Origin of the sequence: Amycolatopsis sp. cmx-11-32, from assembly GCF_047608695.1 — a bacterium.
Taxonomy (GTDB): Bacteria; Actinomycetota; Actinomycetes; order Mycobacteriales; family Pseudonocardiaceae; genus Amycolatopsis.
In genome coordinates this window covers 57,672-113,389 of the sequence record NZ_JADNQN010000009.1, presented here as the reverse complement: position 1 = coordinate 113,389, position 55,718 = coordinate 57,672, and the positions used below count along the sequence as shown (strand labels likewise).

The 55,718-nt window shown below is 68.6% G+C and carries 55 protein-coding genes (1 of these 55 only partly in view); 25 read left to right on the top strand and 30 right to left on the bottom strand.

Going from position 1 to position 55,718, the window contains the following annotated elements; genetic code table 11:
• Together ACM6LR_RS25860 and ACM6LR_RS25855 are read left to right on the top strand one after the other, a co-directional pair.
• Nucleotides 1–166: the 3' end of an ABC transporter permease gene (locus ACM6LR_RS25860; RefSeq protein ID WP_414938389.1), read on the top strand. It extends 554 nt beyond the left edge of the window; 166 of the gene's 720 nt are visible here — the last part of the coding sequence; the start codon falls outside the window, past its left edge; the stop codon is at nt 164–166.
• 46 nt (nt 167–212) lie between these two features.
• Nucleotides 213–1,685, top strand: a complete 1,473-nt coding sequence (locus ACM6LR_RS25855; RefSeq protein ID WP_414938388.1) for an alpha/beta hydrolase — start codon at nt 213–215, stop codon at nt 1,683–1,685.
• Nucleotides 1,686–1,688: 3 nt separating this feature from the next.
• On the opposite strand, the gene ACM6LR_RS25850 is transcribed toward ACM6LR_RS25855, so the two are convergent.
• Nucleotides 1,689–3,152: an alpha/beta hydrolase gene (locus ACM6LR_RS25850; protein WP_414938387.1), complete on the bottom strand. Its 1,464-nt coding sequence runs from the start codon at nt 3,150–3,152 to the stop codon at nt 1,689–1,691.
• A 49-nt stretch (nt 3,153–3,201) separates the two neighbouring features.
• Entirely contained in the window at nt 3,202–3,924 is a 723-nt protein-coding gene (locus ACM6LR_RS25845; RefSeq protein ID WP_414938386.1) for a DUF2306 domain-containing protein, read from the bottom strand.
• Nucleotides 3,925–4,008: 84 nt separating this feature from the next.
• Here ACM6LR_RS25845 and ACM6LR_RS25840 point away from each other — a divergent pair, with 84 nt between their 5' ends.
• A complete protein-coding gene (locus ACM6LR_RS25840; RefSeq protein WP_414944669.1) occupies nt 4,009–4,779 on the top strand; it encodes a TetR/AcrR family transcriptional regulator in 771 nt (256 codons plus the stop codon).
• A gap of 458 nt (nt 4,780–5,237) precedes the next feature.
• Here the strand turns inward: ACM6LR_RS25840 and ACM6LR_RS25835 are convergent, their stop codons facing one another.
• From ACM6LR_RS25835 to ACM6LR_RS25815, 5 genes are all read right to left on the bottom strand, one after another.
• Nucleotides 5,238–6,026 (bottom strand): ABC transporter permease, encoded by a 789-nt coding sequence (locus ACM6LR_RS25835; RefSeq protein ID WP_414944668.1) that lies wholly within the window; start codon nt 6,024–6,026, stop codon nt 5,238–5,240.
• Nucleotides 6,023–6,973 carry an ATP-binding cassette domain-containing protein gene (locus tag ACM6LR_RS25830; RefSeq protein WP_414944667.1) on the bottom strand — a complete coding sequence of 317 codons (951 nt, stop codon included), beginning with the start codon at nt 6,971–6,973 and terminating at the stop codon, nt 6,023–6,025. Before ACM6LR_RS25830 ends, ACM6LR_RS25835 begins: the two co-directional genes overlap by 4 nt.
• Before the next feature lie 32 nt (nt 6,974–7,005).
• Nucleotides 7,006–7,851 carry a DUF4097 family beta strand repeat-containing protein gene (locus tag ACM6LR_RS25825; RefSeq protein WP_414938382.1) on the bottom strand — a complete coding sequence of 282 codons (846 nt, stop codon included), beginning with the start codon at nt 7,849–7,851 and terminating at the stop codon, nt 7,006–7,008.
• Between the two features lie 52 nt (nt 7,852–7,903).
• Nucleotides 7,904–8,431 carry a toxin-antitoxin system HicB family antitoxin gene (locus tag ACM6LR_RS25820; protein WP_414938381.1) on the bottom strand — a complete coding sequence of 176 codons (528 nt, stop codon included), beginning with the start codon at nt 8,429–8,431 and terminating at the stop codon, nt 7,904–7,906.
• A gap of 506 nt (nt 8,432–8,937) precedes the next feature.
• The gene (locus tag ACM6LR_RS25815) at nt 8,938–9,339 is read right to left on the bottom strand and encodes an alpha/beta fold hydrolase (protein WP_414944746.1); all 402 of its coding nucleotides are present in this window, start codon (nt 9,337–9,339) and stop codon (nt 8,938–8,940) included.
• Nucleotides 9,340–9,760: 421 nt separating this feature from the next.
• Here ACM6LR_RS25815 and ACM6LR_RS25810 point away from each other — a divergent pair, with 421 nt between their 5' ends.
• Nucleotides 9,761–10,330 (top strand): response regulator transcription factor, encoded by a 570-nt coding sequence (locus ACM6LR_RS25810; RefSeq protein ID WP_414944745.1) that lies wholly within the window; start codon nt 9,761–9,763, stop codon nt 10,328–10,330.
• 9 nt (nt 10,331–10,339) lie between these two features.
• On the opposite strand, the gene ACM6LR_RS25805 is transcribed toward ACM6LR_RS25810, so the two are convergent.
• Nucleotides 10,340–10,972: a LuxR C-terminal-related transcriptional regulator gene (locus ACM6LR_RS25805; protein ID WP_414938379.1), complete on the bottom strand. Its 633-nt coding sequence runs from the start codon at nt 10,970–10,972 to the stop codon at nt 10,340–10,342.
• Between the two features lie 114 nt (nt 10,973–11,086).
• Between ACM6LR_RS25805 and ACM6LR_RS25800 the strand changes: the two genes are divergently transcribed.
• Nucleotides 11,087–13,321, top strand: a complete 2,235-nt coding sequence (locus tag ACM6LR_RS25800) for an ATP-binding protein (protein WP_414944666.1) — start codon at nt 11,087–11,089, stop codon at nt 13,319–13,321.
• A gap of 15 nt (nt 13,322–13,336) precedes the next feature.
• Here the strand turns inward: ACM6LR_RS25800 and ACM6LR_RS25795 are convergent, their stop codons facing one another.
• Both ACM6LR_RS25795 and ACM6LR_RS25790 read right to left on the bottom strand, forming a co-directional pair.
• Nucleotides 13,337–13,852, bottom strand: a complete 516-nt coding sequence (locus ACM6LR_RS25795) for an amidase family protein (RefSeq protein ID WP_414938377.1) — start codon at nt 13,850–13,852, stop codon at nt 13,337–13,339.
• A complete protein-coding gene (locus ACM6LR_RS25790) occupies nt 13,762–14,244 on the bottom strand; it encodes a hypothetical protein (protein ID WP_414938376.1) in 483 nt (160 codons plus the stop codon). The genes ACM6LR_RS25795 and ACM6LR_RS25790 overlap by 91 nt, the downstream gene beginning before the upstream one ends.
• Nucleotides 14,245–14,416: 172 nt before the next feature.
• Here ACM6LR_RS25790 and ACM6LR_RS25785 point away from each other — a divergent pair, with 172 nt between their 5' ends.
• The 3 genes from ACM6LR_RS25785 to ACM6LR_RS25775 all read left to right on the top strand — a co-directional run bounded on the left by ACM6LR_RS25785 (nt 14,417) and on the right by ACM6LR_RS25775 (nt 16,506).
• Nucleotides 14,417–15,064, top strand: a complete 648-nt coding sequence (locus ACM6LR_RS25785) for a TetR/AcrR family transcriptional regulator (protein WP_414938375.1) — start codon at nt 14,417–14,419, stop codon at nt 15,062–15,064.
• A 238-nt stretch (nt 15,065–15,302) separates the two neighbouring features.
• The gene (locus tag ACM6LR_RS25780; RefSeq protein ID WP_414938374.1) at nt 15,303–15,968 is read left to right on the top strand and encodes a helix-turn-helix transcriptional regulator; all 666 of its coding nucleotides are present in this window, start codon (nt 15,303–15,305) and stop codon (nt 15,966–15,968) included.
• 64 nt (nt 15,969–16,032) lie between these two features.
• Nucleotides 16,033–16,506 (top strand): universal stress protein, encoded by a 474-nt coding sequence (locus ACM6LR_RS25775; protein ID WP_414938373.1) that lies wholly within the window; start codon nt 16,033–16,035, stop codon nt 16,504–16,506.
• On the opposite strand, the gene ACM6LR_RS25770 is transcribed toward ACM6LR_RS25775, so the two are convergent.
• Nucleotides 16,469–17,389, bottom strand: coding sequence for a DMT family transporter (locus tag ACM6LR_RS25770; protein WP_414944665.1), 921 nt, complete (start codon nt 17,387–17,389; stop codon nt 16,469–16,471). The genes ACM6LR_RS25775 and ACM6LR_RS25770 overlap by 38 nt on opposite strands.
• 72 nt (nt 17,390–17,461) lie before the next feature.
• Here ACM6LR_RS25770 and ACM6LR_RS25765 point away from each other — a divergent pair, with 72 nt between their 5' ends.
• Nucleotides 17,462–18,376: a LysR family transcriptional regulator gene (locus ACM6LR_RS25765; protein ID WP_414938371.1), complete on the top strand. Its 915-nt coding sequence runs from the start codon at nt 17,462–17,464 to the stop codon at nt 18,374–18,376.
• A 169-nt stretch (nt 18,377–18,545) separates the two neighbouring features.
• On the opposite strand, the gene ACM6LR_RS25760 is transcribed toward ACM6LR_RS25765, so the two are convergent.
• Entirely contained in the window at nt 18,546–19,712 is a 1,167-nt protein-coding gene (locus ACM6LR_RS25760) for a serine hydrolase domain-containing protein (protein ID WP_414938370.1), read from the bottom strand.
• A 495-nt stretch (nt 19,713–20,207) separates the two neighbouring features.
• Between ACM6LR_RS25760 and ACM6LR_RS25755 the strand changes: the two genes are divergently transcribed.
• On the top strand, nt 20,208–21,269 hold the full coding sequence (locus ACM6LR_RS25755) for a hypothetical protein (RefSeq protein WP_414938369.1): 1,062 nt from the start codon (nt 20,208–20,210) through the stop codon (nt 21,267–21,269).
• A 30-nt stretch (nt 21,270–21,299) separates the two neighbouring features.
• Here the strand turns inward: ACM6LR_RS25755 and ACM6LR_RS25750 are convergent, their stop codons facing one another.
• A complete protein-coding gene (locus tag ACM6LR_RS25750) occupies nt 21,300–22,373 on the bottom strand; it encodes a tartrate dehydrogenase (protein ID WP_414938368.1) in 1,074 nt (357 codons plus the stop codon).
• A 72-nt stretch (nt 22,374–22,445) separates the two neighbouring features.
• On the bottom strand, nt 22,446–23,324 hold the full coding sequence (locus tag ACM6LR_RS25745) for a LysR family transcriptional regulator (RefSeq protein WP_414944664.1): 879 nt from the start codon (nt 23,322–23,324) through the stop codon (nt 22,446–22,448).
• Nucleotides 23,325–23,468: 144 nt separating this feature from the next.
• Here ACM6LR_RS25745 and ACM6LR_RS25740 point away from each other — a divergent pair, with 144 nt between their 5' ends.
• Nucleotides 23,469–24,815 (top strand): GntP family permease, encoded by a 1,347-nt coding sequence (locus tag ACM6LR_RS25740; RefSeq protein WP_414938366.1) that lies wholly within the window; start codon nt 23,469–23,471, stop codon nt 24,813–24,815.
• Nucleotides 24,816–24,823: 8 nt separating this feature from the next.
• Here ACM6LR_RS25740 and ACM6LR_RS25735 read toward each other — a convergent pair whose 3' ends face one another.
• The 6 genes from ACM6LR_RS25735 to ACM6LR_RS25710 form a co-directional block, all read right to left on the bottom strand.
• Nucleotides 24,824–25,228: a hypothetical protein gene (locus tag ACM6LR_RS25735; protein ID WP_414938365.1), complete on the bottom strand. Its 405-nt coding sequence runs from the start codon at nt 25,226–25,228 to the stop codon at nt 24,824–24,826.
• Between the two features lie 20 nt (nt 25,229–25,248).
• Entirely contained in the window at nt 25,249–28,452 is a 3,204-nt protein-coding gene (locus ACM6LR_RS25730) for a WXG100 family type VII secretion target (protein WP_414944663.1), read from the bottom strand.
• Nucleotides 28,452–28,763, bottom strand: coding sequence for a hypothetical protein (locus tag ACM6LR_RS25725; RefSeq protein WP_414938363.1), 312 nt, complete (start codon nt 28,761–28,763; stop codon nt 28,452–28,454). Before ACM6LR_RS25725 ends, ACM6LR_RS25730 begins: the two co-directional genes overlap by 1 nt.
• 5 nt (nt 28,764–28,768) lie before the next feature.
• On the bottom strand, nt 28,769–29,032 hold the full coding sequence (locus ACM6LR_RS25720; RefSeq protein ID WP_414938362.1) for an acyl carrier protein: 264 nt from the start codon (nt 29,030–29,032) through the stop codon (nt 28,769–28,771).
• A complete protein-coding gene (locus ACM6LR_RS25715; protein ID WP_414938361.1) occupies nt 29,025–30,674 on the bottom strand; it encodes a fatty acyl-AMP ligase in 1,650 nt (549 codons plus the stop codon). Before ACM6LR_RS25715 ends, ACM6LR_RS25720 begins: the two co-directional genes overlap by 8 nt.
• Before the next feature lie 152 nt (nt 30,675–30,826).
• Nucleotides 30,827–31,456, bottom strand: coding sequence for a DUF6801 domain-containing protein (locus tag ACM6LR_RS25710; protein WP_414944662.1), 630 nt, complete (start codon nt 31,454–31,456; stop codon nt 30,827–30,829).
• 459 nt (nt 31,457–31,915) lie between these two features.
• Between ACM6LR_RS25710 and ACM6LR_RS25705 the strand changes: the two genes are divergently transcribed.
• Complete coding sequence (locus tag ACM6LR_RS25705; RefSeq protein WP_414944661.1) at nt 31,916–33,040, top strand: S1 family peptidase; 1,125 nt, start codon at nt 31,916–31,918, stop codon at nt 33,038–33,040.
• Here the strand turns inward: ACM6LR_RS25705 and ACM6LR_RS25700 are convergent.
• Nucleotides 33,030–33,281 (bottom strand): hypothetical protein, encoded by a 252-nt coding sequence (locus ACM6LR_RS25700; protein WP_414938358.1) that lies wholly within the window; start codon nt 33,279–33,281, stop codon nt 33,030–33,032. The genes ACM6LR_RS25705 and ACM6LR_RS25700 overlap by 11 nt on opposite strands.
• Before the next feature lie 378 nt (nt 33,282–33,659).
• On the opposite strand from ACM6LR_RS25700, the gene ACM6LR_RS25695 reads away from it, so the two are divergent.
• Genes ACM6LR_RS25695 through ACM6LR_RS25680 form a run of 4 tightly spaced genes read left to right on the top strand, consistent with a single transcriptional unit; the run spans nt 33,660 to nt 38,737 of the window.
• On the top strand, nt 33,660–34,925 hold the full coding sequence (locus tag ACM6LR_RS25695) for an MFS transporter (RefSeq protein WP_414944660.1): 1,266 nt from the start codon (nt 33,660–33,662) through the stop codon (nt 34,923–34,925).
• A complete protein-coding gene (locus ACM6LR_RS25690) occupies nt 34,922–36,238 on the top strand; it encodes an ATP-grasp domain-containing protein (RefSeq protein WP_414944659.1) in 1,317 nt (438 codons plus the stop codon). Before ACM6LR_RS25695 ends, ACM6LR_RS25690 begins: the two co-directional genes overlap by 4 nt.
• The gene (locus ACM6LR_RS25685) at nt 36,235–37,494 is read left to right on the top strand and encodes an acyl-CoA dehydrogenase family protein (protein ID WP_414938355.1); all 1,260 of its coding nucleotides are present in this window, start codon (nt 36,235–36,237) and stop codon (nt 37,492–37,494) included. The genes ACM6LR_RS25690 and ACM6LR_RS25685 overlap by 4 nt, the downstream gene beginning before the upstream one ends.
• The gene (locus tag ACM6LR_RS25680; protein WP_414938354.1) at nt 37,487–38,737 is read left to right on the top strand and encodes an ATP-grasp domain-containing protein; all 1,251 of its coding nucleotides are present in this window, start codon (nt 37,487–37,489) and stop codon (nt 38,735–38,737) included. The genes ACM6LR_RS25685 and ACM6LR_RS25680 overlap by 8 nt, the downstream gene beginning before the upstream one ends.
• A gap of 166 nt (nt 38,738–38,903) precedes the next feature.
• Here ACM6LR_RS25680 and ACM6LR_RS25675 read toward each other — a convergent pair whose 3' ends face one another.
• The 4 genes from ACM6LR_RS25675 to ACM6LR_RS25660 are packed head-to-tail and all read right to left on the bottom strand — an operon-like array spanning nt 38,904 to nt 44,053.
• Entirely contained in the window at nt 38,904–40,208 is a 1,305-nt protein-coding gene (locus ACM6LR_RS25675; protein ID WP_414938353.1) for an FAD-dependent oxidoreductase, read from the bottom strand.
• A gap of 19 nt (nt 40,209–40,227) precedes the next feature.
• Nucleotides 40,228–41,262: an NAD(P)/FAD-dependent oxidoreductase gene (locus ACM6LR_RS25670; protein ID WP_414938352.1), complete on the bottom strand. Its 1,035-nt coding sequence runs from the start codon at nt 41,260–41,262 to the stop codon at nt 40,228–40,230.
• Nucleotides 41,262–42,788, bottom strand: a complete 1,527-nt coding sequence (locus tag ACM6LR_RS25665; RefSeq protein ID WP_414938351.1) for a class I tRNA ligase family protein — start codon at nt 42,786–42,788, stop codon at nt 41,262–41,264. Before ACM6LR_RS25665 ends, ACM6LR_RS25670 begins: the two co-directional genes overlap by 1 nt.
• Nucleotides 42,788–44,053, bottom strand: coding sequence for a SidA/IucD/PvdA family monooxygenase (locus ACM6LR_RS25660; protein ID WP_414944658.1), 1,266 nt, complete (start codon nt 44,051–44,053; stop codon nt 42,788–42,790). The genes ACM6LR_RS25665 and ACM6LR_RS25660 overlap by 1 nt, the downstream gene beginning before the upstream one ends.
• 394 nt (nt 44,054–44,447) lie before the next feature.
• Here ACM6LR_RS25660 and ACM6LR_RS25655 point away from each other — a divergent pair, with 394 nt between their 5' ends.
• From ACM6LR_RS25655 to ddaH, 6 genes are all read left to right on the top strand, one after another.
• Complete coding sequence (locus ACM6LR_RS25655; protein ID WP_414938349.1) at nt 44,448–45,212, top strand: response regulator; 765 nt, start codon at nt 44,448–44,450, stop codon at nt 45,210–45,212.
• A 106-nt stretch (nt 45,213–45,318) separates the two neighbouring features.
• Nucleotides 45,319–45,720 (top strand): cupin domain-containing protein, encoded by a 402-nt coding sequence (locus ACM6LR_RS25650; RefSeq protein WP_414938348.1) that lies wholly within the window; start codon nt 45,319–45,321, stop codon nt 45,718–45,720.
• Entirely contained in the window at nt 45,713–46,036 is a 324-nt protein-coding gene (locus ACM6LR_RS25645) for a hypothetical protein (protein WP_414938347.1), read from the top strand. Before ACM6LR_RS25650 ends, ACM6LR_RS25645 begins: the two co-directional genes overlap by 8 nt.
• Nucleotides 46,036–47,415 (top strand): FAD-binding oxidoreductase, encoded by a 1,380-nt coding sequence (locus ACM6LR_RS25640; protein WP_414938346.1) that lies wholly within the window; start codon nt 46,036–46,038, stop codon nt 47,413–47,415. The genes ACM6LR_RS25645 and ACM6LR_RS25640 overlap by 1 nt, the downstream gene beginning before the upstream one ends.
• The gene (locus ACM6LR_RS25635; RefSeq protein WP_414938345.1) at nt 47,412–48,074 is read left to right on the top strand and encodes a DUF6875 domain-containing protein; all 663 of its coding nucleotides are present in this window, start codon (nt 47,412–47,414) and stop codon (nt 48,072–48,074) included. Before ACM6LR_RS25640 ends, ACM6LR_RS25635 begins: the two co-directional genes overlap by 4 nt.
• Before the next feature lie 20 nt (nt 48,075–48,094).
• Nucleotides 48,095–48,883, top strand: a complete 789-nt coding sequence (gene ddaH / locus ACM6LR_RS25630; RefSeq protein ID WP_414938344.1) for a dimethylargininase — start codon at nt 48,095–48,097, stop codon at nt 48,881–48,883.
• 235 nt (nt 48,884–49,118) lie between these two features.
• On the opposite strand, the gene ACM6LR_RS25625 is transcribed toward ddaH, so the two are convergent.
• The gene (locus ACM6LR_RS25625) at nt 49,119–50,105 is read right to left on the bottom strand and encodes a hypothetical protein (RefSeq protein ID WP_414944657.1); all 987 of its coding nucleotides are present in this window, start codon (nt 50,103–50,105) and stop codon (nt 49,119–49,121) included.
• Nucleotides 50,106–50,317: 212 nt separating this feature from the next.
• Between ACM6LR_RS25625 and ACM6LR_RS25620 the strand changes: the two genes are divergently transcribed.
• Nucleotides 50,318–50,953: a DUF1345 domain-containing protein gene (locus ACM6LR_RS25620; protein ID WP_414944656.1), complete on the top strand. Its 636-nt coding sequence runs from the start codon at nt 50,318–50,320 to the stop codon at nt 50,951–50,953.
• Between the two features lie 7 nt (nt 50,954–50,960).
• On the opposite strand, the gene ACM6LR_RS25615 is transcribed toward ACM6LR_RS25620, so the two are convergent.
• Complete coding sequence (locus ACM6LR_RS25615) at nt 50,961–51,824, bottom strand: 3-hydroxyacyl-CoA dehydrogenase family protein (RefSeq protein WP_414938341.1); 864 nt, start codon at nt 51,822–51,824, stop codon at nt 50,961–50,963.
• Nucleotides 51,825–51,850: 26 nt separating this feature from the next.
• The gene (locus ACM6LR_RS25610; protein ID WP_414938340.1) at nt 51,851–52,756 is read right to left on the bottom strand and encodes a hypothetical protein; all 906 of its coding nucleotides are present in this window, start codon (nt 52,754–52,756) and stop codon (nt 51,851–51,853) included.
• Between the two features lie 194 nt (nt 52,757–52,950).
• On the opposite strand from ACM6LR_RS25610, the gene ACM6LR_RS25605 reads away from it, so the two are divergent.
• Together ACM6LR_RS25605 and ACM6LR_RS25600 are read left to right on the top strand one after the other, a co-directional pair.
• Nucleotides 52,951–53,160 (top strand): hypothetical protein, encoded by a 210-nt coding sequence (locus ACM6LR_RS25605; RefSeq protein ID WP_414944655.1) that lies wholly within the window; start codon nt 52,951–52,953, stop codon nt 53,158–53,160.
• Nucleotides 53,161–53,538: 378 nt separating this feature from the next.
• Nucleotides 53,539–53,949, top strand: coding sequence for a hypothetical protein (locus ACM6LR_RS25600; protein WP_414938338.1), 411 nt, complete (start codon nt 53,539–53,541; stop codon nt 53,947–53,949).
• Between the two features lie 15 nt (nt 53,950–53,964).
• Here ACM6LR_RS25600 and ACM6LR_RS25595 read toward each other — a convergent pair whose 3' ends face one another.
• Together ACM6LR_RS25595 and ACM6LR_RS25590 are read right to left on the bottom strand one after the other, a co-directional pair.
• Nucleotides 53,965–55,173, bottom strand: coding sequence for a peptidoglycan-binding protein (locus tag ACM6LR_RS25595; RefSeq protein ID WP_414938337.1), 1,209 nt, complete (start codon nt 55,171–55,173; stop codon nt 53,965–53,967).
• Nucleotides 55,174–55,207: 34 nt separating this feature from the next.
• Nucleotides 55,208–55,522 (bottom strand): hypothetical protein, encoded by a 315-nt coding sequence (locus ACM6LR_RS25590; protein WP_414938336.1) that lies wholly within the window; start codon nt 55,520–55,522, stop codon nt 55,208–55,210.
• Nucleotides 55,523–55,718: the final 196 nt, after the last annotated feature.

The following is a 55,718-nucleotide window of genomic DNA, read 5'->3' as shown; positions in this document are numbered from 1 at the left end:
CAAGCGCCTGCTGCCGGGCGGGTCGGCCACCGAACTCGTCGTCAACGCCTGGAACGGCGGTGTGGCCGTCTCGAAATCCCTGCTCCTGCTCGCCCCGACCCTGGCGTGGGTCGTCGTCGCCGTGGCGCTGGCCTCCCGGCTCTTCCGCTGGGAACCGCGCCGGTGACTGTCCGAAGTGGACTTCCATTTTCATCGACCTACGGAGGAAACCCATGCGTAAAGCCCTGATCCCCGTTCTCGCCGCCGCCTTGGCGACCGCGGCGACCCCGGCGGTGGCGTCGGCGTCACCCCCGCCGAAATGGGGGCCGTGCCCGGCGGAGGCGGCCGGCCTCGGGCTGGAATGCGGCACCCTCGACGTCCCACTGGACTACCGCGACCCTGGCGGGAAGACCATCGAGATCGCGATCTCGCGTCTGGCGAGCGCCAAGCCGGAGAAGCGCCGCGGCGTGCTGCTGACCAACACCGGCGGCCCCGGTGGCGAAGGACTGGCCTATCCGGACATCCTCAAGAGGCTGAAGATCCCGCAGGAGGTGCTGGACGGCTACGACGTGATCGGGATGGACCCGCGCGGTGTCCACAACAGCACCCCGGTGACCTGCGGGCTGTCCCTGGAGGAGCATCCGACCAACATCCCGAGGTACGCCCGGAACTCCGCCGACGTCACGAGCGAGGCCCAGCGCGTCGCCGCCGTCGCCGCGAAATGCGGCTCGTCGGCCACGGCGTCGCTCCTGCCGCACATCACCACCGCCAACACCGCCCGCGACATGGACCGGGTCCGCGAGGCACTGGGCGAACGGAAGATCAACTACTTCGGCATTTCGTACGGCACCTACCTCGGTTCGGTGTACACCTCGTTGTTCCCCGAGCGCAGCGACCGGTTCCTGATCGACAGCGCGACCGGCCCCGGCGGCTGGGACGCCCCCTTCTCCCGGTTGTTCGGGCAGGGCGTCGAAGACCGCTTCCCGGACTTCGCGAAGTTCGCCGCCGCGAAGCCCGAATACGGCCTTGGCCGGACACCCGCGCAGGTGACCGCGAAGTACTTCGAACTCGCCGCGCGACTGGACAGGACACCGAGCCCGGACGGCTACAACGGCCAGGTGTTCCGCCACGTCACGTTCGCCGATCTCTACTACGACAAGAACCTGCCGAAGCTGGCCGAAACCTGGCGCGCGCTCGACACCGGGAAGCCCGTGCCGCACCCCGCGTCCACCCCCGCCACCGGGCAGCCGTCCGCCGGGGCCGCGTACCCGCCGGACAACTACATCGCCAGCCAGCTGCACGTGATCTGCAACGACTCCGACTGGCCGGAGGAAATCGGGACCTACCGGCGCAACGTGGCGATCGACCGCTTCCGGCACCCGCTGTTCGGTGCGGCGGCCGCGGACATCACGCCGTGCGCGTTCTGGCCGTCCGAGCCGGTCGAACCGCCGGTGAAGATCACCGACCGCGGCCCGTCGAACGTGCTGATCGTGCAGAACCTCCGCGACCCGGCCACGCCGCTGGCGGGCGCCCGGAAGCTGCGTAAGGCCTTCGGAGACCGCGCCAGGATGGTCACCGTGGACCAGGGCGGGCATTTGGCCTACCTGTTCAAGGACAACAAGTGCGCCAACGACCTCGCGACGGACTTCCTGGTCACCGGCACGCGGCCGCGGCATGATCTCGCCTGCGGCGCTCAGACCTCCTGAGGGTCAGCGGCAGGTCCGATCCGCCGGGAGCTCACCGCTCAGCAAGTGATCCCGCACCGCCGCGTCGACGCACTGGTCACCCTTCAGGAACACGGAGTGCCGGAACGCTCCCGCCACGGTCACCATGCGGGAACCGGCGAGCGCCCTACGCATGGCGAGTTGCCCGGCGTAGGGCGTCGCGGGGTCTCCTGTCGAGCCGAGGAGCAGGGCCGGAGAGGTGTTGTGGATCCGGGTGGCGGGTTCGGCGGGCGCCACGGGCCAGAACGCACACGGCGTGATGTTGCGGGCCAGCGGACCGAACAGCGGCTCGGCGGCACGATGACCCTGGATGTCCCGGTAGTACGTCGCCGGGTCGTGAGAGGCCGCGCGATCGGCGCAGACGACCGGCGTTCCGGCCCGGTCGGTCGCGGCACCGGATCCGGTCGTCAAGCCGTCGAGAAGCGCGGCCAGTGACGGCGAAGGGGTGACGTGCCGCCCGGCCGCCGCGTCCCTCAGTGTCCGCATGACGCCGGCGAACTCGGCCTGTGAAGCGGGTCGGTCGTCGTAGAGGTTCGCGAAGTACAGATAGGGCACCGTGTGACCGTCCACTGTGTACTTACCGACGTCGAGCGGCCGCCGCTCGGCCGACCGCGCGACGTCCCGCACGGCAGCCAGTACCTCGTCCACGGTCTCCCCCAGCCCCTGCCCCACGGCGGTCTTCGCCCAGTTCCGCAACGCCGCGTCGAGCGCCGGCGCGGTCGGACGGAGCAGACCCGGCCCGTACACGTCGGGATCCACCGCCGAATCGAGGACGAACCGGTCTGCCCGCCGGCCGAACATCTGGAGGTACACCGCGCCGAGGTAGGTCCCGTACGACGCGCCGAGGTACGAGATCTTCCGTTCACCGAGCGCGACACGCACGACGTCCATGTCCCTGGCGGTGTTGCGGGTCGACGCGGCGCGCAGCAACTCGTGATCGTTGCCGGAGCAGCCGTGCGCCAGCTTCCTCGCGAACGCCACGCTCTCGCCGAACGTCCTGAGGCTCGGCCCTGCCGAGCGGGTGAACGTGTCGGTCTTCCAGTCGCAGCTCAGCGGCGAACTGCGCCCGACGAACCGGGGATCCATTCCGACCAGGTCGTATCGGGCCGCGATCTCCGGCATCGACGAACCCGCCAGGACCAGTTCCATCGCCGGACCACCAGGCCCGCCCGGATTGAGCATCAGCGTGCCGCGTCGGCGCGCGGGGTCGGTAGCCTTCATCCGGGCCAGCGCGACGGTGATCTCGCGTCCCCGTGGACGGCGGTAGTCGACCGGCACGACGACGTCGCCGCATTGCGCACCGGCCTTGTCCAGCTCCGCGCCCAGTGCGTCTCCAGGGCCGGTCGCGCAACCGTGCCAGGTGATCAAAGGGGCCGCGGCGGCGGGCGTCGCCGGTATCGACGCCCCGGCGACGAGCAGCGCCACCGCGATGACTGTTTTCGTTGGCAACCCGAACTCCCTGATATCAAGAGGCTTTCTCGATATCAGGCTAGGGGCGCTACACCCGCGAGGGCGTCCGTCCCCGGTCGGAGACGTCTACCCCGCTGGGGGGCTTTTTCGGGGTCTTGCGCCGCTCCAGCACCCAGTCCGTGATCAGCAACAGGAGCAAGGGGCTGAGCCAGGCCCCGATACTCACCGCGCTGTACCGCAGGAGCACTTCGCTGCCGCCGAAGGTGGTGTCGAGCTGCGGTGTCAGGACGATCGTGGACACCACGTTGATCACGCGGCTCAGCACGATCGACATCGCGAGGGCGAAACTGCGGGACATCCACCGGCGATGGTCGGCGTAGCGGCGCTGACGCGCCATCCGGATACCGATGATCGTGATCGCGATCCACAGCACCGAACCGACGAGGTTGGCCACCCGCACGGACGGACCGGCCGGGGTGTGCCAGCCGATGTACAGGCCGAGCAGCCCTGCCGGGAGCGCTCCGGCGAAGACGTAGATCCGGCCGGTGATCCGGTGTCCGCGCCGGTAGCGGGCGCGGAACGCGGGCCAGATCTGGAAGCAGGCGGTCACCATGGCGACCGTGCCGAACAGGACGTGCCCCACGAGCAACGGGTAGTAGAGATCGTTCCCCGGTGGCGGTTCGAGCCGGGACTGGGCCGGATCGAGCGTCAGGTACGGCGGTACGGCGAAAGCCAGGAAAGCCACCGCCACCAGCATCAACGGCACGATCCAGGGGCGCCGCCACCAGCGGGGCGCGTTCGACGAGGTCATGGGGATCCGTTCAGGAGAAGACGACCAGAAACTATGTACAGTATACATATGAACGTATGACGTACATAGTTTTAGGATGGCCAGATGGCGACACGCGACAGCAAGAGCCCGGATCTCCAGCGCAGCCTCACGCTGCTGTGGGCCGGGCGTACCCCCGGCAGGCGGGGGCCACGACCGCAGCTCACCGTGGAGCGCATCGCCATGGCCGCGATTGAGGTCGCGGACACCGACGGCCTGGACGCGCTCTCCATGCAGCGCGTCGCCACCGAACTCGGCTACTCGACGATGTCGATCTACAACCACATTCCGAGCAAGGACCTGCTCCTCGAAGTGATGGCCGACTTCGCGGCCGCGAAGCCACCCGAGCTCGACGACACGGACGACTTCCGTGACGCGATCCGGCAGTGGGTCGGCGCGCTCTGGGCCGGTTTCCAGACCCGCCCCTGGCTGCTGCGCGTCCCGCTCGACCACAGCCCGATCGGCCCCAACCAGCTCGCCTGGCTGGACCGCCTGCTCCGGCCGCTGCTGAAGGTCGGACTCGCCCCCGGCGAGGCGAGGGCCGCGGCCCTGCACCTGACCGCCGTCGTCCGCGGCACGGCGCAGATCGGCATGGACATGAACAGCGCGCACAAGACCGACGGCGGACGCCCGCACACGGAAACCGAACTGGCGCAAGCGCTTGACGAACTCATCGACCCGGCGAGTTACCCCGCGCTGGCGGCCGTCCACGCCGCCGAGATCACTGTCCCTTCAGGACACGGCCTGTCCGGAGACGGATCGCTGCCCGCCGAACTCGGCTTCGGCGTGGACCGGTTCCTGGACGGCATCGACGCCTGGGTGGCGAAGAACGACTGAGGCCTCCTTCCCTCGGCTGAGCCGAAGAAACTCGACCTTCACACCTTCCCAGTACATGAAGGCCCCTTCCTCGCGCTAGGCGCAGGGTCCAGGCAAAGCTGCAGACCTGCTTATCAGCGCTGCTGGTGACATTCCGGACTCAACATCGCTAGTGTCGCGTGATCCTGCAGGTCTTACCCGTGATCAGACGGCGATCTCCGGAGATCGCCGTCCGAGGAACAAAACCCAACGTCAAACAAGCAGGATCACGCGACACTAGTGACCGCAAGAGCCGAGTGGGGAAGATTGCGGACGTTCAACGTCCGCAATCTTCCCCACTCGGCTTGTGCCGGGGTTCCTGAGGGAGACATGTCCCCGAACCCCTGTTGATCGTCCCCATTCCTTCATCGTCAGCCTCACACAGCGGCGAAGAACCGCCTGGCCTGCCCGGGACGACCCCCGGTCGCGTCGATCTCAGGTCACCGGTCGCGTTCCTTGGCGAACAGCGACTTCGACCACAGGTACCCCACGATCGAGAGCACGGCGCACCAGCCGACCGCGAGCCAGCCGCTGTTGCCGATCGGGGTACCCAGCAGCAGGCCACGGATCGTCTCGATGACCGGGGTGAACGGCTGGTACTCGGCGAACCAGCGCAGCCAGGCCGGCATGGAGTCGGTGGGCACGAAACCGCTGCCCAGGAAGGGAAGAAGCATGAAGACCATCGGGGTGTTGCTCGCCGTCTCGACACTCTTGGCCGCCAGCCCCAGCGCCACCGACAGCCAGGTGAGCGCGATGGTCAGCACCGCCAGCACGCCGATGGTCGCGAACCATTCGCCGACTCCCGCCGTCGGCGAGAAACCGACGAGCAGCGCGACCCCGAACACGACGGCGAGCGCGAACGCCGTCTGGATGAACGCGCCGACGACGTGACCGGTCAGCACGGAGGCCTTGCTGATCGCCATGGTGCGGAACCGGGCGATGATGCCCTCGGTCATGTCCGTCGCGACGGAGATGGCGGTGCCGAGGGCGGCACTGCACACGGTGATGAGCAGGATGGCGGGCGTGACGTAGCCGACGTACTCGGAGCGGCCGCCCGCGCCGCCCAGCCCGTTCCCGAGGGTGCCGCCGAAGACGTAGACGAACAGCAGCAGGAACACGATCGGCTGGCCGACCAGCATGAGGGTGAGCGACGGATACCGTTGCATATGCCGGATGTTGCGGCGCAGCATGGTCGCCGAGTCGCGCATCGACAGGGCCAGGGTGCTCATCGGGCCATCTCCTTGGTCGCTTCGGTCCGGTGACCGGTGAGGCTGAGGAACACGTCGTCGAGGTCCGGGGTGTGCACGGTGAGGCTGTCGACCGCGACGGCTCCGGCGTCGAGCCGGTCCAGCACCGCGCGAACCGCGGCGACGGTGCCGTCGGTCGGCACGCGGAGCGCCAGGGTCTCTTCGTCCGATGTGGACACTTGAAGCACGCGGGCCGCGTCGCGCAGCGAGACGGCGTCGGGGAACTTCAGTTGCATATGCCCGCCGGGCACGCGTCGCTTCAGTTCGTCGGGTGTGCCCAGCGCGACGACCCTGCCGCCGTCGAGTACGGCCACCCGGTCGGCGAGCTGGTCGGCCTCCTCCAGGTACTGCGTGGTGAGGAAGATCGTCACCCCGCCGGAGACGAGGTCCCGGATGATCTGCCACATCGTGCGACGGCTGCGCGGGTCGAGACCGGTGGTCGGCTCGTCGAGGAAGATGACCTCGGGGTCGCCGATCAGCGTCATCGCCAGATCGAGCTTGCGGCGCATCCCACCCGAGAAAGTGGCCGGTGTCTTTTTCGCGGCTTCGGCCAGCTCGAACCGTTCCAGCAGTTCGGCGGCGCGTTCGCGTCCCGCCCGGCGCGGCAGATGGTGCAGATCCGCCATGAGGAACAGGTTCTCCTCACCGGTGAGGAGATTGTCGACCGCGGAGAACTGGCCGGTGAGGCCGATGGCGGCGCGGACGCCGTCGGGATCGGTGGCCAGGTCGGCTCCGGCGATGGTCGCACCCCCGGCGTCCGGACTGACCAAAGTGGACAGGATGTTGACCGTGGTGGTCTTGCCGGCACCGTTGAGGCCGAGCAACGAGAAGACGGTGCCGGGCGGGACGTGCAGGTCGATGCCGTCCAGTACGACCTTGTCGCCGTAGGACTTGCGCAGTCCGGTCGCGGAGATGGCCGGGTGTCTCATGTGGATTCCCCTGGTTCGTAAGGACTTGTGAGTCAAGAACGACGGATGGCGATGTCACCGAGGGAGGTGCTGGCGCGCACTTCGAGCTTGTCGGTCGTGGCGCCGGGTTCGGCGGCGGAGTCCATGTCGTTGACGACGCGGCCGAAGGTGGTGTTCACGTCGAGCCAGGCCGCGGTGCCCTGGCGGATGCCGACCTCGATGTCGCCCATGGCGGTCTCGAGGGCGAGCGTGCCCCGTGCGGCGTCGAGCACGCGGACCGAACCGTTGGCGGTCTTGGCTTCCACCCCGTCCTCGGCCCGGTCGACGGTGATGTCGCCGTTGGCCGAGCGGACGCGGAGCGTGTCGCCCGCCGCTCCGATGGTGGTGGCACCGTTGGAGTTCTTGACCACGCCGGTGCCGGTGATCTCGCCGACGTGCACGCGGCCGGAGCTCGTGGTGATCTCGGCGTTGCCCTCGACGTGGTCGACGACGATGTTCCCGGCGGCGGTGTTCAAATTCAGCTCACCGACGTGGTCGAGCTGGACGTTCCCGGCACCGGACTTGTAACGGCAGCTACCGAGCCGCCCGGTCACGCGGAGGTCACCGAGACCGGTGTTCCCCTGCAACCGTGAGCCTGCGGGCAGTTCGATGGTCACGTCGATCGACCTCGTCCGCTTGGAAAAGTCGAACAGGCGCATTTTCGGCGCCTTGATCGTCAGCGTGCCGCCGGAGAACTCGACGACGGTCCGCGCCGCGGCCTGGACGTCGGAGTCGTCGTTCTTGTCCGCCGGAGCGACCTCGACGACCGTTTCGGCACGGTCCCCGGCGACGACGCGGACGTCGCCGACGACGGGCTCGATGTCCACGAGAATGGGTTCCGGGGTGGCGAAAGTAGGCATGGTTGTCCCCTCAAAGGTGTGGTGCTCGGTGTTTGTGCTGGTCAGCTGAGTGTTATTGGACCCAGCCGGTGTAGCGCTGGGTGGCGCGATGACCGCCGCTCGGCGAGGCGGGCCGGGCGGCGGGTTCCGACGGCCGCAGCGCGGCGGACGCGGCACGCACGAGCCACGCGTTGACCGAACGGCCTTGCGCGGCCGCGGCCTCTTCGACGCGTGCCTTGAGCTGCTCCGGCAGCCGGAAGTTGATCCTGGCCGTGGCCCCCTCCTCGTCCGGCAGCGGGGGCAAGGGAGGCATCGGGGGCTCCGGCACCGAAGCCGCGACGGACTCGGACGGCTGAACCGCGGGAACCGTGACGGCGAAGCTGGCTTCCCCGGCACGCAGCCGGACCTCGACCGAACCGGGCGCGAGATCCCGCGTGATCTCGTCCGACGCGGCGGACAACGCGTCCAGCAGCGCGAGACGGATGGCCGACGCGAGCGGCGCGGTCAGTCGTTCGGCGAGGGCGCTCGCCTCGGCTCCACCCGCCTCGGCGGCGACGGCGAGTTCCCGGCGAACGTTGTCCACAAAGGGCGTCAAATCCATGATGCCATCATGGCACCACAATGGCGCCAACACAAGTACTACTTGGCGCCAAGTAGTGCCAACGTGGCGTTTTAGCAGTTCAGGGTCTTGGAGATTGCTCCGCCGATGGGCACGAGCCCCCTTCTCCGGCACTTCAGATCGGTCAAACAGGCATCGACGGCTTGGTGACACACGGGCTCGGACCGCCGCCCCCGGTGGACGGTGCGCCCCCACCCCTCGTAGGTGACGAGACGGGAGCCGCTCTGTTCGGCGGTGCGCCGCGGACCTTGAGCGGACGCTGCGGGTTCGTCGTCTTCAGCGGTTCGCCGACGCACGCGGCGAAGTCCTCGATCGGGAGCCGCCAATCGCTGCACCAGATCGACGGCGCCGGGCGATTGACCGGCTCGGGAACGTTGCGCGCCGAAGCCGGTGCGCCGCCCTCTCCATCCCGGAAACGCTTCAGCTCTTGGCCGAGATAGGGCCAATCCGCCGTTCCCGGATAGACGAGTGTACCTTTCTTGGCTTTCTCAGAGAGGTTCGCCGTAAACACACAATTTCGCAAAAGCCGGGAAATCCCGTTCCACTGGCACGGTCAAACTCCGCATGAATCGGTAGGTCGTCCGCAGGCTGTGGTCCCTGTTCCCGTCGTTGACCATCGCCCTGATCCTTCGAAGGGATCGTTCGGCGTACTGCTGGCCAAGCAACGTGGCGTAGGAATAGCCGGCGTAGCTCGGTTTCTCCTCGCCGAGCGCGGCACGGACGACGTCGAGATCGCGTGCGGCGTTCAGGTTGCCGACCTGGTCGATCACCGCGCCGGATGCGCCCGGCCTTGCAGGACCTCCCGGATTCGTGACGAGCACGCCGAGGCGCTCGACCGGCTTCGACGGCCGCGCACTGGGCGCCGCCGGAGCCACTCCCGTCGCCGCCATCGCCACGGTGATCGCGCCGAGAAGGAGAATCCTGCGAACACTCATACGACGCGGGTCCGTTTCTCTCGAACGACAGCGGACACGGAGATGCCCATTCGGCCATTCTCTGCTGGCTGGGAAACCAGGACGCGGCCGAACACGTTGCCGTGACTTTTCCGGCGGAGGAGAATCGCCGTGAGCCGCATGAAACGGGAGCGACCCACCGTCAGGTGTGGGGGTCACCGAAGTGGGTCGCTACCCGGGTACCACCGTACAAGAAACCCGCTCGCGCGGACGGGCAAGGCTTTCTGTCCTGGCGGCTCTTGACAATCGAGGATCCACAGTGGACACGAAGCCCTTCCGGCCGTCACCGGCGGGAGAGGAACGCGGGAAAGCGGTCCGGGTGAGCGTATGCGCGCTCGACCCCATCACGAAGGCCGGAATGACCGACCTGCTCGAGGCACGGGCGTCGGTGAGAGTCGTCGACGGCCGGGCGCGGGACGAAATCGAGGTCGTCGTCGCCGCCTTCGACCGGCTTTCGCCCGACGCGGTCATCGAGTTGCGTGGAGTCGCCGCCGAACTCGGCAAACCGATCGTGCTGGTGACCGACCGGATCGAGGAAGGCGGGCTCGCGGTCGCGGTGGAGTGCCGGGTGGTCGCCATCCTGCCGAGGTCGGCGGTGACCGACAACCGGGTCGCCGACAACGTCCGTCTCGCCGCGTCGGGTGGGGTGAGCCCGCCGTCCAACCTGCACACCAGGCTGGCCGAACACGCGGAGCGGCTCCACCGGGAGATGCTCGAGCCGAGCGAGCCCGCCGGGGCCGGTCTTTCCTCGCGTGAGATCGACGTCCTGCGCCTGATGGCCGACGGGCTCGACACCGGAGAGATCGCCACCGAACTCTCCTATTCGGAGCGGACGGTGAAGAACATCATCTACGCCGTCACCGATCGGTTGCGCCTGCGGAACCGATCACACGCGGTGGCCTACGCGATACGCGAGGGAGTCATCTGAGCGCGCGTGTCAGATGAGGCCTTCCCGGAGCGCGTACGCCACGACATGCGTGCGGTTACGCAGGCCGAACCTGGTGAGCAGGCCGTGGAGGATGTTCTTCACGGTCCGGTCGGAGTAGGCCACCCGCCGGGCGATCTCACCGGTGTCGTATCCCTCCGCGAGCAGCCGGAGGACTTCGGTCTCGCGGGGCGACAGTCCGCTGAGCGCGAGTTCACGCGGCTCGAGAACTTCCTTGTGCAGCCGCGAGATTCCGCGGAGCAGGCTGCCGAGCTGGTCGGCGGGCAGATCGCCTCGGCCGGCGTGGGCGTCGGAAACCGCGCGCAACAGCCTCCCGGGGGTCGCCTCGGAACGCGCGACGACGACGGCGAGCCCGCGTTCCACCGCGGCCCACAGCTCGGCCTGGTTGGGCTCGTCGGCGACCAGCACCAGCCGGGCGGGCCCGGCCGGGATCCGGTGCGGCTCGTTCCCCGCGACCGCGACGAGGACGTCGGCCGCCCCCGGGTCGTCCCACAACGCGATGCCCTGGCCGGCGCCGAGCGCGCTGCGCAGGCCCGCACGGACGAGCGGGTCGCCCGCGTACACCGCGACCCGGATCTCCCGTCGCTCCTCGGCACGGACGACCGGCCGGACGGGGGTCGTCATGATCGTCGACATACCTACCAGGTAACCGGCTGCGGAGAAGGCGGGACAAGCAGAATCAGGGGGCAGCTTTTCGCCGCCGGAAGGCTGCCGGTTGAATGGACCGCGGTGGAACCGGTGGAGGAGAACGAGAAGCGGTCGGTGTTCGGAAAGCTCCTGCTCGAACACCGGCGAGCCGCGGGCTGGACGCAGGAGCGGCTGGCCGAGGCCTCCGGACTCAGCGTCCGCGCCCTGCGCGAGCTGGAACGCGGCCGCGCCCGAGCGGCCCAGCAGCGCTCCGCCGAGGTGCTCGCGGACGCGCTCGGCCTGACCGGCGGCGACCGGGAGTTCTTTTTGACCGTCGCCAAACAGGGACGGCGGCGGAATCCGGCGCTGGCCGCCCACGTCGCGGCGACCTGTGCGCTGCCCGCGCCCCTCGCGGATCTGTCCGGCCGGGAAAACGAGCTGGAACAGCTGTCCGCGAAGATCACCGAGGGCGGTGGCGTGGTCGCGATCGTCGGGCAGGCCGGAGTCGGGAAGACCGCGCTCGCGGTGACCGCGGCGGACCGGTGGCGCATAAATTACCCGGATGGCTGCTTCGCCGTCGACCTGCGAGGGATGGACGAAGAACCACTGAGCGCCCGTGCCGCGCTCGACCGGCTGCTGCGCGCGCTGGACGTCGCTCCGGGGCAGGTGCCCGCCTCCGAAAACGATCGGTCCGCGCTGCTGCGGATGCTGCTCGACGGACGGAAGCTCCTGCTGGTGCTCGACAACGCCGCCGACGAGGCGCAGGTCCGGCCGCTGCTGGTCACCGGGCCCGGCTGCCTCACCCTCATCACCTGCCGTCGCACGCTCGCCGGGCTCGAGGGCGCCCGTTGGCTGGGGCTCGAGCCGCTTTCGGACGGCGGTGCGACCGGCCTGCTCGCCAAGATCGTCGGCGAGGATCGCGTCCGCGCCGAGCCCGCCGCGGCGCGGGAACTCGTCGAGCTGTGCGGGTATCTGCCGCTCGCGGTCCGGATCGCGGGCAACCGGCTCGCCACCCGGCCGCAGTGGTCACTGGCCCAGCTGGCCGACCGGCTGCGCGACGAAGGCACCCGGCTGCGCGCGCTCGCGGCGGGCGATCTGCAACTGCGCTCGGCGTTCGACCTGTCCTATCGCGGGGTTTCGGAAGGGGCACGGCGGCTGTTCCGGCGGCTGGCGACCGTGCCGGGCGCCGACTTCGGTCTCGAACTCGCGGGCGTCGTGTCCGGTGCCTCCGACGCCGACGTCCGCGAGCACCTCGACGAACTCTTCGACGCCAGCCTCCTGCAGTCCACGACCGTGCCGGAACGCCACCAGTTCCACGACCTGATCCGCCTGTTCGCCGAGGAGCGGTTCGAGGCGGAGGAGGACCCGGCGGCGCGCGACACCGTGCTCGCCCACCTGCTCGACAAAGCGGCCGAGGCGGCCAGGTTGTTCTACCCCAAGGCACCGGAGACCGGGCGCTTCGGCTCGCGGGACGAGAACGCGCGCTGGCTGGACGTCGAAGGCGACAACTGGGTCGCCGCGCAGCGGGTGGCGGCGCGGAAGGGATGGCACCGGGAGGTCAGCGGCCTCGCCGTCGCACTGCACTGGTACTCCGACGGGCGAAGCGGGCAGCGGCCGTGGTGGGAGATCTTCTCCCTCGGCGCGGCCGCGGCGAACGCGCTCGGCAACGCCGCGGACGAGGCCAAGCTGCTCAACTTCGTCGGCTGGGCCTGCAGTGTCTGTCTCGGCGATGACGAAGGCGCCGTCGAGGCGCATCGCCGCGCGCTGGACATCGCCACCCGGATCGGCGACCGCACCGAGCAGACCTGGGCGTCCATCTACCTCGGCCAAGTGCTGCACTACGTCGGACGGGAAGCCGAAGCGTTCGAATACGCGGAACGCGGGTACGAATCGGCGGGCGAACTGCCGTTCTGGAACGGACAGAGCTCGGCCCGGAACGTCTACGGGCACGCGCTGCGAACGGCCGGGCGGCACTCCGAAGCGCTCGCCGTCCACCACGCCGTGCTCGCCGACGCCGACAGGCTGGCTGACGACACGTACCCCGGTCTCCACCGGATGCTGAAGTCACTGGCCCTGCGCGCCATCGGTGACGTGCTCGCGGATCTCGCCGAATGGCGGGAAGCGGCGGGCTACTACCGCACCAGCCGATGGCTCTCGTGGGAAGGCGGGTTCGGCGTGATGGAGGCGATCTGCGCGCTCCGCGAGGGGCGAGCCTGGCGGGAGGCGGGCGCCTTCGAAGAGGCCAGGGAGTGCCTCACGCTGGCCGTCGAACTCTCCCCCGCGCCGGCGTTCAGCGCCCGACGGGAACAGGCTCTGGCCGAACTGGCGCTCCTGCCTTCCTCGTGAGCGGACGGCGGGCGACTACCCGGTCCGTGTCGCGAAAGCCACTTTCGTTACACCAGGCGTCGAGTTCCCAGGTGACCACGGCCGCGAGCAGCGCGGGCATCGGAACATGCCGGGCGCGTCCAGTGCGGCCGCCGCGCTGGGAGTGACCGGGTGGCCGAGGGATTCCAGCAGGCGGGCCGTCCGCTCGACCGCGGCGACGCAGTCGGCGTGCGCGGTTTCGCAGGTGCCCGGCGCGGTGATCCGGTACCCGATCCGCAAGCTGCCGGGATCGGCGCCGACCTCTGTCCGATAAGGACGGTCCGGCGGCGGCGCGCTGCAGGGGTCCCCTGGCGCTGCCCCCGCCGTGTCCCGGACCGACCGGGTGAGGACGTGTTCGTGAGTGACCTGGCCCCAGTATTCGCCGAACTCCGGCCCGAGGCTGGTCCGCGCGCGGGTCGGCTTCAGCCCGACCGGCCCGCAGGCGGCCGCGGGGATCCGGATCGAGCCCGCCATGTCGTTGCCGTGGGCGACGGGGACCGTGCCCGCGGCCACCGCAGCGGCCGACCCGCCGGGCGACCGCGCCAGGTCCCACGGGCTCCGCGTCGCGCGTCGCCCAGCCGCGCGGCGAGATAGGAGTCCGGCGGCGCCCGCCAATCCCGGTCCCGCAGAACCCGCATGCCGCCGTACACCGGATCGCCCGCGGTGTGACAGAGGAAGTCCTTCAGCGGCATCGACACGCCACGGAACGGTCCTTGCCCGCGCGCCGTCACCGCCTCGCGCCGCGCCTTCTCGAACCGCGTACTGACCACGGCGTTGAGTTCGCCGTCGAGCATTTCGATGCGCGCGATCGCCGCTTCCAGCAGTTCCAGCGGTGACACCTGTCCCCGGCGGACCAGTTCCGCCTGCGCCGTCGCGTCCAGCCAGGCGAAATCATCGCCAGCCATCCGGCACGCCCTCTCCGCTCAAGAGATCCAACGACGCCATTGTCGAACACCCACGGCCGGGCTTCGGCGCTTCCGGTGGACCAGGGCGGTTCGTGCAAGGGATCATGCCCCTTCGATTCCTCATCGTCCGGAGCTGCAACTAAGCTTCGGGCCGACGGAGGCGGGAGGGCCGATGACGAACGCGGACGGGCAGAGCCCGCGGGAGCGCTACCGCGACCAGGTGCGCGCGGAGATCAAGCAGCGCGCGTGGGAGCAGATCGCCACCGCCGGGGTCTCCGCGCTGTCACTCAACGCGATCGCCAAACAGGTGGGCATGAGCGGCCCGGCGCTGTACCGGTACTTCGCCAGCCGCGACGACCTCATCACCGCGCTCATCCGCGACGCCTACCGAAGCCTCGCCGACGCCGTCCGCGCGGCGTTCGACTCCGGCGCCGATCTGTCCGGGCTCGCCGTCACCATCCGGGACTGGGCCCGGAGCGACCCGCAGCGCTACTTCCTCATCTACGGCACGCCCGTCCCCGGCTACCACGCGCCGGACGACACCACCGCCATCTCGAGGGAAGTCATGGCGGTGCTGCTCGAAGCGTGCCAGACGATCACCGTCGACAAGCCGGAAACCCCGTTCGACACGCATCTGGACAACCACCGCGAGTGGGCGGGCGACCACCCCGCCACCTCCGCGACCCTGCACCGCGCGCTCGCCTTCTGGACCCGCCTGCACGGCGTGCTCTCACTCGAACTCGCCGGCCAGTTCACCGGCATGAAGTTCGACCCCGATCTGCTGATCGCGGACGAACTGGACGACCTCACGACGCGGTGACCGGTCTTCGCCGAGCCCGATCACGTTCGCACCGAACCTTTGACGCACTTCGGGCGTCTTGCCTGTGAAGCTCCATCATTCGTGGGAAGCAAGACCTCCACGGTTGACGTACAACGTTGTAACGTTATAGCTTCTAAGCAATGTGATAATCACTCACGCGCCCGTGGACCGGCCACCCGACGGCCGATCCGCGTGCCCGATTCCGGGTTTCCGAACGCTTCGGGAGGGAGCTTCGATCATGAACCGCGGAGTGAAGAGCACCAGGGGAACCGATCGTGTCATGGTCGCCGTGCACGCCCCGGATCTCCTGGCCGGGCTCGGTACGACGAGTATTCTCGGTGCCGACGAGCGACTGAAAGTACTGTCCGAGTCCGACCTCGGACTGGCCGAGGTGATCGTGACGGTCGGGGATTCGATCGGCGACGGGGTCTTCACGTTCCTGCGCCAGGTTCGTGCCGCGTCGACGCTCAAGGCGCCGCCCCGGTGCGTGATCGTCACGGACCATTTCCCGGTCCAGGTCCTGATGACGGCGATCGAATGCGGCATGGCCGCGTTACTGCCGCGACGTGACCTCGACAGCGAACATCTGGTGCGGACGATTCTCGCGGTCAGCCAGGGCGCCGGCGCCCTTCCGCCCCGCTTGCAGGGCAGCCTGCTCTCCCAGCTCGAGCGCATCCAGGAAGACCTGCTGGCACCCAACGGTCTCGCGCTGTCCGGGCTGTCCGACCGGGAACGTGAGGTCCTCCGCCTGCTGGCCGACGGCCACGGCACGGAGGAGATCGCGGCCAAGCTCGCCTATTCCGAGAGCACGGTGAAGAACGTGCTCCACCGGGTGATGACGCGCTACGGCCTCCACAACCGCACGCACGCGGTCGCCTTCGCACTGCGCACCGGTTCGATCTGAAAGTGGCTGTCCGTCCAGAGTGGACGGGGAAACTCGATCTTCATGTACTTGGGCAGGTTCGCGGGTGAGATCGGTGATGGTGACCGGCGGCCGGGGTGTGGAAAACAGGGACCCTCGACTTCCCTATTTCCACACCCCCACTGGAACCGAATCGCCGCTCACGACGAACACGCCCCAAGTACGTGAAGGCCGTCGGTGTGGTGGCCTCCGGGGTACGCGGCTCGGCGTTGTCGAGGCTCGCTTCCTTGGCGGCCATCATGTCGACCATGTCCTGCGCCATCGCCGCACGGGGCGGGCCATCCTGGCCGGGGTCGACGGCTCCGGCACGGCGATGCGAGCGGCCGACGAACTGGAAGTGCCGGTCAGTTTCCCGAAGACCTACGGCGATCCCTACACCGCGCTCCGCGACACCGCCGACCGCAGCCAGGTCGACACCGTGGTGGTCGGCGCGTCACAGAAGGCGGGACACCGGTTCGCTGGGTCGGTCGCGACGAAGCTCATCAGGACCGGGCACTGGCCGGTGCTCGTCGTTCCTTGACGGCCGGCCGCCCAGAAAACGAAACGGCCCCGACCACCACGACGACTAGCGCGCACCCCGCCAGCTGCAACGGGGTCGGCCACTGGCCGAGCATGGCGGCCCCGAACAGGATCGCGGCGGCGGGTTGCAGCATGAGCATGGCGGATCCGCCGCTCGCCGGGAACGCGGACAAGGCCTTGCTGATCAGCAGCCAGCCGACCACCTGCCCGGTCACGGCCAGTACGAGCAGCCACAGCAGCGCCGAAGCCGTCGGCGTGACGTCGAGGTTTCCCGCCACCAGCCCGGAAAGGCCGCCCACGCTCGCCGAGGCCGCGGTCACCGTCGCGAGCATCGTCGTGCGGCCACCGCCTTCGGTTCCGGCGCGGCGCAACAGAATGAGATAGCCGGCGTAGGCGACACCCGCCAGCACCGCCATGACGGTGCCGTACCAGGGATCGCTGCCCGCGGTCCCGCCGTCCGCCAGCCCGCCCGCCAGTGCCGTCCCCGCCAGCATGAGCGGGATCGACAGCCAGAAGACCCGCGACGGCCGCTCGCCGAACCACAGCAGCCCGGCCAGCGGCACCAGGATGACCTGGACGTTGACCAGCGCCGTGGCGACGCCCGCGCCGACGGACAGGATCGCCTCGCTCCACAGCACCATGTCGATCCCCAGCAGGACACCGGCGAGCACGTGCCGTCGCCGCGCGGCCGGGGTCGGACGGTGCCCGCGCTCTCGCGTCCGCGCCAGTACGACGAGGATCGGCAACGCGAACAGACAGCGGAAGAACGTCGCCGTCGTCGAGCTCACCCCGGACAGCGCGACGAGCGGGGCGGACAGGGCGATCGCGAGGGCGCCGAGCATCCCTTGCGTCCGCGGATCGGCGAGAATTCCGTGGTGAGCCATGGATTCGATTCGACCGCACGGCGACGGGGAGGACCAGCGAGATCCTCTTACCTCGAGGGTTAAGCTCGGCTAATGAGTGGCGAACTGTCCAATGTGGAGCGATTGCGGATGCTGCACGCGGTGTGGCGGCGGGGATCGCTCGCCGCGGCGGCCGAACTGCTGCACGTGACGCCGTCGGCGATCTCCCAGCAGCTGACCAAACTGGAACGGGAAGCGGGCACCCGGCTCCTCGTGCGGCACGGTCGCGGCGTCCGGCTGACCCCGGCGGGACTGCTGCTCGCGCAACGTTCGGACCGGGTCCTCGCCGAACTCCGCGCCGCCCGCGCCGATCTGGACTCCCTCACCGGCGAGATGACCGGCGTCGTCGAGATCGGCGCCATCCCGTCCGGGGTGCACACGTTCATCATGCCCGCGCTCACCGGCCTCACCGTCCGCCACCCCGGTATCGAAGCCCGGCTGCACGAGGTCGAACCGGAAGAGGCCCTGCCCGCCCTCACCGACGGCGTCTTCGACGTCGTGGTCGTCGAGAGCTGGGAGAACATGCCGCTCACCCGGCCGCCCGACACCCGTTGGACCGTCCTGCGCGACGACTCGGCGATGATCGTGCTCCCGGCCGGACATCCGCTGGCCGGCGCGGACTCGGTTCCCGCCGAAGACCTGGCGGACGAGATCTGGGTCGCCTGGGCGCGGCCCAACCTGGCGAACGCCTGGCTCCGCCAGACCCTGCGCGAGCGTGGCATCGAGCCGACGGTGCGGCATACGGTCAGCGGCTTCAGCACCCAGTTCGCCGTCGTCGCCGGGCTCGGCGCGGTCACGCTGGTCCCGAGCATGGCGACCACGGTCGCGCCGCCGACCGTGGTGTGCACCCCACTCGAACCCGTCCTGCACCGGCAGCTCTACGCCGTACAGCCGCGAAGTGAAACCCGGCCGGCCGTCGCCGAATGCGTCACGGGGATGGTGGAGGCCGCTCGCGCGTGGGGCGGCTGAGTGGAGAGGATCTGGGACGTTGAACGTCCCGAATCTTCCCCACCCGGCCCCTTCCGCATCACCGTCCCGGCGCGAGACTGCGATGAGTCCGGTAGCAGTGTTTCGGTGGCTGTCGTGGGGGCGGGTCGGTCAATGCCGGGCCACCAGAACCGTCCCTACCACGCACGAGTCACTTGACGCAGAGGGCGTGGTCGATCACCGGGTCCAGAGGGTTCCCCTCCGGCAGTTCGGCACCGGGGTTGTAGGGCGTGCGGGTGTTCAGCGACACCATCACACTGCGCTTGCCGTCCTCGGTCACGCCGTTGCCCGTCAGGTAGCCGGGCAGCGCACCGCCGTGGCCCCAGTAAGCGCCGCAGGAGCTGGTCAGGCGAATGAGGCCCAGCCCGTACGCCCCGAGGCCCGGCGCGGGCACGGTCTTCTTCATCTCGGCCAGCAACGAGGGGGTGAGCACCTTGCCGCCCAGCAGCGCCTGGAGGAATTTGTTGCCGTCCTCGGTGGTGCTGTTGATCGAACCGTCCGCGCCACCGCCCGCCGACGGATTCATCAGCGTCACATCCACGCGCCGTCCGAGTCGCGGCGGGTTCGAGCTCTCCACCACGAACCGGTCGTAGCCCCTGGCGTGCGGGGCGGGGATGAACGGCGACGTGTAAGGCAGCGAGGTTTCCCGCAGGCTCAGCGGGCGGATGATCCGCTCGGCGACCTCCTTCTGCCAGTCCCTGCCCGTCACCTTCTCGGTCACCATCCCGGCGAGGACGTAGTTGGTGTTGGAGTAGCCCCAGCTCTTCCCCGGCTTGAACTCCGGTGCCTTCCCGACCGCCAGCTTCACCGCGTCGGACGCGCTGAGCTTGTCGAAGCGACTGCGCAGAAAGCCTTCCTCGGTGAAGAGATCGAGCTCCGCCATGTAGTCGCGCAGGCCGCTGGTGTGCTGCAGCAACTGCCGGACGGTGATGGCGCTGCCGTCGTTGCCGTTCCCGCTCACCATCCCCGGCAGCCACCGATCCACGGTGTCCTCCAAGGACAGCCTGCCCTCGCCGACAAGCTGGAGCATCGTCGCGGCCAGGAACGTCTTGCTGAAGCTGGCGATCCGGAAGTGCCCGTTCCACGGCACCGGGGTCTTGGCCCGTAGATCGCCATGGCCGCTGCGCACCTTGACGCTGCCCTTGGCCGTGCTCAGCTCCACGAGAGCGCCCGGCGAACCACCCGCCACGAGCGCGTCGGCGTCACGCTGCAGAGTTCGCCGCACCGGGTCGTTCGCTTCCGGTGTCGCGGACGCGACGGCCGGGGAAACGAGCGTAGCCGCGCAGAGTGCGGCGATGACCACTGAAGTTCGTTTCATACCGGTAAAACTATGAAGTATCGCCATCCCATGGCATCGGCTTCAAGGACCACATCTCCTAGCTCCGAGGTATCGATCAGGCTCAGGGTTTCCCCTGGGTTCGGCGGACGGGTCACGTCACGGGGAAGCGGGTCCTCCCCGTCATCGACGTCGTAGCCGGTCCGGACCTGCCGTCGTTCTTCGGCAAACTCACTCCGAACGGCCGCATGGTGACCGTCGGCGTCGTCGCGGGCATGCCACCGGCGGACTCCGGCGCGAAGTTGATGGCGTCGTTCCCGAAGTCCCTGTCGCTCGCGTACTTCGGCGCGGACTCGGTGCCCGCGGCCGATCAGCGGGCGGTGGTGTCACAGTCCTCCGCCGCGGCCTTCGGCGAGCTGCGCTCGGTGGGCCCTGTCCTTTGTGGAGCGCGGCGTCCGGATCCGATGAGGACACTGCTTCACCCGGTCAGTGCAACTTTCCCCGTCGCGAGCGATCCTCGCACTAGAGTGCGCACTCGTGCCCGATCCGATGCCCGAGGGACCCGGCTTCACCGCGGTCGATCTGCGGCCGCTCTCCGACGGCGAGGGCACCAGCGCCTACTACGTGAACGACGCCGGGATGATCGTGGGCGAGTCGGGTTCGCGGCCGGTCCGGTGGGACCGCGACGGACGTCCCTCGCCCTTGCCGGTCGTCGACGGCTACTCCGGCGGCCGCGCCGTCAGCGGCAACTCCTCGGGTGTCATCGCCGGCACGCTCCACACCGGCGAAAGCCTTCGGCCCGTGTGCTGGAAACCCGACGGCCGGGTGCACGTGCTCGAACTCCCCGCCGGCATGCTCTCCGGCACGGCGAGCCGGGTGAACGAACGCGGGTCGATACTGGGGAACGCGATGCGGCCGGGATACCGCTGGCGGGCGCTGCGCTGGGAACCCGGCGGCGAAGCGGTGGACCTCGACACCCTGCCGGGCGAGGGCGAGACCCAGGGACACGACCTGAACGGGCTGGACGAGGTCGTCGGATCCGCCACGGACGGCACGGGTGCCCGGACCGCGGTGCGCTGGTCCTCCTCGGGGAGGATCAGCAAACTGCCCCCACCCCGCCGCGCGACGGCCTGCGGTATCAACGACTCCGGCGCCATCCTCGGCGACGGCGTCGTGTGGGATCGCGACCGGGGGACCACCCTGCTGACCGGCGAACCGGAGTTCACCGCGGGACAGGTCGTCCGGATCACCGGACGCGGTGTCGCCATCGGCTGGGGCGTGACCCCGGACCGGCGCGGCACCTGCGCGCGGTGGGATCGCGACGGGCGGCCCACCGTGCTCCGGCCCCTGCCCTCGGACCTCGCCAGTACCTGCTTCGACATCGATGACGCCGGGACGGTCGTCGGCGAGTCCCTGAGCCACGGAACCGTGCGGCCCGTCCGCTGGGACGCCGACGCGACACCGTTCCCGCTCCCGTCTCCCCGCGGTCTCAAGGCGATCGTGGCCCAGCACATCAACGCGACCGGCGCCGTCATCATCGGCTACGGCTACGCCACGGACAGCTCCACCTATCGCGGGATCGCTTGGCACCGCTCGTGAAAACGGCGGCTCCCGTAGCGACGGCGGCGGTCAGCTCGCCACAGCACCTTTCGGGGAACCGACCCGGTCCAGCACCGCGCGCGTGTACTCGGCCGTGCCCGCCGTTCCACCGAGATCGGCGGTGCTGACGCCGTCGGCCAGCGCGCCGAAAGCGGCGGCCAGCACTTCCTCGCCCGCTTCGGGGTGGCCCAAGTGGTCGAGCATCATGGCCGCGGACCACAGTGCGCCCAGCGGGTTCGCCTTGCCCCGCCCGGCGATGTCGGGTGCGGAGCCGTGCACCGGCTCGAACATCGACGGGAACTCCCGCTCGGGGTTGAGGTTCGCCGCCGGGGCGACACCGATGCTCCCGGCCACCGCGGCGGCCAGGTCGCTGAGGATGTCACCGAAGAGGTTGGAGCCGACGATCACGTCGAACCGCTCCGGCGACAGCACGAGCTTGGCGGCGAGCGCGTCGATGTGCTCCTTGTCGGTGCGCACGTCCTGGTGCCGCCGCGCCGCCTCTTCCACCAGTTCGTCCCAGAACGGCATCGTGTGGACGATCCCGTTGCTCTTCGTCGCCGACGTCACGTGGTTCCGGCGGGTCGCGGCCAGCGCGTAGGCGTATTCGACGACGCGGGTGACTCCCTTGCGGGTGAACACCGCCTCCTGCACGGCCAGTTCGTCTTCGGTACCCCGCCCGAGCCGCCCGCCGATTTCGGAGTACTCGCCCTCGACGTTCTCCCGCACCACGACGAGGTCGACGTCCCCGGCGGCGCGCAGCGGGCTGGGCACCCCGTCGAGCACCTTGACCGGACGCAGGTTGACGTACTGCCGGAACCCGCGCCGGATGGGGATCAGCAGCCCCCACAACGACACGTGGTCCGGCACTCCCGGCCAGCCGACCGCGCCCAGCAACACGGCGTCGTGCCGCCGGATCCGGTCGAGGCCGTCGGCCGGCATCATCGCGCCCTCGGCCAGATAGCGCTCGCAGGACCAGTCGAAGGAGTCGTAGGTCAATTCGATCGCGTGCCGCCTGCCGACGGCGTCGAGCACCGCCTGTGCCGGAGGGAGTACCTCGGTGCCGATGCCGTCGCCGGGGATGAGTGCGATGCGGTAGCTGGTCATGCGTCCAGTGGACGGCGGACCAGACCGGTGCGTCCAAGACCCAGTTCTTGCCGCGGTGAAAGGCAGTGCCTATCAGCCGGATTCGGCCAGGTCGTGAAAAGCCGCCGCGGCCGGGCTCAGCCGCCCCTGCCGGGACTCCAGCGACACCGCCAAGGAGTCGGCGCATTCCAGCGCCCGGACGGCGGCGCCCGCCGATTTCGCCAGTACGCGCCAAGAGTCGCTGACCACCGCGATGCCCACCCCGGCGAGGACAAGGGGCAGGACCGCTTCCCGGTGCTCCACCTCGACCGCGAACCGGCTGCCCGGTGCCTCCCGGAGCACGGCGTCGGCCACGCCGCGCATGCCCGTGCCCTGCTGGCCGACGATGAGCGCGGCCCCGGCGAGGTCGGCGGGGCGGACCGGATCCCCGGCGGGAAGTGCCGCCTCGTCGCGGCCCAGTACGGCGAAGCGCTGGGTCTCCAGGTGCAGCGTCCGCAATCCGGGCTGCGCCGCGGCCACCGGGGAAGCCGCCACCACACCGAGTTCGGCGTCTCCGGTCGTGAGCATCTTCCGGACGTCGGCTGGGGTGTTCGCCGCTCGGACGGAGATCCGCACGAGCGGGTGGACGGCGGCGAATGCGGCGATCAGGCCGGTGAGCGGACTGACCGCTTGCGACGGCATCGAGGCGATGGCCAGTTCCCCGCCGAGGAGACCGTCGACCGCCTCCACCGTCGCCCTGGCGAGGTCCAGCCCGTGCATGACCTCGCGGGCGGGCGCCACGAGAGCGTGTCCCGCGGCGGTCAGCACCAGACGGCGACCGGTCCGGTGGAACAACAGGCTCCCCAGATCCCGCTCGAGCGCGCGCACGGCTTGGGACACCGAGGGCTGGGCGACAAAGAGCAGCTCAGCGGCCCGGTGGACGCTTCCGGCGTCCACGACGGCCAGGAAGTACTTCAACTGACGGGCATCCACTCCGCACCTCCTGGTGGTCGATAGCCGATGCCTATCACCATGCCAGCAACGCGGTCTTGGACCGTCGACCCGCCGGCGGGCTTACTGGGTCGCTACGAGGGACGGCACCGGCGCCGGCCCGCCGCGAGTCCCGAGGAGGGCACCGTGTCCGATGCCTGGCTCCTTGCCAACACCGGTATCGCCATCGTGGGCATCGTCGTTCTGATCACCTGGCTCAAGACGCCGCCGATCTTCGGCCTGCTGATCGGCGCCACCTACCTGGGCCTGGCGACGGGACTCGGGGCGGGCGGCACGACCGAAGCGCTGGCCGCCGGATTCGGTGACGTACTGGCCGAGATCGGCCTGCTCATCACCTTCGGCGTCGTCATCGGCTCGCTGCTCACCGCCACGAACACCTTGCATCGCGTCCTGGAACGGCTGCTGGGCGTCTTCGGGGAGAAGCGCGTGCCGATGGTGTTCGCCGTCTCGCTGTCGACCGTGTTCACCTCCATCTATTCCGATGTGGTCCTGGTGCTCACCGCGCCGCTGGCCCGGCGCCTCGGCGCCAGGCTGGGCCCCCGGGGTGTCGCGCTCATGGGCGGCGCGCTGACCGCCGGGATCGAGGTCGGCCTGGTCTTCGTCGTTCCCGGGGTCGCCGCTCTCGCCGTCGCGGGCCTGCTCCGGGTGCCGCTCGGTGAGATGTTCCTGCTCGGGCTGGCCGTCGGCCTGCCCACCGCCGTGCTCACGACGCTGGTCTTCACCGTGCTGCTGCGACGGCTGTTGCGCTGGAATCCGGCCGCCGACGAACTGGAGCGCGATCACTCCGAAGAGGACACGGCCGTCCAGACACCAAACAAAGAGGTCCAGCGGCTGCCCTTGGCGCTGGCCGTTTCTCCGGTGCTGCTGACGCTGTCGCTGATCGCCCTCGGCGCGCTCTCCAACACCTTCCGCTTCCCGATGGGGCCGGTGTCGCTGCTGAGCGAACCGGTGATCGCCATGGCGATCGGCGCCGGCCTCGCGCATCTGCTGGCCCGGCGTGTCCTCCCCCGCCACGAGGTCAACGCGGCGGTGGGCAAGGCGCTGGCGCTGGCCGGGCCCATTCTCGTGCTGTCCGGGCTCTCCGGCTCGGTCGCCGAGGTGATCGGGAAGTCGGGACTGCGGGACGTGCTGGCGGGCTCGTTCGGCACCGGATTCCTGCCGCCTTTGGTACTCGTCTGGCTGATCGCGGCCATCCTGCACATCGCGATGGGGTCCATCTCGATCTCCGCGATCACCGCGGCGGGCATCCTCGCACCGATCGCGGGCTCACTCGGCGTCCCGGTGGTGCTGGTCGCCCTCGCCGCCTGCTCGGGCGCCCTGTTCCTCCCTCACGTCAGCAGCAACTTCTTTTGGATGTTCCAGTCCCTGCTCGGACTGAGCACCCGGGGCACGTTCAAGACCCACACCGTCGCCATGTCACTGGCCTCGGTGCTCTCGCTCCCGATCGTGCTCCTGCTCGACGTCGCCGTTTGACCGCGAAGTCACTCGCGCCAACGGTTGTTGAGGAAGGCGTCGTCTTCGTCGTCCGTCGGCGCCGGACGGGCACGGGGAGCACGCCGGGGTGTTTCCCGTCCTGGTCGGGCGGACGAGTCCGGGGCGAAAGCCGCGGAGCCGTCGTCGAAACCCGGCGTCTCGGCGAACGCCGACGCGTTCCCCGGCTCCGCGTGCGACCGGTCGGTGCTCCAGCCGGACTTCGTCTTGCGCTGCCCCAGTTCCCGCCGGTGTTCGACGTAGCGCTCAGCGGTGTGGACCTGCTTCGTCATGAACTCCTGCGCGCTGGCCTTGCTCTCCTTCGCACGCTGATCCCGCAGGCCCCGGCGCTCCGCCTGCTCGCGGACGAGGCTGTCCAGGGTGGTCCTCATACTCGAGGTGTCGTCGGCGCTCATACGTTCTCCCCTGCCCTGGCTCACCGCTTGCGGGTGGCCGGCTGTTCCTCATCGTCCAGCAGCGAACCGGTGATGCGGCCGGTGGGTTCGTTGATCTGGTCGAACACCTCGCCCTCGATCCGGTACGCGCGGTTGGTCCGCTCCTGGTCGCCGCCACCGGCACCGTTCGCGCCACCGCCGCCCATGCCACCCATCGGTGGCATCGCGCCACCGCCGGTGAACGACTGACCGGCCGGTCCGCCCATCGGGGCGGACGGGGCGCCCGAAGCCACGGGTTGCGGCTGGTGCGTCCCACCACCGGTGTGCACGCCTTCGGTCAACGACTGGCCGGTCGCGGGGGTCGCGGTTTCGAAGGGGGTCGCGATCGCCGAGCCACCGCCGGTACTACCGCCACCGCCACCGAGACTGTCGGGAACGGTTCCGCCGCCACCGTGGTGCGGGGTGGTGAAACGGGACTCCGGCTGCACCGTCCCGGTGCCGGGAGTGAGCGGGTGCGCCGCCTTGTCCGTGCCGGGTTTCTCCTCGCCGAGGGTGTACGTGGTCGGTTTCCCGGTGCCGTCGTCGACGGTGACCGTCGTCGGGCCGTTCGGACCGTCGGGACGTTCGGCGGTGATCTTCAGATCGCCGTCCTGGATGTGGATCTTGCCGTCCGGACCGGGGCGGTGGACACCGTCCTTGCCCGGCTGGCCGTCCTCTGCCGCCGGCGTGGAGCCCAACTTGGACTCCTCACCGTCGCCGGTCCAGTCGAGCTTGAAGTCCTTGGCCGGTCCGGAACCGTCACCGACCTTGATGCCCATCTCGCCGTCTTTGTCCGGCTCGGTCATCTCGAAGGTCGTGTCACCCTGCTTGACCTTGAGGGTCTCGCGTTCGCCGTCCTCGGCCTTGTCGCCGTCCTCGCCGGTCTTGTCACCGAGCAGTTTTTCGCCGTCTTCGCCAGACTCGTCGTCGCCCAGTTTGTCCAGCGCTTCGGAGGCTTTCTTCTTCGCGTCTTCGGCGGCCTTTTCGGCTTCGTCCTTCGCGTCGTCATCCTTGCCGCCAAGAGGGGCGTCGCCCATCTTGTCCAATGCTTCCGAAGCCTGCTTCTTCGCGTCTTCGGTGGCTCGTTCGGCCGCGGCCTTGGCCTCGTTGGCGGCGTCCGTGCCGCCGCCCCCGGAGCCACCACCGACACCACCACCGGTGCCGCCTCCCGAGCCGGAGCCGCCGCCGACTTCGCTGCCGTCGGGAACGTCACCCATCTTGTTCAGCGCTTCGGAAGCCTGCTTCTTCGCGTTTTCGGCTGCTACGGCGGCTTGTTTCTTCGCCTCTTCGGCGGTCGCCCGCTGCTCGTCACCGGACGATGACGAGCCCGAGGGCGACGTTCCGTCCTTGATCGCGTCCGTCCCGGAGCCCGAGGCTCCTCCGCCCGAGCCACCTTCGGGAATGGAGATGTCCGGAATCGGCGGAGGCTTGTACTGACCGCCACCCGAACCCGAACCACCCGAACCCGAGCCGCCACCGGTACCCGAACCACCGGTCGAGCCTGAGCCGGCACCCGAGCCATCGCCGGATCCACCACCCGAGCCGCCCTCGGGAACCGAGACGTCCGGAATCGGCGGAGGCTTGTACTGACCGCCACCCGAACCGGAACCACCCGAACCCGAGCCGCCACCGGTACCCGAACCACCGGTCGAGCCTGAGCCGGCACCCGAGCCATCGCCGGATCCACCACCCGAGCCGCCCTCGGGAACCGAGACGTCCGGAATCGGCGGAGGCTTGTACTGACCGCCACCCGAACCCGAACCACCACCAGAACCAGAGCCGCCACCAGCACCCGAGCCGCCGCCCGAGCCATCGCCGGATCCGCCTGCGCCGGAACCACCGGAACCACTGCCGGAACCACCCTGGCCACCGCCGTAGTTCCCCTGGCCGTCACCGGAACCGGAACCACCGCCGGAACCCGAGCCACCACCAGTACCGGAACCACCACCGTTGCCCGGGCCACCGCCAGTGCCCGAGCCGCCGCCGGGTCCTCCACCGGTACCGCCACCGGCGCCACCGCCCGGTCCGCCCGCGCCGCCCTTGTCCGCGCCTTCGAACTCGTTCTTGACCTTGCCCATCATCTTGTCGAGTTCGTCGTAGGCCTGGTCGACGAATTCCTTGGTGTCCTTGCAGCTCTTGGCGAACTTCTCGTAGATGCCATCCCACATCTCCGGGATGAACTGCCTCTGCACCCACTGCTTGGCGAGGTTCTGGCCCGCCTTCTTGAACTCGTCGTCGTCACAGCAGCCGTCGTTGTTGAGACTCTGAACCAGGTTGGAGCCGAAGTTGGCGTCCATCCAGCCCGCGATCGCGCCGAGATCCTCCTTGCCGCTCTTCTCCCCGCTGGCGATGGCGATGACCTTCTGCGCCATCGGGAAGTCGGCGCGGCCGACGATCTCCTTGTACAGATCGATGATCTCGTCGGCCTTGCCCTTGCACAGTTTGAACACCGCTGCGTTGGTGCTCAACGTCGCTTCGCTCGCGTGGTTCAGCGTCTCCGCGAGTTTCTTGGCCTTGGGCAGGATCTTCTCGTTGTAGTTGTCCGACGAGGCGTCCGCGGCCTCGCCGGTCCAGGTCCCGTAGAGACCGCTCAACTCGGAGCCGGTCTCCTGGATGGTCCGGTCGACGGTCTTCGCGCCGGTCTTGAAGTGGGCGGCGTCGTCGACGAAGTTCTTGAAGTTGATGCCGCGCTGCTCGTCGAAAGGCTTCTTGATGTCCTTCTCGAAATCGAGCGCGCGTGTGTTCCCGCGGCAGTCATCAGGGAGCTTCGCCAGCAGGGAACCGAAGGTCTGGAAGACCTTGAGCGCGGGCGCGGCGGCATCGAAGATCTCGTCCGACGTCTTGGTCCCGGCGCCCTCCGCGGTGGGCTCCTTCGTGCCGTCGAGCTTCTTGTTGCCCTCGTCGACGGCCTTCTTCTCTTGCTTCGTGTTGTAGCTGGCCTGATCGCCGGCGGCCTTCGCGCCCCCGTAGACCTTTTTGGTGTCGTCGTCGTAGGGCAGGAACGGCAAGGCGTTGAAAGTCTCCGCGTATTTCGCGGCTTCCTTGCGCTTCTGCTTGATCTCCTCCGGCTCCTGTTCCGCCGTCCAAGGCGGCGGCGCCGGATGCGTCTTGATCCACGAGCCGATGAGCGCGGTCTTGTTCTCGGGCGGCACGCTCGGGTTGTCGAGGACGGCCTTGACGTCGGTCCAGGTGAGTTCGTCGGCCACTAGCGCATCCCCGTCTTGGTGATCGTGTTCTTCTGTTCGTCCTCGTTGGTGCCGTAGGTGGTGCCCGCCGTGCCGAGGTTCGTCCCGAACGCGCCGAGCGTGGTGCTGTAGCCCTGGACTGAGGCCCACAACGCCGTCACGCCGGCGGTGTACTTCGCCGCGTGGGCGCCGTGCGCCTGACCGAATCCGGCCGCGTTCACCGGTGTGCTCGACAGATCCGGGTTGTCCTCCAACAACCGTTCCGTCAGCTTTCCGACGTTCTTCGACGCCGATGAAAGCGCATCGGTCGCCGCGGTGAAGCCCCCGCTCATTCTTTTCAGCGCCTTTCGTCGGATCCGTCGGCCTCAACGCCGAGTGCCTCGCCGAGCACTTCGGCCACCGACCCGATGTCGGTGAACCGGTCCAGCTGGTCAAGGTCGATTCTCACGTCGTGGTAGATCTCCAGCGCGGACAGGAGTTTTATCCGTCCCTTGGAGTCGATACCCAGCTCCTCGAGCGGTGCGTCGAACTCGATTTCGGCGGGATCAAGCCGAAAAGTCTCGCTGACGACTTTCACGACCTCCGCGCGGTGCTCACCCACGGCGCCGACTATAACGCGCCTTCGCGGCCGCCCGCGCAACCTTGCCACTGGAAGTGCGCGGAAGGTCACCGGAGGGAACCAGATGGACAGATCGCAACGTCAGATCATGTTCGCGTGACACCGCCCGCAATACCACCCGGGTGACTTCTTTGACATCTCCTTCGGCGTTCTTTGCCCATTCGGCTACCAACATCGCCCCTTCACCCTTGTCGTCCGTCACACCGAAGGCGGCGACGCGGTCGCGGCGGATCGCCGGATGCGCTTCGCCCGCCACCGCTTCGATGTCCTGCGGGTGGAAGTTGCGGCCGTCGATGACGATGAGATCCTTGAGCCTGCCGGTGATGTAGAGATCGCCGCGGTGGAACACGCCGAGGTCACCGGTGCGCAACCAGCCGCCGACACCGTCGAGTTCGCCTCCGAAGGCGGTGGCGTCGCCCCGGCCCCAGTAACCCGCCGCGACGTTCGGGCCGTGGATCCAGATCTCCCCGGCCAAGCCGTCGGGCCGCGCCACCCCGTCGCGGACGATCCGCACCCGCTGCCCGAGTGGACGGCCGACCGAAACGAGTTCCTGGCCGTCCGGCGCCTCGATCGCCCGGCCCTGCGCGAGGGCTTCCCGGTCGAACACCGCGCCCCGCGGTCCTTCCGCGCCCGCGCTCGCCACGTACACGGTGGCCTCGGCCAGGCCGTAGGACGGACGATGGGCCGCTGGCCGGAACCCGTGCGGGCCGAAGACCTCCTGGAATCGCGCGACCGTGCGCGGCTGTACCGGCTCGGCGCCGTTGAGCGCGACGCGGACGTCGGAGAGGTCGAGGTCGTCCCCAGCCTCTCCGGCGGCGTCGACGGCCAGGTCGAACGCGAAGTTCGGCGCGGCGGTGAACACGGCCGGGTGATCCGCCAGCTGACGCAGCCACCTCGCGGGCCGGTGCACGAACTCGGCGGGCGACATGAACACCGACCGCGCGCCCGCGAAGACCGGCAGGCACAGGAGCTGGATCAGGCCCATGTCGTGGAAGAACGGGATCCAGCCGGCACAGGTCGTACCCTCGTCGACCGCGTAGGCCTGGCTCGCCTGCCAGCAGGCCGCGGCGACCGCCCGATGCGGGATCACGGCACCGGCGGGCTCTCGCGTCGACCCGGACGTGTACTGCAGGTAAGCGGGACTCTCCGGCGTGACCGGGAGCGGATCGACACCCGGCCCGGAAAATTCGTCGACCACGACCAGATGTTCTGGCGTTCCGGCTTCGCGCGTTTTCGCGGCGGCGGCCGAGGAGGTCAGCCAGACCCGTGCGCCGCAGTCCGCCAGCACACCGGCGAGCCTGCCTCGCTGAGAACGGCTGCCGGGCGCCATCAACGGCACAGCCACCAGACCGGCGGCGAGTGCTCCGAAGAACGCGAGGGGGTAGTTCAAGTCCTGGCCGGTGAGCACGGCGACGCGATCACCCGGCCGAGTGATCGGGCGCAGTGTCCCCGCGACCTCCCGCACCCGGGAGACGAACTCCGCCCAGGTGACCGTGTTGTCGACGCCGGCACTGTGGTCCTGATGCGTGAACAGCGGTCGCGGGTCGGCTCGGCGAGCGAACAACCGCTCGACGATCGAGGTGCGCAGCACCAGCTCCGGAACATCCACCGGCGACGCGGTCATGTCCGGCAACCTACTGGAACCGCCGAGCGGCCGCGGCAGGCAACCCGTCACCGCCGCTCACACGGTCGATGTCCCCGATGCGACATTGGAGACGCTGAGCGTCTCCAATGTCGCATCGGGGACATCAGTCACGCAGTGCCCGCGGCCCCGGGTCAGTTCACCGTCACGGTCGCGAGCGCGGCGTCCTGGCCGGGATCCATGCCGCACGGCAGGTCGAACGTGCCGAGATCCGTCGGCGTTCCGTCCGCGCGCTTCGGCGTGACCTTCCCGGTGAAGGCGCCGCCCACAGCGAAGGCGACCGAACCGGGCTTCTTCACGGTGAGGCCGGGGATCGGGCCGGTGATGACGAGCGCCAGCGGGCCGTCCTGCGGCACGGGGGTGACCGGGAAACCAAGGCCGTTGAGTGTGACACCGAGTTCGGTGCCGTTGTAGTCGACATCGACGTTCGCCGACGCGGTGCCCTCGATCGTCGCGGCGCCGATCAGGTTCAGCGCGGTGACGGTGTCCCCGGTGAGGGAGACGTTCACGGAAAAGGCGGTGACATCGATCGGAGAATTGACGGTCACCGCTTCGGGAAAGGTCGCGGTCACCGTCGCGGCGACCTGCTGCGCTCCGATGAGCGGCATTTCACAGGTGAAAGTCAGGTTCTTGGTCACCGGCCCGGCGAGGGGAACGCTGCTCGCGGAAGCGACACCGGCGGCCGCGGGCAACGTCACGACGGTTCCGGTGAAAACGAGAGCGGCGGCGATCCTGGCAAGGGGTCTCGAAGGCGAAACGCGCATCTTGGAATCCTCCGGTCGGGAATTCGAGAAAAGGAACGGAAAAAGTCGGAAATGCGGTGCTTCGGGAACGTTACGACGCTACGAACCGGCTAACAACACGCCACCGCGCTCGGATCGATTCAGGCGACCAGGTCCCGATTCTTTTTGTCATTCGGCGACGATTCCCCGGGCGGGTTCTTGCCAGATCGGTCCGGCCGGGAAACCGGCGCGGCGGTGAAACACCTCCGCTCGGCCGAGTTCTCCACCTGATCACGCGAGTTGCCGGTCCAATCACGCGTGATGCCCTTCTGGACACGCGAGTTGCCCGTTTGGACACGCAAAGCGGGGCTCTGGAGGGACAGAGTCGTTCACTCTCGGGAATTTCGGACAGAAGACCGGACATTTCTCGCCAATCCTTCGACCTCGGCCGCACACTCGGCGGGCAGTGTGTTTCTTTCCCCCGGCCTTGGAGGAGTCACCATGCGTCGAAGAATCGCCATGGCACTCGGCGGCGCCGCCGTCCTGACCGCGAGCCTCGCTTCCGCCGCCCTCGCCCCTGTCGCACAGGCTTCCCCCGGACTGATCGCCGCCATGCAGCGGGACCTGGGACTCACCGCCGCGCAGGCCGAAACCCGGCTCACCCAGGAAATGACGGCGGCGCGCGTGCTGCCCGTCGCCCAGCAGGCCGCCGGTGCGGCCTTCGGCGGGGCCTGGTTCGACCCGGCACGCGGCAAACTCGTCGTCGGGGTGACCGACCCCGCGGTGGCGTCCGCCGTCCGGCAGGCCGGTGCCGACCCCGCATCCGTCGCGATCAGCGCGGCGCGACTCGACGCGGCGAAAGCCGAAATCGACCTGTCGGCCAAGACCCGGCCCGCCCCCACGGCCGTCAGCGGCTGGCGCGCCGACCCGCGCAGCGGCACCGTCGTGGTCGCCGTGCGACCGGGTGCGTCCGGTTCCGACGTCGACGACTTCCTCGCCAGGGCAAGGAAAACCGGCCCGGTCAGCGTGGTCACCGCTCCGACGGCCATCCCGTTCGCGGCGGGCACCGTCGGCGGCGACCCGTACTACATCAACGGGAACACCCGCTGCTCGATCGGGTTCTCCGTCCACGGCGGATTCGTCAGCGCCGGTCACTGCGGCGGCTTCGGCAGCTCGGTCGTCGGCTGGGACGGCTCGGTGATGGGCAACTTCGCCGGATCTTCCTTCCCCGGCAACGACTACGCGTTCATCCGGATCGGCAACGGCTGGTGGACCGCGCCGGTCGTCCTCGGCTGGGGCACGGTGAGCGACGCCCTCGTGCGGGGATCATGGGTCGCACCGGTGGGCACCTCGGTGTGCCGCTCGGGCTCGACGACCCACTGGCACTGCGGCACCGTGCTGGGACACAACGAGACCGTCAACTACTCGCAAGGCGCGGTCCACCAGATGACCCGCACCAACGTCTGCGCGGAACCCGGCGACTCCGGCGGCTCCTTCATCACCGGCGACCAGGCCCAAGGAGTCACTTCCGGCGGCTGGGGCAACTGCCGTTCCGGCGGCGAAACCTGGTTCCAGCCGGTGAACGAGATCCTGCAGACCTACGGCCTGTCGCTCGTCACCGCTTGACATCCGCTGTCCGCGGTTCGGGCAGAAAAGAAGGGAGCGCGCCGAGGCTGTGCCGCACGGCCTCGACGCCGTACTCGAACATCTGCCGTTCGTAATCGCCGACCGCGCCGCCAAGGTCCTGACGCCCCTCGGCGGCCTCGATCTGGCAGCGGCGCGACAGATCGGCGTCTCGCAGGGCGGTGTTCGCGCCGGAGTACGTGCCGGTCGACCACGGTCCCTGTCTTGCCTCGGCTGAGTTCACCGACCCGGTTCAGCCGCGGGTTCGAACCCCACCCTGCCCGGCGAACTCCGGTTCGTCCGATTCTCCTCCCGAGATTCCCGAGCCGACGGGAATAGTTCCCCTACCTACCGGGAACGAGCCGAACCTAGCCTTTTGGCACCGGTCGGCCATGTCGGCAACGCTCGCTGTCCCTCCATGGACTGGACCCGGTGCGCTTCGTGGACCACCGCGGGTATCCGACAATGGAGGTGGATGTGTGACTGAGCAAGAAGCCGGCGAACAGGCGGTCGACACCGAACCGATCAGCCAGGGCGATCGCGCGAAAAAAGACGATTCTTCCCTGGGGCCTGCTGTACCGGCCGAGGCGTGGCCGCGGGCGGCGATGAGGGACGTGGTCGGATGACCGGCGACAAGAGGACCGGCGTCTTCGCGGTGCTGCGGGAAACCCCGGCCCCGGTCAGGTACCTGCTCGGCGGCATGCTCGTCAACCAGCTGGGCGCGTTCGTCCAGACGTTCCTGATCCTGTACCTGACCTTCCGGGGTACCTCGGTCGGTTTCGCCGGGGTCTGCCTCGCCGCGTACAGCGTGGGAGCGATCTTCGGCGCCATGCTCGGCGGCGAGCTGACCCACCGGTTCGGCGGCCGGGCGACGATCGTGACGGTGATGACGTGTGCCGCGCCGCTCGTCGCGTCGATCCCGCTGGTCTGGGGCATGCCTCCGGTGCTGCTCGTGGTGATCGCGCTTTCGGGGCTGTCGATCCAGGCGTACCGGCCGGCGGCGGCGGTGCTGCTCGCCGAGCTCATGCCGGAAGAACACAAGGTCATGGGCTTCTCGATGATGCGCATCGCGCTGAACATCGGTGCCGCCATGGCGCCGCTGCTCGCCGCCTTGCTCATCCAGGTGAACTGGGACCTGCTGTTCTGGCTGGACGGCGCGACCGCGGCACTGTGGGCGTTGCTGGCGTTCGTTTTGCTGCCGAAGCGGGTCGCGGCTCCGCCCCATGCCGAGTCCGACGGCACTTCCGTACCCGCCATGAGCGCCCGCGCGGTGTACGGAACGCTGGTCCGCGACACCCGTTTCCTGTGCTACCTCGTGGCAGGCGTGTTCGGCATGATGGTCTACGCCGGGTCGATCGCGGTGCTGCCGTTGAACATCGTCACCGCCGGTTATCCGGTCGGGCTGTACAGCACGGTGCTGGTGGTCTCCTCGGTCGTGCTGATCACCTGTGAACTGAAGATCACCACGTACATCGTGCGAATTCCGAAGTATCTCGCCGGATTGTTCGGCAACCTGGTCAGCGGGCTCGGATTCGTCCTTTATGGACTGATTGCGGAGCATCCGTTCTTCGTGGTGGCAGGCGCGGTACTGGCGGTGTCCGGGCTGATGATCCACGGACCGAGCACGGCCGCCCATCCGGCCACTTTCCCGGTCGAGCTGCGAAGCCGCTACATCGCGACGAAAGAGACGTTGTCCGGGCTGGCCGCGACGATCGGCCCGATACTCGGGTTGTTCCTGTGGAGCACCTTCGGCGGATCGGTGTTCTGGGCCTTCTGCGCACTGTTGTCCTTCATCGCCGGATCGATGCACATCTACGGCCTCAGGCAACCCCCCGTATCGGAGCCGGTGGCCGAGCCAGAACCGGAAGTCGTGGGAGAGCGACCATGAACGAATCCAACGGTGTACTACTGGTCATCGGCAGCGGGCTGAAGTTGTACCGCGAGTACCTCGTCTCCTCCATCCACCGGTGCGCCCGCGCGGCGGGTCTCGGCCTCGTGCTGCTGAACAATCTCAAACCCACCTGGCAGCACGCCTACTTCGACGAGATCATCCACACCGACGTGTTCGACGCGGACGAGATGCTCGTCGCCGCCCGCGAAGTCGCCGGACGGCACCGGATCGTCGGCCTGATGTGCTGGGACGAACCGGTCGTGCTCGCCGCGGGCGAACTCGCCGCCGAACTCGGGGTCCCAGGGTTGAGCGTGGACGGCGTCCGCGGCTGCCGCGACAAGAACCGCACCCGGACCGTGCTGACCGCCGAAGGGCTGCCGCAACCGGGTTACGCCTTGACCACCTCCCTCGACGAGGCTCGCGCCGCGGCCGCCCGGATCGGGTACCCGGTGGTGCTCAAGCCGAGGGCCATGGGCGCGAGCATCGGCGTGGTGTTCGCCGCCGACGAGTCCGAGGTGGACGCCGCGTTCGGAGTCGCCATGGGCGCGGCCACGGTGGACCAGAGCCGCTACGGCGGGGGCGCGATCGTGGAGGGCTACGTCTCCGGTCCGGAGATCAGCATCGACGCCGCCGTGTACAAGGGCGAGTACCTGCCGATGTTCGTCGCCCGCAAGCACACCGGCGACCAGCCGTACTTCGAAGAGGTCGGGCACGTCGTCGACGCCGACGATCCGCTGCTGCACGACACCGAACTGATGGACGTCCTGACGCGGGCGCACCGCGCGCTCGGCGTCGAGGACGGCATCACCCACACCGAGGTCCGGCTGACCGACCGCGGTCCGCTGATCATCGAGGTCAACGGCCGTCTCGGTGGCGACCTGATCCCGTTCCTCGGCAGGACCGCCACCGGTATCGACCCCGGCGAGATCCTGTTCGCCGTCTCGACCGGGCGGCGACCGGCCGTCACCTCGACCCGGCACGCGGTCGCGGGCATCCGGTTCGGCTACCCGGACCACGACTGCCTGGTCCACGAGGTCACCGTCCCGGCCGACGCGCCCGGTCTGGTGCTCGCGTCGCCGATGATCGATCCGGGGAGCACCTTGCGGCTGCCTCCCGGCGGCTATCTGGCCAGGCACTCGTTCGTGGTATGCGAGGCAGGCGACCGGGAAACCTGCGCGCAACGACTGGACACGGCCGCCGCCATGGTGCGGATCGACGCCGATCCGGTGGACCCACCAGCACCCGGTACCGCCTTCGAGATGCCCGCCGGGCTGCTCGACGTCGACGAACACGAGGGAGTTTCCGCATGACCATGACCGAGCCCGTCCGCACCGATGTGCCGCTGACCGGCGCGCAGATCCTCGCGAACGCCAAGGCACTCGCGCCGATCCTGCGCGAGCGGGCCGCGGAAATCGAGAAGAACCGGAGCCTGCCCGCGGACGTGGTACAGCTGTTGCGCGACGCCGGCGTCTTCCGGATCGGCTTCAGCCGGGACTGGGGCGGCCCCCACATGACCTCGATGGAGCAGACCGAGGTGATCGAGGCGCTTTCCCACGGCGACGCGTCCGTCGGCTGGTGCGCCAAACTCGGCTCGGACATCGGCCTGCACGCCAATTTCCTCGACCAGGACGAGGCACGCCGGATGTTCACCAGCCTCGACATGCACTCCGCGGGGGTGCTCCCGGTGACGGGGCGCGCGGAACGGGTTCCCGGCGGCTACCGGCTCACCGGCCGGTGGGGGTTCGGCAGCGGCTCGACCCACGCCGACTGGGTGGCCTCCGGCGCCATGGTGTTCGAAAACGGTGAGCCCTATGCCAGCCCGGACGGCAGCAACCCGCACGAGTCACGCCTGTTCATGGTGCCGGGCGAGCAGATCGAATCCCTCGACAACTGGCACACCCTCGGCCTGTGCGGTTCCGGCAGCAGCGACTACACGATCACGGACGTTTTCGTGCCGGAGAACCACTCCCTGACGTTCGACAACCCGAAGGTCCCCAATGGACCGCTGGTGCAGCCGGACGTGATCCAGCGCAGCATGTGCGGCGTCCCGCTCGGCGTGGCGAGGGCGGCGCTGGACTACGTCCGCGGTCTCACCATCGAGCGGGTCGACATGGTGAAGGGCTCGCCATGGCGGATGAGCGGGGTCGCCTGGAAGGACAACGAGCACATCCAGATCACGCTGGCCGAATGCGAGGCCGACTACAGCACGACCCGGGCCGGTGTCTACCGGGCGCTGGAGCGGCAGTGGGAGGTCACCGCCGACGGGATCGGCACACTGGACGATCTCACCCCCGACGAGCGGGTCGCCCCGGCGCTGACCGGCTGGCAGGCGTTCCAGATGTCCAGGCGGGTCGTGCAGCGGCTCGCCGAGCTACTCGGCACGGCGGCGATCAGGTCGGGCGACCCGATCAACCGGTGGCTGCGGGACTCGATGACCATGGCCATGCACCCGACCGCGAGGGACCGCGTCACCCAGACGGTCGGCGCGCATCTGGTCGGTGCCAGGCCCTCCATGCGGTTCATGCTCGGCATCGTGGACAAGCCCAAGACAGAGTCCGATGCGTGAGCGGCCCATCCTGATCGTCGGGTTCGTGACGCCGGTGCTGAGGGCGCTGACCGGCGTCGAACCCGACGGCTCGGTCCTCCTCGTCGAAGAGCCGGACGTGGTCCGCAAGCGGGACCTGCGCGCGAAACTGGCCGGGTCTCCCCTCGTCCGTGAACTGATCGAGTGGGAGCACACCAAACCCGGCACGGCCGACGAGTTCCACGCCACCCACCGCGACCTGGACCCGGTCGCGGTGGTCCCGCTCGTCGAGTACGCCACCCCGTTCGCCGCCCGGCTCGCCGAACGCTACGGCGTGCCGGGCGCGAGCCTCGGCGCCGCGCTGACCCTGCGGGACAAGGCTTTGCTGCGGCAGGTCAGCGCGGCCGCCGGGGTGGCGAACCCGGAGAGCGCCACCGTGACCTGCCCGGCGGACGTGCTCGCGTTCATGCGTGCCCATCCCGGCCCGGTGGTGCTCAAGCCGGCGAACCGGCAGGCCGCCGTTGGCACGCAGATCGTCCACGACCCGGCCGAAGTCGAACAGGCCTGGGCGAACTGTCTCGAGCAGGACGAGGGCATCTTCGTCCCGGACCGGCCGATGGACCTGCGCATGCTGGCCGAACGGTACGTGCCCGGACCCGAGTACAGCGTCGAGATGCTCGTCCGCGGCGGACGGCAGTTGTTCGCCAACGTCACCGGCAAACAACTCTACCCCGGCCCGCGGCCGGTGGAGCTGGCGCACATCGTGCCCGCCGACATTCCCTACGACCTCACCGAGACGCTGGCGGAAGTGACCCGTCAGGTCGTCGCGGCCGTCGGGTTCGTCGACGGCATCCTGCACTGCGAATGGATCGTCGCCGACGGTGTGCCGTTCCTCGTCGAATGCGCGGGCCGGATCGCCGGGGACGGCATCCTGGAGATCATCGACCACGCCTATCCGATCAAGCTGCTGCATACGTACTTCGCCATGATGCGCGGCGAAAGCCTGCCCGAACTGCCTCGCCGCGCCACCGGCGGCGCGGTCGTGCGTTTCGTTCCCATGGAGCCCGGCGTGGTCGACGCCGTGCTGGGCGTCGAGCAGGCCCGTCAGGTGGAAGGCGTGTTCCTCGTCGATCTCCAGGTCGGCCCCGGCCACCGGTCCACCGCGCTGCGCAGCTCCTGGGACCGCTCGGGCCTCGTCATGGCGGCGGCGGGCAGTCCGGCCGAGGCCCTGCGGCGCGCGGAGAAGGCCGCCGGCCTGGTCCGGATCGAGGTTCGCCCAGAGTGAAGTACGTGAAGGCCCCTTCCTTACGCTAGGCGCAAGGAAGGGGCCTTCACGTACTTCACATTGCGCGGCTTTGAGGCGCAACTCGCGTGCTCAGACGGCGATCACGCGTGATTGGACGGCGAACTCACGCGAGTTCGCCGTTCAAGCACGCGTGATCGCCGTTTCGTCAGCGGCGGAGGCGGTGGAACGCGGCCGCGGCAACCGCAGTGAGCGCGGAGGCACCCAAGTACTTCAGGATCCGGTGCTGGCGGGTGGCACGGTGCTGAGCCTTGGCGTACGGGATGGTCGTGTTGGTGACCATGGCGTGGAGCGGCATCCAGCGGTGGCGGAGCACCTTCTCCAGCAGGGTGTCGCAGGCTCGCTCGAGGCGGACCGCCGGGGAGCGCACGGTGTCGCGGAGTTCGGCGAAGTTGCGGTGGGACATGGCGGCCAGTGCGTCGGTGTTCGGCTTGCGGCGGGCGTAGTAGCGAGCCAGTGCCGCCGGCGTGTCACCGGTGTGGTGAGCGAGGCTGTCCGTCAGCTCCAACGCGTCCTCGAACGCCGAGTTCATGCCCTGCGCCAAGAACGGGTAGACGGCGTGGCAGGCATCGCCGATCAGCACCACCTTGCCCTCGTAGGTCCACGGGGCGGTGCTGACGGTGACGAGGTTGAACGTGGGTTGCCGCAGGAACGTCTCGCCGAGGTCGGGGACCAGCGACAGGACGTCGGGAAAGTACTCACGGAACAAGGACTCCACGTCCGACGCCGTCCGCAGCGAGTCGAAGCCGTGGGTGCCGTGGAACGGGAGGACACAGGAACAGGTGAAGGAACCGTCGCGGTTGGGGTGGGCGAACATCATGATGTCGCCGCGGGGCCAGAGGTGGAAGACGTCGTCGGCCATGCGGTGGGTGCCGTCGGCTGCCGCCGGGATGTGGAGTTCGCGCCAGCCCCATTCGAGGTAGTCCTGCGAGAACTCCGCGCGTTGCTCGTGGTGCATGAACCGGCGGACGGCCGAAAAAGCACCGTCCGCGCCCACCACGACATCCGGCTTCACCACGAGACTCCGGCCGCCAGGGTCCACAAAGGACGCAGACGGCAGGTCCCGGTCCACGCCTGTGCACCGCGTGTCGAACACGAACCGCACACCCGGGACCCGGCAGGCCGCGTCCACCAGCAACGCGCTCAGGTCCTGGCGCTGGATGGCCAGAATGCCGCCCTCGCCATAGGCCGAGAACCGCAGTCCGCCGTCCGGGTTGTGCAGCATCCGTCCGTGCATCGGCACGACGAGCCGCTTCACCTCCTCCGACAACCCCAGGCCGTCCAAGGCCGCCAGGCCGCGCCGGGACAGCCCCAGGTTCATGGACGTCACCGCGCTGGCCGTCTCGCGCGGATCCGGCCTGCGGTCGTACACCGTCACCGCGTGTCCTTGCCTGCCCAGCGAGAGCGCCAGGAACGCGCCAGCCATACCGGCACCCACAATCGTGAACTCCACTACTCACTCTCCTTGTCGTTCACGCACTGACCTTCATGACAGCGGCGAGGATTTCCTTGGCGACGAGCGGCGCGGCGCCGAAACCGGATCCACCGCAGGCCGGCCGGGACCACACCGACGGGCGGACCCGGGTGAGCACCGGCCCACCGGTGACGGGATCGGTCGCGTAATGGCAGTCCCGCACGGCGACCACGGTGTAGTCCGCGACGCCGGTGAAGATCGGCTCGGCGAGCAGCCGATCGGCCCAGGGTTCACGGTCCGGGTCCACAGTGGACACGACCTCCCGGCACACCGCGCCCGAACTGATTTTGAGCAGGGTGCCGCTACCGGGAGGCAGCAGCCAGGCCCGGCGGTCGGCACCGATCCGGCCGACGCCGGGAGCCGACGCCCACCAGCCTGCCAGGTGCCGCGGCGGGCGCAGGTAGACCATCGTCTGGCGGTGCAGCACGACGGGCGGCCCGGTCAGCTCGGTGGCCCACGGCCCGGCCGCGACCAGAACGAGGTCCGCGCCGACGCTGGTGCCGTCGGCCAGCGCCACCCGGTGGTCGTCGACGGCGTCGACGACACATCCCGGCCGCAGCGCCACCGCGGGATGCGCGGCGAGCCACTCGGCGGCCGCCCGCAGGAACCGGTCGGCCAGCAGCACTCCGGCGGCGGGATCGAGCACCCCGCCGTTCCCGGCCGGGAACACCACGGGCGGCAGGTCGTCCGGCGAAACGACGGTCGCGGCCAGTCCCGCCTGCCCCGCGGTGCCGAGTGCCTGCCCGAGCTCGTCCGGGGTGCCCGCGGTGACCACGCCGACCGGCCGGAAGATCCTGGTCCGCAGCAACGCTTCCAGCTCCAGCCAACGACGACGGGCCTCGGCCATCCGCAAGGTGCCGTCGAGGTCGTCCGGGCGCAGCACCCGCAGCACCCGGTGCTGGTCGGACGAGGTCGACGCGGGATTCGGGACGGGACCGCGATCGAGCACGGTGACGCGGTGGCCCGCCCGTGCGCATCCGATCGCGGTCACCAGCCCGGTCACGCCGGCCCCTACGACGACGACCGTGGCCATCAGCCGCTCAGCCGGGGCAGCCGTTTCGGGGTGACCGTCTCCGCGTCCACCTGTCCGGGCAGTGTCGTGTCGGGCAGCGCGGCCTCGGCGAGGTCGATCAGGATCGGCGCGGCACAGCGCAGGAACACGTCCACCTGGTGGCAGAGGTCGCCCGCGGTCTCGGCGGTCACGGTGGCGGCCAGCCGGTCCAGCCTGCCGAGCTGCTCGGCGAGGGTCGACGCCACGGCCGTCACGCTGAAGCGTTCCAGCTCGTACCCGTCGGCGAACCGGTCGGCCATCCGCAGCGCCGTTCGCCTGGCGTCCTCGGAGACCGGCAGCGGACCGTGGTCCACCCATTCGTCGATCACCGCCGCGACCCGGTTCCAGGGTCCGGTCAGCCGCGTTTCGCTGACCCGGAGCAAGGCCTCGTGGGTGAAGTCGGTGCGCTGGTACTCGGGACTGGTGGCGCAGAGGTGGAACCGGATGAGATCACGCGGCACCTCGGCGGCCAGCTCGCGGCCGGACACGACGTGCCCGCGGCTGGTGGAGAACTTCTCGTTGGCCAGTTCGTAGAACTCATTGGTGATGTACCGCGACGGCAGCACGTGACCGCCCATCGCGGTGAGCATGGCCGTGCCCACGATCGCGAACGGGTAAGTCGCGTCCAGACCGAGGAAGTACACCACGGTCGAGCCGGACTCCGTGTGCCACAGTTCGTCGTCGGTGGCCAGTACCGCGCCGCGGTTCTCGGCGGCGAGGGCGGTGGTGAACATGCTCCACGGCATGCCCTCCATATGCGGGTAGATCACCTGCCCGGTCACTTCGGGGAACGGCGCCGGGATGCCCCACGACGTCGGTTGCGTGATCGGGAAGTCCGGCAGGGGCCCCGCCAGCGCGGACTCGATCAGCTGGGCCATGCCGGGCCGCATCGGGGTGCGGGCGAAGTACGCCTCCAGCTCCGCGCGGTACCGCTCCACCGGGAAGACGAGGATGTCCGCCTCGCGATATTCCAGCGGCTCTTCCGGACGCAAGGTCGAACGCGGGCCGATCAGATCGCCGGGAGCGACCGGCAGCCCGCAGCTCTCGCAGATCCCGGCGTACCCGTCGGCGAGGCAGAACGGGCACCCACCGGTGACATAGGCGTCCATCAGGTACTCGCCGGTGCTCGGCAGGTACGGGAAGCGGACTGTGCGCAGCTCCAGTGCGCCCATGCCGTGCAGGCGGTCGTAGAAGTCCATGACCAGCTTGGTGAACCGGTCACCGATGCAGCCGAATCCGTCGACCTCGATCCCCATCGCGGCCAGGGTCTGCCGAACCTGTTCCGCGGAGCGCTCCCGCAGGTCTTCCGGTGCCACGCCGAGCCGCGCGGCCGCGGTGACGATGTAGTTCTGCGTGAAGTGCATGCCGGTGCCGTACAAGGCTTCTCTGCCGGTCGCGCGGGCGTACCGGGTGCAGACGTCCGCGGCGAGGAAGGGCCCGGCGAGGTGGCCGAGGTGCAGGTCGCCGTTCGCCGTCGGTGCCGGCGAGATCACCACCAGCCGGTTCATCAGGCGGTCCTCGACTCGACGGCGCCGCGGCGGGCGAGCAGATCGCCGACGATGTCACGGGAACGGTGGGCCAGCACGCTGATCAGCGAGTCGGCGATACCGTGCGTGGCCTCGTTGATGCCCTGCAGATACACCGCGCCCCAGGCGGAGTCGCCGAGGTCGACCCGGTAGCAGCGGCTGACCGAGATCTCGGACAGCCCGACGCGGTCGGCCAGGTCGCGAACCATCGCGGGCATCCGCTGGTCGAAGCCGGTGCCGAGGAGCACCAGGTCGCAGTGGAGCGGCTCGACCTTGCCGCTGGTCCGGTCGCGCAGGTCGAGCACGACCTCGTCGTCTTCGATCCTGGCGCCGACCACCTCGGTCAGAGTCCGCACCTCCGAACGCTGCTGGCCGATGCCGCGCTGCTGATAAAGCGTGGTGTAGATGTGGTCGAGGAACGGCGGGGCCGCGCCGGCGTAGTTCGTCAGGCGCATCTCGTCCAGCACCTGCTGGCGGATCTCGGGCGGGCTGTCGTAGAAACGATCGACGAACGACGGGAAGAACAGCTCGTTGACGAACTTGCTGGTCTGGTAGTTCTGCGGGCCGATGGACCGCACGATCATGGTCCGGGTGCTGTTGGGCAGGTTGTCGTGCAGTGCCATGAACATCTCGGCCGCGCTCTGCGCCCCGCCCACCACGACGGCGCGCAGCGGCGCGTCCGCGGGCAGCTGCGCGATCCGGCGCCGGTACTGGGCACTGTGGATGAGTCTGTCGGACGGCAGACCGGAAAAGACGTCGGGAACGTGCGTGTCGCGGCCGCCACCCACGACCAGATCACGGCAGCGGATCGTGTCCCCGCCGGTGAGCGTGGCGATCCAGCCGGTGATCGACCCGTCGGCGCCACGTGCGGGTTCGATGCTCTGAACCTTCGCGTCGTAACGGATCCGGACCTGATCCAGCGACTTCGCGACCCATTGCAGGTAGTCGGAGAACTCCCAGCGGAACGGGTGGAAGGTGCCGAGGTTGACGAACTCGTCGAGCCGGTTCTGGTCGTGCAGGAAGTTGAGGAAGGAGAACTTGCTGCGCGGATTGCGCAGAGTCACCAGATCCTTCAGGAAGGAGACCTGGCTGCGTGCCCACGGCATCAGCAGATCGCGTTGCCATTTGATGTCCGGACTCTGCTCCAGCAGCAGCGTCTGCTCGGCCAGCTCCGGGTTCCCGGACTCCTCGATGGCCACCGCGAGCGCCAGGTTCGCCGGTCCGGCCCCGATTGCCAGCAAACCCACCTGTATTTCAGTCACAGATACACCCCGTTCGTCCAGAATAGGATTCCGATACTAAAGACCGGCATTTCCCCGGCGACAGGGTCGGCTTTCCCGAGAACCGGGGAACCTCACCGAGAATTCCCCGTGAACCGGGAAGTTCTCCCCTTTCCACCGGGAGAACACACCGGACCACCGTGCACGCTCCGCCGGTCCTTGTCCGAGACTCGGTGCGGCAGATTGACCTTGCCCTCGTTGATCGGGGACTCCCCCGTTCAGCGGCTTAATTGATCGCGATCAATTAACCATAACGGTCATACGGGTCCGTTCGATATCCAGTACATACGCTCGCCTTCATTGCACTTCACTGAACGGAGCCGAGCGAGCGGGCTCAGTAGCGGCAGGCATAAGGGGAAAGATGAATCTGCACGCCAGTAACGGCAACACCGCTCGGTTATGGCCGGTCGAACGTCCCGACCGGCGGCACACCGCGATCCTGCTGTCCGACCACACCACGGGTGAAGAAAACGGCGACCCCGCGCCGCTGACCGTTCTGATCGCCGACTCCCAGCCCGCGGTCCGCCATCAGGTCCGATCCGCACTCGAACTCGCCGGTGGCGTCGCCGTCGTCAGCGAGACGGCCACGGCGAACGCGACGATCGCCGAAGCCTTCCGGCACCAGCCGGACGTACTGGTCATCGATCCGCGGCTCGGCGAGTTCGCGAACGTCGACGTGCTGAGCCGGGTGTCGCGAGTCGCACCGGAAACCAAGGTACTGGTACTGAGCGCGGTCGATGACGACACCGCCATCAGGGCGGCGATTCAGGCAGGCGCGCGCGGCTATCTGATCAAGGGCGCCGATCCGGACCAGGTCGTCCGCGGTGTGCAGGTCGTGGGGGCGGGTGAAGCGATCGTCGGGAAGGCGATCGCTGTCCGGTTCAGCGCCTTGATGCGGTCGGCAGCCGGGCTGGAGCCGTACCCGTTTCCCCAGCTGACGACCAGGGAACGGGAGGTGCTCGACCGCATCGCCGCCGGCAAGTCGAACTCGGCCATCGCACGTGAGCTCGCACTCGCGCCGAAGACCATCAGCAACCGCGTTTCCGCGGTCTTCGGCAAACTCGGGGTAGCCGATCGCGCACAGGCGATAGTGCTGGCGCGGGACGCCGGCCTCGGGCGCGGCTGATTCACCGCCGATCGGGAATAGTTCCCCTATTCCCGGGAAGCAGGCCGAACATAGCCTCGATCAGCACCGAACGCCCGGCAAGAAAACACGCTGATCGGAGTGGGTTGTGACTGACCTGGACCAAGCTGCCGTCGACATCCGCAGGCTGGAGCACGAGAACCTGACGCGGGCCTACGGATTGGACATGAAGCTGCTCTATCCGTGGAACGGTTTAACAGCACCGTTTCGAGGAGCTTGGTGCGTGCTGCGCCCTGGTGACGTATCGGTTTCCCACGCTCATCACGAGCACGAGATCTTCATCGGAATGGCAGGGAGCGCCGAGGTGGTCACCGAGGGCGAACGGCACAGGTTCGGGGCAGGAGACCTCGTGTTCTTGAAGCCGGGGATCGAACACAACCTCGTCAACGACCACGACGAGGACTTCTCCTACTACGCGATCTGGTGGGACCGTGCGATGTCGGACGAGTTCGTCGCCGCCGAGATCGACCGGGCCGAGTCCCATGATTGATTACGACGGGCGGAAATTCCGCAAAGCGGGCGGCGATGCCAACGCGATCGCCGTCTACCGGCAAGAAGGCGATGTCGTCTGGGCCGAGTTCGCCGGCGGTGACGTGCGACGCGGATCGATCGCGGGCACCCAGCGGGAAAACGGGGCCCTCCATCTGGGTTACACGATCGTGCTCGCCACCGGTGAGGTGATCTGCGGGCACACGGTGAACACGCCGGAGGTGGCCGAAGACGGCCGCATCCGGTTACGGGAGGCGTGGGAACGCTACGGCCCGCACGCCGCCACCGGCGTTTCCTACCTCGACGAGGTGAGCTAGTGTCCCGCAACCCTTCCGACGCGGACTGGCGACGCCTCGACCTCGCCGTGGCAGGCCGGGTGCGGCGCCCCGGCGAGGCCGGATTCCGCGAAGCCAGTGTGCCGTTCAACAAGCGGTTCGCCGGAATCACCCCCACCGGTGTCGTGTCCGTGGCGAACACCGCGGACGTGCGGACCGCCCTCGAATGGGCACGCGATACCGGCGTCGACGTCGTCGCGCGTAGCGGAGGGCACAGCTACGCGGGACATTCGGTCAACACCGGCCTCGTTATCGACCTCAGCGCGATGAACACCGTGACCGCCAACGGTTCGACCGGCCTCGTGACAGCCGGAGGCGGCGCGCGGATGGCAGACGTCTATGCCGCCATCCGACCCCACGAGATGGCGTTCGCACTGGGCAACGGCGCCTCGGTCGGCATCTCGGGCCTCACCCTCGGCGGTGGTTGCGGAGCCACCTCACGCGTGCTCGGGCTCACCGCGGACGCGCTGGTGGCGACCACGGTGGTGACCGCGGACGGACAACTGCTGCGGTGCGACGCGAACACCAACGCCGACCTGTTCTGGGCCTGCCGCGGTGGTGGCGGCGGGAACTTCGGCATCAACGTGTCGTTCACCTATCAGGCGACGCCGGTCACCGACTGCGCCAGCTACTTGCTGTTGTGGGACCGCGCGGACGCGTCGAAGGTCTTTTCGGTGCTGCAGGAGACCGTGCGGCAGGCACCGGACGAGTTCGCGACCAGGATCGGGGCAAGCAGCACAGGCGGGTCGGCACCCGTCGTGTCGGCCATCGGGCAATATTTCGGACCTGTCAGGGAGTTGCGGGAGATTCTCGACCCCGTCCTGTCGGTGGCCAAGCCGATCCGCATGGATCTCGCCGGCCGGACCTACTGGCAGGCCCAGGACGACATGCTGCACGGGACCGCCGAAGGCGCGTTCGCGGTACGGACCAACATCCTCACCCAGCCACTGCCCGACGAGGCCATCGCCACGATGCTCTCGTCCGTCGATCGCCTGCCCCGCAGCGGAAACCCGGACGGTGGCGGCGCGGCCCTGTTCTCCTGGGGTGGCGCGATCAACCGGATGGGCGCGACCGAGACCGCGTTCGCCCACCGGAACGCGATGTTCCTGCTGTCCATGGACACCTCGTGGGCCGAGAACGACGAGCCCGCCGTGGCCGACGCCAATCTCCGCTGGCTGGAGGACCTGGGGAACGTGATGTCGCCATACGTCTCCGAAGGCGCTTTTCAGAACTTCATCGACCCTGACCTCGTGGACTGGCGCACCGCCTACTACGGCGTCAACTATCCACGGCTGCGGGAAATCAAGAAGCGGGTCGACCCGGACGGCGTCTTCACCTTCGCGCAAAGCATCGGATCATGACAGGCGACAACAAGGTTCTCATCTGGACGGCGGCCGAGGTCGAGAACGGCGCCGCTCCGGCGGAGCATCTACCGTATGTCCGGGAAATCCTGGCGTGGGCGGGCCGCTATCTGGTCTCTCCGAACCCGGAACTTGGCCGGAACGGCCCGGTGTGCCCCTACACCCAGCCTTCACTCCACAAAGGACTTTTCTATCTCGCGTCCCTGACCGCCACGAACGGCGAGACGGACATAAGAGACGCGATCCAGAGCCTGCGCTCGTGGTACGAGCGGCTGTCGAACCGGATCTCGCCGTCGGACCGAGAGCTGCTGACGATCCTGCTCGTGCTGCCGCAACTGGACTACGACGATTCGACCGCGCTGGACGACCTGCAGCGCGAGGCGAAGGACACGTTCGTCGCCGACGGCCTGATGATCGGGCAGTTCCACCCGGTCTGCGACCAGCCAGGGCTGTGGAACGAAAAGTTCAAAGCGCTGCGCGCCCCGGTACCGCTGCTGGCCATCCGCAAGCTGGTCGCCTTCGACCTGCCGTTCCTGATGGACAACGCGGTGCACGCAGAGAGCTACTTCCGGCGGTTCGCCCCGGACATCCCGCCCCGCATCCGCGGCCAGCTGGTCAAGCGGTTGGCGGGCAACGAAAAGTCCCTGCAGACGGCCTGAAACACCTCGGGAGTACACCAATGCGGCACTATCTCATGGTCAGGCCGAGTCACTTCGATGTCGAGTACTCGATCAACCCGTGGATGGATCCCGGCAAACCCACCGACACGCGGCTCGCGATCACCCAGTGGGAATGGCTGCGCGACCTTTACCTCGAACTGGGCCACCGCGTGGACCCGCTCGATCCGGAGCCGGGTCTTCCGGACATGGTGTACGCGGCCAACGGTGCCACCGTGGTGAACGGCCGGGTGCTGGTCGCGCGTTTCCACCATCGGCACCGCCGCCGGGAGTCCGCAGCGTACCTGAAGTGGTTCACCGAACACGGCTACCGCGATGTTCAGCAGGCCCGGTGGCCCAACGAGGGCGAAGGCGACTTCCTCGTCGCGGGATCCCGAATCCTGGCGGGTACGGGCTTCCGAACCGATCCCCTGGCGCACGAAGAGGCAGCGGAATTCTTCGGTATCCCGGTGGTGGGGCTGACCCTGACCGACCCGCGCTACTACCACCTGGACACCGCGCTGACCGTCTTGGACGAAGACCTGATCATGTACTTCCCGGATGCGTTCACCGAGGAAAGCCGGCGGCGGCTCGAGGACCTCTACCCGGACGCCATCACCGCCTCGGCCGCCGACGCCGCGGCATTCGGCCTGAACGCGGTCTCCGACGGGCGGCACGTCATCCTGCCGCAGGCCGCCACGGGGCTGATCGCACAACTGCGGGAGCGAGGCTTCGAGCCGATCGGCGCCGATCTGTCGGAACTGCTCAAGGGCGGCGGGAGCGTCAAATGCTGCACGCTGGAACTACGGTGACGGCGGCGGTGGGTCGTGGGTGATAAGGACGGCCGTCGGGGTAAGGCCATGGTGGCGTCGGTTGAGGGGGTGTGTGGGTTCCGGGTCATCTGACGTCCCGAAATCCACACAGTGAGGGACGCGGTCAGGCAACGGGACCGGTCACCCGCATCGCGCTCGGACACGACACCTTTCCGTGCCTCTCAAGAGAACCGTCCTTACCACTCACGAGCCTTCAGCCCACCGCTGTCCCCGCTCAGACGTCGGTGTACCAGTGCACGGCGATCGTGCCGCGGTTCGCGACCCGGTGTTGTGCCTCGACCCCGACCCAGCCGCGGAACCGGCCCGAATCGTCGATCACCTGCAGTTGCGGCTTGAGGTGCGAGCCGCCGTTGTAGCACTTGCTGTCACCCTGCAGCAGACAGGTGCAGAAGTGCTCGTAGAAGTTCTTCCGCCCGCCCTCGGAGGCCATGTAGTACCGGATGGCCCTCTTCTCACCGGGCTTGCAGGCCGTGCAGGCGGTCGAATTCGGGTCGGTGATCTCGACGGCCGCGCTCAGGCAGTTGTCGTTGCACTCCTTCCACTGCGGCAACGAAAGGTTGATCCCGGAGGTGCCGGTACCGGAGTACAGCTTCCCCGTCTTCACGTCATAGGCGTTGTACGCGTAGCGGCCCGGGTAGTGCTTCTTCGGCATTTCCTTCAACGGCACGGAAACGGTGGTGCGGACGTTGCTGCCGTAGCCCTGGCCCACGTTCGCGCCGTAGCTTGAGCCGGTCAGGGAGATCACGGCGATCCCGGTCTCCGGACTGGCGACCGTCCAGGCCTCGGTGGAGCCGTTGTCCCAGGTGATGGCGAGTTTGGAGCCGGTGGTGGTGTACTTCCCCCTCAGCTCCTTGACCTCGGCCCCGGCCTGGAACCCGCCGGCGGTGTGGATCTGGCAGTTGTCACAGCCCGCCGAGGTGCTGCGGATGGTCGCCGCCGGGTACCCGATGCTCCAGCTCCAGAACCAGAAAGCCTCCCGCACGGTGCCGTCGGGGTCGAAGTAGTACATCGCCAGCCGCGAGAACTCCTTGCCCGTCGGCGTGGTTCCGGTCGGCGCCACCTGTCCGATCGTGACCGCGTAACTCTCCTTGCCCCCTGGCCTCTCCACCACCGCCGACGCGGTGCCGGGCAGCGCCACCCCGGTCAGCGCGAAAATCCCCAGTACGACGAGCCACGACCGCAGCGGCCTGCGTCTCGGCACCGTCCCTCCCGATGCTCCCGCACGCGCCGCTTGCCGAGTGACGTTCATGGCTCCCCTCTCGTTGCCGGCGTCGCCCGGCCGGTCCGGACCCGCCCGCGACTACCACGCCCGGCGTATCGCCCCGCGTTGCCGGTCGGTCACCCATATCACCCGAATGGGCCCCGAAGGCGGGCCGCGGATGCCTTCTGCCCGCCCCGGCTACGGTGTGGCTCATGAAGAGTCAAAAGCCTCTGTCGGCGGTCACGCGGCTCGCTGTCGCCGTGGTCGTCGGAGCGGTGATCGGCGTGCTCGTCGCCGTGGTGGCGCACGGATCGCTCGGTGTCCTGGTGGGAATCGCCGTCTCGGCGGCGGTCTTCGTCCTCGCGGGCTGGACGGTGCTGTGGCCGCTGGACGCCGCCGCCACCCAGCGGAACGCCCGCCGTGAGGACTTCCGGCCCGTCACCGAAGAACTCGTCATCGTCGCCGCGGCCCTCAGTGGCCTGGTCGGCGTGGTGGGGCTGCTGGTCTTCGGGAATTCCAGCAGCGGGGACGCGACCGCGGCCACCGCGCTGGGTGGCGTGTTCATGGCCTGGGCAGGCCTTCACCTGATGTACGCCACCCGCTACGCGCACCTCTACTACTCGGCGCCGGAAGGTGGGATCGATTTCAATTCGGACGATCCCCCGACCTACCGGGACTTCCTCTACTTCAGCTACAACCTCGGCATGACCTACCAGGTGTCGGACACCGCCGTCTCGAGTTCGACGATCCGAGCCGTCGTGCTGAGGCACACTCTGCTGTCCTACCTGTTCGGCACCGTCATCCTGGCCACCACGATCAACCTGGTGGCCGGGGTCGTCACCGGCTGAAAGTCCATTACGGATAGGTGTAGAAACCCTCGCCGGTCTTGACCCCGAGTTTGCCGCCGTCGACGTACTTGTGCAGCAGTTCCCGGGGGCCGGTTGGCAGGTCCGGGTTTTCCTCCGCGTAGTGGTTTTCGATGTCGAGCACGACATCCAGCCCGACCTGGTCCATCATCTGGAACGGTCCGACGGGCATATGCCAGTTGATCCGGAACATCCCGTCCACGTCCTCGGGGCGGGCGACGCCCTCGGCGACGACCGCCAACGATTCCCGTTTGATGGCCGCCCAAATGCGGTTGAAGATGAACCCCACGCTCTCCTTGCGCGCCTCGAACGGGTGAATGTCGAACTCGGGAAGCACCGACAGCAGGGTGTCCAGCAAGCCGCGGTCGGTCTCGCCGTCGGACATGAGATCGACGGCCGGGGAGCCGGGCGGCATGTAGAAGTGCATATTGCACAGCCGGGACCTGTCCCGTACCTTCTCGGCCATCTCCCGCGAGGGGTAGGACGATGAGTTGGTGGCGAAGATCGTGTCCGCGGGCGCCGCCTCGTCGATCTGACCCCACAGGGGGATCTTGATGTCCAGCCGTTCCGGTACCGCTTCGACGACCAGCCAGGCACCGTCGAGGGCTCCTTCCACCGAGGTCACGGCTTCCGCGCGGCCGACCTCGCCGTGGCCACGCTCGGCCACCACGTCCGGCAAGGTCCGGGCCACATAGTCGACCGCCGCGGCGCCCTGCTCGGCACTCGGGTCGTAGATCCGCACCGTTCCTCCCCGAGAGGCGAACATCAGCGCGATCCGCCGTCCCAGCGTCCCCGCACCGAACACGGCCACCGGGCGATCGCGGATGTCCTCGAAGTCCTGGGTGTACGCCATGGCGATCCGGCCTCTCGTTCCTTTGTTCAGTCACTGATTCCGGCGATCCCGGTGACCGGTTCGCCCAGCTCGGCGAGGACACGCGAACCGCTGCCCTGCCCTTCCGGTAGCGCTACGGCGGAGATCCGCCCGCCGAGATCGGACACGTACGCGATCCCGGCTTCGTCGTCCACGGCCAGGCCGATCGCCTCGTGGAAGCCGTCGGCGAGAATCCGCGGCGCGGCGCCCCGCCGACCGGGGGCCGGGATGGGCGCGCGATTGAGCGTGTTCCCGTCCGGCGCGGCACCTCGGTCTGTCCAATAGAGCCAGTCGTCGCGGATCTCCAGGTCGATCGGTTCCGGGAGGTGCTCCCACAGCACCTCGGCATCCTGGCGATCCGACGCGGTGGCCCCGTCCGGAATCTCCAGTCCTGCCCGGAAGATCCGGCCCTGTCCGCCTTTCGCCCGCCCCTTCTGCGTCCAGTACAGATACCCGGCGGCGGGATCGACGGCGACGCCGACACACTCCTGCCGTCCGGTGGAATCGCGGCTGTTCACCACGAGGTCGGTCAGCCCGGTCCCGTCCACCCGCACACGGCTCACCCGGCAGCCCTCACGGTCTCCCCAGTACAGGGTCTCGGCTCCGTCGGACACCAGCTGCTTGCCGGTGGTGATCGACCCGTCCGGAACCACGTCGCGCGCGCCACCGCCGTCGAGGCCCACCCGGTGCAGCCCGCCGTCTCGCCGCGAGTAGTCCAGGCTCTGTTCCCCGGTCGCCCCTGGTATCCGAGCGGGAGTCCCCATCGTGGTCCAGTAAACGACGCCACCCAGCACCACGACGCCGTCAGGAAACGCCCCGGCTCGCTCGTGGAGGGTCGTCACGTGTCCGTCCGGGACACTGACCCGGTAGAGCGAACCCGACCCGATTCCCAAGGCGACCATCGCTCCGAACACCGTGAACACCTCCTCCCTTTCGTCGTCAGGCCGTTGCCGGGGCAAGGACAACACACATCGGTACTCCCCGCATGTCGTCGGTCACCGGATAGAACGCGCGTGCCCGGCCGCGGTCGGGCACGCTGCACTCGATCGGTGAAACCCTCGGTGCCGGGAAAGCGAACGGCGAACTTTTCGACCGGACCCGCGAACGCGTGCTCGCCACCGCCGAGGCTCTCGACAGAATGCTGAACGAACGCGACCCCGGCAGCCCGCTGCGTCAACGGCGAGAACTGCAACGCCTTCTCGTCGACGCGCAACAGAACGCGCTCCTCGACGCCCGTTCCGGTGGCACCTACAGCTCACACACCCTCGAACGCGCACAGAACTTCATCGACGACCAAGCGGCGCGCTTCACCTCGTGACGGGCCGCCGACCTTATCGTGACCCAGTGCCGGGCTCGTAAGTGGTAAGGACGGTTCTGGCCAAGTGCCTACTGCGGTGCGCGGGTGGCGGTTTCACGTGACTGGCGGGGCAACTCGCGTGAAGGGATGGACGACACGCGTGTCCAGAAGGACGACTCGCCGCACAGCCCGGCCGCGCGCGTGTCGTCCGTCCCGTCACGCGTGTGGTCCCTCGGTCCTGACGACAGATAGTCCCATATTTTATATACAGCGCATTCAAGCTGTGCCGGGCCTGCCCGAAGTCAGGACTGGACTCACCCCACGCGGTAGCATCACCGGGGCCAGCTGGTGCGGTCACCGCCGTCGACCGGATCGCTGCCCGCTATTGGGAGGTAGCTGATGTACACCCCGTCCACACGGTCCTTTCCGGTATCGCTGAACCCGGGCGACCCCGTCCGGGAAGCGGCGTTCCAGGCCGCCACCGCACGGCTCGACGAGTTCTTCGGCGATCGTGTCCGGGTGGAGGTGGAACGTCTCGACCGCATCGGTCCCTGGGTGTTCCTGCAGGGAACGATGCGCACCACCGACAGCGGCCGTCCGTACTACGCCGGCACCGTCTACGAGGCACGCCGCGCCGACGGCGTCATGTCCGACGTCTACGTCGCCCTGCTCAAGAAGACCGACGAAACAAGTGCCGACAACGACGCGCGGTCCTGGCGCTTGTCCGCCTACGCGGTCGGCCCGACTGACGTAGCCTGGCTGACCTGGCCGGACGAGCACGAGGTACCGCGCGCGTTGTTCGGTTTCTGACTTCCGCTAACCGGCTCAGGTCGGCGGGGTGAGGATCTTGACGAGGCCTCCCCCGCCACCCATGCTGATCTTCTGCGAACCGTCGGGATTGACGTTGTTCGAGCCGATGAACTGACCGTCTCCCGCGTACAGCACGACGTGCCCGCCGCCGTTCGAGATCACCACGTCGCCGGGTTTCGCCTCGGAGAGCGGCACCGACTTCCAGCCGTCCGCCTCGAGGTTGGCCGTCAGGCCCGCGACCGAAGCGCTGGCCTGGTTCTTGTCGATCAGGCCGGACGCCTCCAGACAGCCGGAGACGAAGTTCGCGCAGTTGACGTTGTTGGGCACCCATGACTGCATCGCGGGCAACTCGCCGCTGCCCTTGAGGTCACCGGCGTTGCGACCGAGGAATTGCTCGGCGATCTTGGCCGGGTTGTCGCCCTGGGCGTCGATCGGCTTGGCAGTCCTGCCATCACCCTGAACCCCGGCGACACCACCACCACCGCCGCCACCTCCACCGCCGCCGTCCCCGCCACCACCGTGCTGGATGGGACCCCCGACCCGGGAATCGACGGGACTCGCGTGGACGCTCGACGCCGTGGTCTGGCCCGTGTCGGCGGGCACCAACTCCAGGAAACCGCCCTCGATCTCCAGGCCGAGCGGCTTGAGAAGGTCGTCGATCTGCTTCTCGGCGTCGTTCAACGCCCGCTCGATCTCGTCCTTCTTGCCGTTGGAGTCCTTCTCGTTCAACTGCCGAAGCCGTTCGATGTCGGTCGCGGCGGCGGCGATCTCGTTCTCGTCTTCGGAGCTGTTCTTCCGCTTCCTGGCCGCGCCGATCAGGGCGCGGTTGTCCGCGTCCTTGTCGTTCGCTTCCTGCGCGAGTTGCGTGACCTTCTTCTTGACGTCGTCCAGGATCTCGGACACACGCTGAAGGATGTTCTTGGCCGCCTCGGCCTTGTCGCTGACCTTGTAACTCGCCTTGACGAGCTTTTCGAGGTGCTCGGCGACGGCGTCGGCGTCTTTGCCGTCCCATTCGCGCAGGACGTCCTCGCGGAAGACCTTGAGATCGTCTCCGAGATCATTGGATCGGGTGGCGGCTCCGCCGACCTTCACCGCCTGGTCGTTGACCGCGCTCGAGTTGAGCTTCTGTGTCTGTTGGGCGTGCTTGTCGATGGCGTCCATCGACTTCGGACGGTCATGCGACGGGTCGTCAAGCTCACCCAGATTGGGTTCTGTGGTGGTCATCGGTAATTCCCCTGGTCCCCGTCCTCAGTCCGAATCAATCCCGCTCGCGTTTGCCGTTACCGAGGACGTGTACACCCTCGGCCTCATCGTTCCGCATGCGCTCGGCGGCTTTGGCCAGCGCTTCGGAAGCGGCGTCGACGAGTTTCGCGGCGGCAGCCATCTCGGCGTTCACGCCGCTGTAGAACTTCTGGGTCGTCTTGCCCGCGTTGCCCGCGTTGCCCAGGTCGCCGTACGCGCCTCCGGGATCACCGTTCCCCAAGTCCGTGCTCGTCTTGCTGTAGCCGTCCTTGAGCCCGCCGACCTTCTTGGCCAGCGCGGCGATCTGCTCTGGATCGAATCGGCGAGTCATGAGTGATCCCTCCAGTCTCGGCGTCTGCGCCCGTGGTTTACCCGACCATGCTGCCCTACCCGCACAGCCTATGAGCTCCCAGCCACCCATGCGCGCGTTTCCCGAAACATGATGACGACGTTTCGTGTATATCGACGCATCCGACCGCGCCTCGGTTCCCCCGAAGTCGGACACAGTCCGGGGAGCCCCTGACGAG

Bases quoted from the DNA above. Each gene is read 5' to 3' on its own strand.
- ACM6LR_RS25615 (WP_414938341.1), bottom strand. From the start codon at position 51,824: ATGGCGTACACCCAGGACTTCGAGGACATCCGCGATCGCCCGGTGGCC.
- ACM6LR_RS25670 (WP_414938352.1), bottom strand. From the start codon at position 41,262: ATGGCCACGGTCGTCGTCGTAGGGGCCGGCGTGACCGGGCTGGTGACC.
- ACM6LR_RS25790 (WP_414938376.1), bottom strand. From the start codon at position 14,244: ATGGCTGGCGATGATTTCGCCTGGCTGGACGCGACGGCGCAGGCGGAA.
- ACM6LR_RS25815 (WP_414944746.1), bottom strand. From the start codon at position 9,339: ATGGCGGCGACGGGAGTGGCTCCGGCGGCGCCCAGTGCGCGGCCGTCG.
- ACM6LR_RS25715 (WP_414938361.1), bottom strand. From the start codon at position 30,674: ATGACCGCGTCGCCGGTGGATGTTCCGGAGCTGGTGCTGCGCACCTCG.
- ACM6LR_RS25725 (WP_414938363.1), bottom strand. From the start codon at position 28,763: ATGAGCGGGGGCTTCACCGCGGCGACCGATGCGCTTTCATCGGCGTCG.
- ACM6LR_RS25695 (WP_414944660.1), top strand. From the start codon at position 33,660: ATGACCGGCGACAAGAGGACCGGCGTCTTCGCGGTGCTGCGGGAAACC.
- ACM6LR_RS25840 (WP_414944669.1), top strand. From the start codon at position 4,009: ATGGCGACACGCGACAGCAAGAGCCCGGATCTCCAGCGCAGCCTCACG.
- ACM6LR_RS25780 (WP_414938374.1), top strand. From the start codon at position 15,303: ATGAACCGCGGAGTGAAGAGCACCAGGGGAACCGATCGTGTCATGGTC.
- ACM6LR_RS25690 (WP_414944659.1), top strand. From the start codon at position 34,922: ATGAACGAATCCAACGGTGTACTACTGGTCATCGGCAGCGGGCTGAAG.
- ACM6LR_RS25735 (WP_414938365.1), bottom strand. From the start codon at position 25,228: ATGAGCGCCGACGACACCTCGAGTATGAGGACCACCCTGGACAGCCTC.
- ACM6LR_RS25710 (WP_414944662.1), bottom strand. From the start codon at position 31,456: ATGCGCGTTTCGCCTTCGAGACCCCTTGCCAGGATCGCCGCCGCTCTC.
- ACM6LR_RS25855 (WP_414938388.1), top strand. From the start codon at position 213: ATGCGTAAAGCCCTGATCCCCGTTCTCGCCGCCGCCTTGGCGACCGCG.
- ACM6LR_RS25645 (WP_414938347.1), top strand. From the start codon at position 45,713: ATGATTGATTACGACGGGCGGAAATTCCGCAAAGCGGGCGGCGATGCC.
- ACM6LR_RS25705 (WP_414944661.1), top strand. From the start codon at position 31,916: ATGCGTCGAAGAATCGCCATGGCACTCGGCGGCGCCGCCGTCCTGACC.
- ACM6LR_RS25600 (WP_414938338.1), top strand. From the start codon at position 53,539: ATGTACACCCCGTCCACACGGTCCTTTCCGGTATCGCTGAACCCGGGC.
- ACM6LR_RS25810 (WP_414944745.1), top strand. From the start codon at position 9,761: ATGACCGACCTGCTCGAGGCACGGGCGTCGGTGAGAGTCGTCGACGGC.
- ACM6LR_RS25680 (WP_414938354.1), top strand. From the start codon at position 37,487: ATGCGTGAGCGGCCCATCCTGATCGTCGGGTTCGTGACGCCGGTGCTG.
- ACM6LR_RS25665 (WP_414938351.1), bottom strand. From the start codon at position 42,788: ATGAACCGGCTGGTGGTGATCTCGCCGGCACCGACGGCGAACGGCGAC.
- ACM6LR_RS25620 (WP_414944656.1), top strand. From the start codon at position 50,318: ATGAAGAGTCAAAAGCCTCTGTCGGCGGTCACGCGGCTCGCTGTCGCC.
- ddaH (WP_414938344.1), top strand. From the start codon at position 48,095: ATGCGGCACTATCTCATGGTCAGGCCGAGTCACTTCGATGTCGAGTAC.
- ACM6LR_RS25635 (WP_414938345.1), top strand. From the start codon at position 47,412: ATGACAGGCGACAACAAGGTTCTCATCTGGACGGCGGCCGAGGTCGAG.
- ACM6LR_RS25655 (WP_414938349.1), top strand. From the start codon at position 44,448: ATGAATCTGCACGCCAGTAACGGCAACACCGCTCGGTTATGGCCGGTC.
- ACM6LR_RS25835 (WP_414944668.1), bottom strand. From the start codon at position 6,026: ATGAGCACCCTGGCCCTGTCGATGCGCGACTCGGCGACCATGCTGCGC.
- ACM6LR_RS25845 (WP_414938386.1), bottom strand. From the start codon at position 3,924: ATGACCTCGTCGAACGCGCCCCGCTGGTGGCGGCGCCCCTGGATCGTG.
- ACM6LR_RS25820 (WP_414938381.1), bottom strand. From the start codon at position 8,431: ATGGATTTGACGCCCTTTGTGGACAACGTTCGCCGGGAACTCGCCGTC.
- ACM6LR_RS25805 (WP_414938379.1), bottom strand. From the start codon at position 10,972: ATGACGACCCCCGTCCGGCCGGTCGTCCGTGCCGAGGAGCGACGGGAG.
- ACM6LR_RS25770 (WP_414944665.1), bottom strand. From the start codon at position 17,389: ATGGCTCACCACGGAATTCTCGCCGATCCGCGGACGCAAGGGATGCTC.
- ACM6LR_RS25685 (WP_414938355.1), top strand. From the start codon at position 36,235: ATGACCATGACCGAGCCCGTCCGCACCGATGTGCCGCTGACCGGCGCG.
- ACM6LR_RS25750 (WP_414938368.1), bottom strand. From the start codon at position 22,373: ATGACCAGCTACCGCATCGCACTCATCCCCGGCGACGGCATCGGCACC.
- ACM6LR_RS25785 (WP_414938375.1), top strand. From the start codon at position 14,417: ATGACGAACGCGGACGGGCAGAGCCCGCGGGAGCGCTACCGCGACCAG.
- ACM6LR_RS25760 (WP_414938370.1), bottom strand. From the start codon at position 19,712: ATGAAACGAACTTCAGTGGTCATCGCCGCACTCTGCGCGGCTACGCTC.
- ACM6LR_RS25595 (WP_414938337.1), bottom strand. From the start codon at position 55,173: ATGACCACCACAGAACCCAATCTGGGTGAGCTTGACGACCCGTCGCAT.
- ACM6LR_RS25590 (WP_414938336.1), bottom strand. From the start codon at position 55,522: ATGACTCGCCGATTCGATCCAGAGCAGATCGCCGCGCTGGCCAAGAAG.
- ACM6LR_RS25765 (WP_414938371.1), top strand. From the start codon at position 17,462: ATGAGTGGCGAACTGTCCAATGTGGAGCGATTGCGGATGCTGCACGCG.
- ACM6LR_RS25830 (WP_414944667.1), bottom strand. From the start codon at position 6,973: ATGAGACACCCGGCCATCTCCGCGACCGGACTGCGCAAGTCCTACGGC.
- ACM6LR_RS25825 (WP_414938382.1), bottom strand. From the start codon at position 7,851: ATGCCTACTTTCGCCACCCCGGAACCCATTCTCGTGGACATCGAGCCC.